Source organism: Pantoea sp. ACRSC (assembly GCF_022346785.1).
Lineage (GTDB): Bacteria > Pseudomonadota > Gammaproteobacteria > Enterobacterales > Enterobacteriaceae > Pantoea > Pantoea alvi.
In genome coordinates this window covers 1-57,671 of the sequence record NZ_JAKRNN010000023.1, presented here as the reverse complement: position 1 = coordinate 57,671, position 57,671 = coordinate 1, and the positions used below count along the sequence as shown (strand labels likewise).

Genomic DNA, 57,671 nt, shown 5'->3' with positions numbered 1-57,671 from the left:
TAACGCGCGATATCGCGCGGCACGTCCGGCATCTTGATAACGTCGTTGCAGATAAAGGTCGGCAGCGGCGCCATGCCGAGGAACTGGTTCGCCTTATGGAAGTGCAGATAGAGGCCGTCGACGCCGACGCCTTCAAAGAACTGATCGGGATCGGTAAAGGCCTCCAGCGGCGCGTTCCAGGTCAGGGAGAGCATATATTTTTTGCCCTGCAGCAGACCGCCCGAACCATATTTTTTGCTGGCATCAGCGCGCGAGCGGCCGTCGCTGGCGTAGAGCGAGCCGTGGCCTTCGGTAAAGACCTCGTCGATATAGCGCTTCACCGTCCAGGGTTCGCCCATCCACCAGCCCGGCATCTGGTAGATCACCACGTCGCTGTCGACATACTTCTGCACTTCGTCGGCAATAACATAGTCGCTGTCGGCCAGGGTCACGTTGACCTGATGGCCCAGGTCGCGCAGCTGGCTGACCGCAACGTCAGTCAGAGTATGGTTCAGCTCGCCTTTGGAGTGGGCGAAGGTTTTACCGCCGTCAATAATAAGAATATTCATTCGCTAATCTCATGTGTGTTGCAATAGAGCGCTACTTTACGCCCTCGGCGGCGGCGGAAAAATGGGATTCAGATCACAAGACTTTTGCGCTGGAAGCAATAATCCAGCGGCTTATGACACACTTCGTTGACACTCATCACGCCATACAGAAGAAGAACAATGCGCATATACCTTATCAGCGCGCTGCTGCTCGCCAGCGGCGTCGCGCAGGCGGACTCCCGTCTGGATCAGATCCTCGCCAGCAAAACCCTCAGGGTCTGCACCACCGGCGACTACAAGCCCTACACCTATCTGCGCCCCGACGGCCAGTACGAGGGGCTGGATATCAGCATGGCGCAGTCGCTGGCCGCCAGCCTGGACGCAAAAATCAGCTGGGTGCCGACCAGCTGGAAAACCCTCTCGCAGGATTTCAAACAGAAGCAGTGCGATATCGCGCTGGGCGGCGTGTCGGTCACGCTGAAGCGTCAGCAGATCGCCTGGTTCGCCCAGCCGCTCGGCGTCGACGGCAAGATCCCGCTGGTGCGCTGCGCCGACAAGGCGAAATATGGCACCCTCGCGCAGCTTAACGCCCCGGCGGTGCGGGTGATCGAGCCGGCGGGCGGCACCAACGAAGCCTTTGTCCACAGCCATTTGCCGCAGGCAACGCTGACCCTGTTCCACGATAACGTGACGATTTTCCAGCAGCTGGTGGATAACAAGGCCGACGTGATGATCACCGACGCCTCCGAAGCGCTCTACCAGCAGCAGCGCTATCCGCAGCTCTGCGCCCTTAACCCGCAGGCGCCGCTGCAGTATGGCGAAAAGGCTTATATGATCCCGCGCGACGATATGAGCTGGAAAGCCTATATCGATCAGTGGCTGCACCTGGCGACCGCCACCGGCGAATATGCGCGTATTGCCGCGCAGTGGATGGGCGTGGCGCGCTGATTAGGCGGCCCGCAATCGCACGCCGCACTGCGCTTCCCCTGTGACTAATTGTGGCGATTAAGGTACTATCCTCGCCAAATAACCGCCGGGTGTTTCGCCATTGCGGGACACGAAGTGAGGATAAAATTTAATGAGTGAATTGACGCAGGATGGTGCAGAGCGTCTTGCCCTGCACACATTTACCGAAAACGCGTACCTGAACTACTCGATGTACGTCATCATGGACCGCGCCTTGCCCTATATCGGCGACGGTCTGAAGCCGGTACAGCGCCGAATCATTTACGCCATGTCGGAACTCGGCCTGAACGCCAGCGCCAAATTCAAGAAATCGGCGCGTACCGTGGGTGACGTGCTGGGTAAATACCATCCGCACGGCGACAGCGCCTGCTACGAAGCGATGGTGCTGATGGCGCAGCCGTTCTCCTATCGCTATCCGCTGGTGGATGGCCAGGGCAACTGGGGCGCGCCTGACGATCCGAAATCCTTCGCGGCGATGCGCTACACCGAATCGCGTCTTTCCAAATATGCGGAAGTGCTGCTCGGCGAGCTGGGCCAGGGCACGGTGGACTTCGTGCCGAACTTCGACGGCACCATGCAGGAGCCGAAAATGCTGCCTGCGCGGCTGCCGAATATCCTGCTGAACGGCACCACCGGCATCGCCGTCGGCATGGCGACCGACATTCCGCCTCATAACCTGCGCGAAGTGGCGCAGGCGGCCATCGCCCTGATCGATAAGCCAAACACCAGCCTCGACGCGCTGCTGGATATCGTGCAGGGCCCGGATTATCCCACCGAGGCGGAGATCATTACGCCGCGCGACGAGATCCGCAAAATTTACCAGACCGGCCGCGGCTCTGTGCGCCAGCGCGCGGTATGGAAAAAAGAGGATGGCGAGGTGGTGATCACCGCGCTGCCGCACCAGGTTTCCGGCGCGCGCGTGCTGGAGCAGATCGCCGCTCAGATGCGCAATAAAAAGCTGCCGATGGTGGAAGATCTGCGCGACGAGTCGGATCACGAAAACCCGACGCGTCTGGTGATCGTGCCGCGCTCGAACCGGGTGGATCTCGATCAGGTTATGCACCACCTGTTCGCCACCACCGATCTCGAGAAGAGCTACCGCGTTAACCTCAATATGATCGGCCTCGACAACCGTCCCTCGGTGAAAAACCTGCTGGAGATCCTGTCGGAATGGCTGGTGTTCCGCCGCGACACCGTAAAGCGTCGTCTGAATCATCGCCTTGAGCGCGTGCTGCGTCGTCTGCACATTCTTGAGGGCCTGCTGGTCGCCTTCCTCAATATCGACGAGGTGATCCATATCATCCGCAGCGAGGACGAGCCTAAGCCGGTGCTGATATCGCGCTTCGGCATCAGCGAAACCCAGGCGGAAGCGATCCTGGAGCTGAAGCTGCGCCACCTGGCGAAGCTGGAAGAGATGAAGATCCGCGGCGAGCAGAGCGAGCTGGAGAAAGAGCGCGACCAGATTCAGGCGATCCTTGCCTCCGAGCGCAAGATGAACACCCTGCTGAAGAAAGAGCTGCAGGCCGACGCCGCCGCCTATGGCGACGATCGCCGTTCGCCGCTCCACGAGCGTGAAGAGGCCAAAGCGCTGAGCGAAAACGAACTGGTGCCGTCTGAGCCGGTCACCATCGTCCTGTCGCAGATGGGCTGGGTGCGCAGCGCCAAAGGCCACGATATCGACCCGTCGGGGCTGAGCTATAAAGCGGGCGACAGCTATCTGGCGGCGGCGCGCGGCAAGAGCAATCAGCCGGTCGCCTTTATCGACTCCACCGGACGCAGCTATACGCTCGATCCGACCTCGCTGCCGTCGGCGCGCGGGCAGGGCGAGCCGCTGACCGGCAAGCTGACGCCGCCGCCGGGTGCGGTAGTGGAGCAGGTGCTGATGGAGGCGGACGATCAGAAGCTGCTGATGGCCTCCGACGCCGGCTACGGCTTTATCTGCACCTTCGCCGATCTGGTGTCGCGCAACCGCGCCGGTAAAGCGCTGCTGACGCTGCCGGAAAACGCGCGCGTGATGACGCCGATGGTGGTGCATCACGAAGATGACATGCTGCTGGCGATCACCCAGGCGGGACGGATGCTGATGTTCCCGGTTGGCGAGCTGCCGCAGATGTCGAAAGGCAAGGGCAACAAGATTATCTCTATTCCGGCAGCGGACGCCGCGGCGGGCAACGATAAGCTCGCCTGGCTGCTGATCCTGCCGCCGGGCAGCGCGGTCACGCTCTACGTCGGCAAGCGCAAGCTGGTGCTGCGCAGCGAAGAGCTGCAAAAATTCCGCGCCGACCGTGGACGTCGCGGCACGCTGCTGCCGCGCGGCCTGCAGCGTATCGACAAGGTAGAGCTGGATGCCCCAGCGCGTGCCGTCAGCGAAGACGGCGAAGCCTGAGCAACGCGGCGGAGGTTGCTCTCCGCCGCGCCATAATGAGGGATATATGTTACTAGTACTGCGCACCATCTTTGTGGTGATTTACTCGATCCTGGTTTGTGTTTTTGGCTGCATCTGGTGTCTGTTTTCGCCGCGCAATCCGCGCCACGTCGCGACCTTCGGCCATCTCTTCGGCCGTCTCTCCGGCGTGTTCGGCATCAAGGTGGAGGTGCGTAAACCCGCCGAGGCGGCCCATTACGGCAACGCTATCTATATCGCCAACCACCAGAACAACTACGACATGATCACGGCGGCGAAGATCGTCCAGCCGACCACCGTAACGGTCGGCAAAAAAAGCCTGCTGTGGGTGCCGTTCTTCGGCCTGCTCTACTGGCTGACCGGCAACCTGCTGATCGACCGGGACAACCGCTCAAAGGCACACGGCACCATCGGCCAGCTGGTCGAGCAGTTTGAAAAGAAGCGCATCTCGTTCTGGATGTTCCCGGAAGGCACGCGCAGCCGCGGACGCGGTCTGCTGCCGTTTAAAACCGGCGCCTTTCATGCGGCCGTGGCGGCAGGCGTGCCCATTATTCCTATCGTGGTCTCCAACACGCACGGCAAGATCAACCTTAACCGCCTGAAAAACGGTCTGGTGATCGTTGAGATGCTGCCGCCGGTCGACACCAGCGGTTACACCACGCAGTCGGTGCGCAAGCTGGCCACCCACTGTCGTGAACTGATGATGGAAAAACTGGAAGCGCTCAACGCCGAAGTCGAAGCGCGCGAAAAAAGCGGTAAACTCTGACCGGCCAGCCTCTGGCCGGCACCCGCACGGATGCACGCGGCGCGCTCTGCCCGCCGCGACGCAACACAGCAATAAAGAATAACAATGGGCTGGCGCGCAGGCGCCACGCGTAAAGGGTTTGACGTTCTATGTCTTTCAGCAGACGACAGTTTATCCAGCTTTCTGCTGGTGCTGCGCTTAGCGCAGGTCTCTTGCCTTCAGCGGCGCGCGCCGCCTCCGCTCCCGGTGGCGATACGCCGCTGCCGGTGCCGCCGCTTATTGAATCGCGTCGCGGTCAGCCGATCTTTCTGACGCTGATGCGCAGCCACTGGTCCTTTCTCGGCGACAGTAACAAAGTGCCGGTATGGGGCGTCAACGGGCTCTATCTCGGCCCAACGGTGCGCGTCTACAGCGGCGACGACGTTAAGCTGATCTACAGCAACCGCCTTAACGAGCCGGTGGCGATGACCGTCAGCGGGCTGCAGGTGCCGGGCGCGCTGATGGGCGGCGCGCCGCGCATGATGTCCGCCGGCGTCGACTGGGCGCCGGTGCTGCCGATCCGCCAGAACGCCGCCACCTGCTGGTATCACGCCAGCACGCCGAACCGCATGGCGCCGCACATCTATAACGGTCTGGCGGGCATGTGGCTTATTGAGGATGAGGTAAGCAAGCAGCTGCCGCTGCCGCGCCACTATGGCGTCGACGACTTCCCGCTGATTATTCAGGATAAGCGCCTCGATAATTTCGGCACGCCCGCCTACGATCCGCCCCACGACGGCGGCTTTCTCGGCGACGTGCTGCTGGTCAACGGCGCGCAGAATCCCTTTGTTGAGGTGTCGCGCGGCTGGGTGCGCCTGCGCCTGCTCAACGCCTCGAACGCGCGGCGCTACCAGCTGGTGCTGAGCGATAACCGTCCCTTTACCGTTATCGCCAGCGATCAGGGCTTTCTGCCCGCACCGGTGGCGGTGCAGCAGCTCTCACTCGCCCCTGGCGAGCGCCGCGAAGTGCTGATCGATATGTCGCAGGGCGACGAGGTGTCGATTAGCGCAGGCACGGCGGCGGGCATTATGGACCGCCTGCGCGGCCTGTTTGAGCCCTCATCTATCCTGACCAACACGCTGGTGCTGACGCTGCGTCCGACCGGCCTGCTGCCGCTGGTGACCGATAATCTGCCGATGCGTCTGCTGGCGGATCAGATCCTCGACGGCATGGCGACGCGCACGCGCGAATTCCGCATCGGCGATGATATGCCGGGCATCAACGGCGCGCAGTGGGATCTGAACCGCATTGACACCACCGCGCAGCAGGGCACCTTCGAACGCTGGATCCTGCGCGCCGATCGGCCGCAGGCGATGCATATTCAGGGGGCGATGTTCCTGATCAAAAGCGTCAACGGCGCGCAGCCGATGGGCGAAGATCGCGGCTGGAAAGATACCGTCTGGGTGGATGGCGAGGTCGAGCTGCTGGTGAGTTTTCCGCAAAGCTCTTCCGATCACTTCCCCTTTGTCTACTACAGCCAGACGCTGGAGCTGGCCGATCTCGGCACGGCGGGACAGCTGCTGGTGCAGCCGACGGCGTAACGCTTCAGGCGGGAAGGGCGCGCTGCCCGTCAGGACAGCGCGCATAGCCATCAGCCGTTAGTTGAAGGTTTCTGGATCCGGCCCCAGGCGGTTGCCGCGATCCAGCTTCGCAATCTCGCTCAGCTCGGTCTTCTCCAGGCGGAAATCGAACACCGCGAAGTTCTCCGCGATACGCTCAGGCGTTACCGATTTCGGGATCACCACCAGCCCGCTGTCGAGATGCCAGCGAATAACGATCTGCGCCGGGGTTTTGCCATATTTCTTCGCCAGCTGGCGGATAATCTCCTGATCGAACACCCCTTCGCCGCCCTGCGCCAGCGGGCTCCAGGATTCGGTCTGGATCTGATGCATGGCGTTCCACGCGTGCAGCGTGCGCTGCTGCAGCATCGGGTGCAGCTCGATCTGATTGACCACCGGCGAGACGCCCGTTTCATCCAGCAGGCGCTTCAGGTGCGCTTCATGGAAGTTACAGACGCCGATGCTTTTGGTCAGCCCCTGCTGCTGCAGCTTGATCATCTCTTTCCAGGCGTCGACGTAGCGATCTTTTTCCGGACACGGCCAGTGCATCAGATAGAGATCGACCTGCTCCAGCTGCAGTTTTTTCAGGCTGGTCTCCATCGCCTGCTGCACATTCTGCTGATCGTCGTTCCACAGCTTGGTAGTGACGAAAATCTCTTCGCGCGGCACATCGGTGTCCTGTAACGCCTGGCCGATCGCCTCTTCGTTTTTATAGGCAGCGGCGGTGTCGATCGAGCGGTAGCCCACCTCCAGCGCTTTAAGTACGGCGCGGTGGGCGTCTTCATTGCTCGCCTGCCATACGCCAAGCCCCAGCTGCGGCATCATATTGCCGTCGTGCAGTTTGATAATCGGTTGATCTGCCATACGTGCTCCTTTCTGTTGCAGTGAACCTGTGAGGCTTAAGTCTAGTCAACAAACCTGCCCCCGTTTTTATTGTGGGCGGCAATTCCGTTTCCCGCTCTGCCTGATCCTGCGTAAGTCTTGCCTGTTTCTCCATTTCAGTGGCGGATTTCGCAGCAGCCTGACAGACTGGTTTTTTTACCCTGCGAGAGATATGCATGGCGCACGAAGCTTTGTGTCAGCACCTGGCGAACCAGGTCGTGACCCTAATGACCCATGGACGCAACCGCCTTTGTCCGGTGCAAAACGTCAACCTGATCTACCTTAATCAATATCAGCCGCGCACGCCGATGATGTACCTGCCCGGTATCGTGATTCTGTTTCAGGGCAGCAAAACCGGCTATCTCGGCAGCACCGTTTTTACCTATGACGCCACCAAATATCTGATGCTCACCGTGCCGCTGCCGGTTGAATGCGAAACCTGGGCGTCGCCGGAGGAGCCGGTCGCCGGCATGTTTCTGACGGTGGATACCGCCACCCTGCAGGATCTGCTGATTGAGATTGGCGATGACGAAGATTTCCAGCCGCAGCCGCAAACCTCTGGCATTCACTCCGCCTGGCTGACCGAGCCGATGCTGTGCGCGGCGGAGCGCCTGCTGGACGTCATGGTGCATCCGCGCGACGCGCGCGTGCTGGGGCCGCAGATCGTGCGGGAGATTATCTACTACGTGCTGACCGGGCCGACGGGCGGCGCGCTGCTGTCGCTGGTGAGCCGCCAGACCCAGTTCAGCCAGATTGCCCGCGCGCTGCGCCGTATTGAAAACCACTATGCGGAGAATCTCAGCGTCGATGCGCTGGCGGCAGAGGTAAACATGAGCGTCTCGGCGTTTCATCACAACTTCAAGGCGGTGACGCAAACCTCGCCGCTGCAGTACCTGAAGCGCTACCGGTTGCATCAGGCGCGGCTGCTGATGCTGCATGACGGGCTAAAGGCGAGCGCGGCGGCGGTGCGCGTGGGCTACGAAAGCCCATCGCAGTTTTCACGGGAGTTTAAGCGCTATTTCGGCGTGACGCCGGGAGAGGAGATTAGTCGCGTGCGTCAGACGGTGGCGGAGCCGCAGGCCTGACGCCGCGCGATCACGCCTGCTTTTGCCGACGCTTTTTCCAGATCACCAGGATGCTGCCCGCGAGGCCGACAAACAGCAGCACCATCGGCAGCACCATCAGGATCGCCATCACCTGATCTTCGTGGCGTTTAATAAAGGGCACCTGGCTGATGCCGTAGCCAAACGCCACCACGATCGCCACCCACAGCAGTCCGCTCAGCCAGTTAAACAGCTGAAAGCGGCCGCTCTGCAGGCCGGAGATGCCCGCCATGGTTGGCAGAATGGTGCGGACGAATGCCAGAAAGCGGCCCACCAGCAGCGCCATCAGGCCGTGGCGGTTAAACAGCTGCCACGCGCGCTGGTGATATTGCGCTGGCAGGTGCATAAGCCAGCTCTTGACCAGGCGCGTATTGCCGAGCCAGCGTCCCTGAAGGTAGCTCAGCCAGCAGCCGAGACTGGCGGCGGTAGTGAGGATCACCATGGTGGGGATAAAATCCATTACCCCTTTGGCGACCATCGCGCCCGCCAGCAGCAGTAAGCTGTCGCCCGGCAGAAAAGAGGCGGGAAGCAGGCCATTCTCCAGAAACAGCGTCAGAAACATGACGCCGTAAACTACCCAAACCACATTTGGATCGGCCAGCGCGGCGAAGTCCTGATGCCAGAGCGCATGAACAATCTCGTGTAAAACACTCATCTGCTATCCCATCGAGTCACAAGGAATCTATTTTAGCGGCAATCCGACAGCGAGATTTGATCTGCGGCCGGACGCCATGGCGTGGTTGAGGTTCCGTTTAAGTTTCTACTGTGTCAGGCGTGCAAAACCCGCCGTTAAGTCGTCAATCAGGTCGTCGACATGCTCCAGGCCAATATGCAGACGCACCAGGGTGCCGTCAAAGTCGACGCCGCCCGCTGGCCTGATCGCCGCCAGCTCTTCCGGCTGATTCGCCAGAATCAGCGATTCATAGCCGCCCCACGAGTAGGCCATGCTGAAATGGTGGAAGCGATCGAGGTAATGCGCCAGTTTTTCGCCGCTGAGTTTTTCATGCAGCACGAACGAGAACAGGCCGCTGCTGCCGCTGAAGTCGCGTTTCCAGAAGGCGTGGCCTTTGCTCTCAGGCAGCGCCGGATGGTTAACGCGTGCCACTTCCGGCCGCATCGCCAGCCACTCCGCCACCTGCAGCGCGCTCGCCTCATGCTGACGCAGGCGAGTAGCAAGGGTGCGCAGGCCGCGGCTCGCCATATAGGCGCTGTCGGCGTCCACCGTCTGGCCCATCAGATAGGAGTTCTCGCGCAGCTGCTCCCAGCAGCGGGCGTTTGCCACCGCGGTGCCGATCATCGCGTCGCTGTGGCCGATAAGATATTTGGTGCCCGCCTGAATCGAGATATCGACGCCGTGCGCCAGCGCGTTGAAGAAAAAGCCCGCTGACCAGGTGTTATCCATGATGATCACCGCCTCTGGCGCCCTGGCGCGCACCGCCGCGACAATCGCCGGAATATCCTGCACCTCCATGGTGATAGAGGCGGGCGACTCGAGAAACACCACGCGGGTTTCCGGGCGCACCAGCGCGCCGATTTCGCTGCCGAGGGTATGATCGTAGAAGGTGGTGGCGACGCCGAGCTTGCTGAGAATTTTGGTGCAGAAGTCCTGCGTCGGCTCATAGACCGCGCCGCACATCAGCACATGATCGCCCGCGTCGACGAACGAGAGGATGGCGTTTGCCACCGCCGCCGCGCCGCAGGGATAGAGCACGCAGCCCGCGCCGCCTTCCAGCTCGGTCATCGCCTCCTGCAGCGAGAAGTGGGTCAGGGTGCCGCGGCGACCATAGAAGAGTTCGCCGCTGGCGCGTCCCGCCGTGGCGCGCTTTTTATCGGCAACGCTATCGAACACCAGCGACGAGGCGCGCTGGATCACGCTGTTGACCGCGCCCTGCGTGTAACGTTTGCTGCGCCCCGCGCTGACTAAGGTGGTATCGATTTTTTTGGTCGTCATTCGTGTCTGCCCTGCCGCCTGCTACAAAGCCTTCACGTTACCACGAATTGCCGGTCAGGGTTGACCCCAAATCCTGATATTCAGAACCTGCCCGCTAGCGGAAAGGCGGCGGCGCGCCGCCTTTCTACCGGTTACATCACCCCCATCAGACGCGGCAGCCAGAGCGAAATCGCCGGGATATAGGTGATCAGCATCAGCACGATAAAAAGCAGGCCGTAAAAGGGCAGCATCGCGCCCACCACCTGCTCGATCTTCTGCTTGCTCACCGCGCTGGCGACAAACAGCACCGTGCCCACCGGCGGGGTAATCAGCCCGATGCCGAGGTTGGTCATCATGATCATGCCGAAGTGTACCGGATCGATGCCGAGCGCGGTCGCCACCGGCAGCAGCACGGGCGTCAGGATCAGGATAATCGGCGCCATATCCATTAGCGTGCCAATCACCAGCAGCAGCAGGTTGATGCACATCAGAATAATGTACTTATTATCCGACAGGCTGGTAAAGGCGTCGGTAATAATGGTCGGCAGCTGCATAAAGGTCATCACCGCGCCGAAGCCCGCCGCGAAGGCGATCAGCACCATCACGATGGTCACCGTCTTAATGGTGCGGAACAGCAGGATATGCAGCTGGCTCCACTTAAAGTCGCGATAGATAAACATGGTAACGAAGAAGGCCCAGAGGCAGGCGATCGCCGCCGACTCCGACGCGGTGAAGATGCCGGAGAGTATGCCGCCAAGAATAATGACGATGGTAAAGAGGCCCCAAAAGGCGTCGACGAAAATCTTCACCGCCTGGCGAAACGGAATGCGCTCCCCTTTGGGATAGCCGCGCCTGCGCGCGAAGGCGAGGCACATCACCATCAGGCAGAGCCCCAGCAGCAGGCCGGGAAAGATCCCGGCGACGAACAGCGAGGAGATGGTGACCACGCCGCCGGTCGCCAGCGAATAGATCACCGAGTTATGGCTCGGCGGCGTCAGCACCGCCTGCACCGAGCCGCTGGCTGTCACCGCCGCCGCGAAGTCGCGCGGATAGCCTTTCTGCTCCATCTGCGGGATCATCACCGAGCCGATCGAGGCGGTATCCGCGACCGACGAGCCGGAAATCGCGCCGAAAAAGGTCGAGGCGACGATATTCACCAGCGACAGCCCGCCGCGAATAAAGCCGACAAAGATATAGGCGAAGTTAACCAGCCGCCGCGCAATGCCGCCCTCCGCCATAATCGCGCCCGCCAGGATAAAGAAGGGGATGGTAAGCAGCGAGAACTTATTTACGCCGTTTGTGATCTGAATAATCACCGCTTCCAGCGGCAGATCGATCCACCATGCGCCGATAAAGGCGCTGAGGCCCACGGCGAAGGCGACGGGAAACCCCAACAGCAGCAGCACTACCAGGCTGCCGATCAACATCAATGCGTCCATGGTCGCTCCTTAATGTGTGCCGCCTAAAACCACCACCGGCCGCTGGCTTTGATCGCCGTTCAGCAGCCGCTCAACAACAAACAGCAGAGTAAACAGCGCGCCAGCGGGGATCGGCAGATACATCTCGCCGTAGGTCACCGCAGGCAGCGCGGCGAGCGGCTGCACCCACATCGCCACGCAGAGGTTGTAGCTCGCCTGGAAGATGATCAAACAGGTCGCCACCATCAGCAGATCGCACAGGCGCAGCATCCGCCGCTGCGCGGCGGGCGAGAGGCGATCGGTCACCATTGAGACGCAGATATGGGTACCGGCGCGGAAACCGACCGGCGCGCCGATAAAGGTAAAAATAATCATGCAGACGATGGCGACCGGCTCGGGCCAGGCCAGCGCGCCGTTGAGGACGTAGCGGGCGAAAATGCCGATGGGGATCACCGTCACCATAATCAACAGCGCGACGGCAGCGATCGCCATGCACAGCAGATAGAGCCCATCCATCAGACGAGAGTATCGGTTCATATGCGTTACCTGAATAACGCCGCGCGGAAGGCGCGGCGGCGAGGGGTTAGTTAACGTCGGCGATCTGCGTCATCAGATCCTGATACTTGCCGCCAAATTGATCGCGCACCGGCTGCGTGGCTTTGATGAAATACTCTCTGTCGGTTTCCTGAAAGGTCACGCCGCCCGCCTTCATCTTCTCAATCGACTGCTGGGTATAGGTCGCCCAGAGCTGGCGCTCTTCATCCTGCGCCTCTTTGCCGAGCTTTTTCAGCAGCGTCTGATCTTCCGGCGACAGGCGCGCCCACGACGCTTTAGAGAAGAGGATCATTTCCGGCTGGATAAAGTGGCCGGTCAGGGTGTAGTACCTGGTTACCGGCAGGTAGTTGTGGGCGACAAAGGTTGGCGGGTTGTTTTCCGTACCGTCCACCACGCCGGTTTGCATGGCGCTGAAGACTTCGCTGACGCCCATTGCCACCGGATTAGCGCCCATCGCTTTCAGCGTCGCCAGCGAGATGGCGCTGTTCTGCACGCGGATTTTCATCCCCCTGAGATCTTCCGGCTTGCCGAGCGGCTTTTTGGTGATCATGTTGCGCTCGCCCGCATCGGTCCAGCCGAGAAAGATCATGCGCGCGTTGGCGTCCGCCTCGAACTTGTCGACGATCTCTTTGCCGACCTCACCGTCCAGCACCTTGTGCATATGATCGACGTCGCGAAAGATATAGGGCAGCGTCAGCACGCTGGTTTCCGGCGCGATCGTGGTGACCGGTGCCAGCGAAACGCGGATCATATCGATGGCGCCGAGCTGCACCTGCTGCAGCGTCTGATCTTCGTCGCCCAGCACGCCGCCGGCGTAGACTTTCATCTCCAGCCGACCGTTGGTGGCCTGCCTGAGCTTGTCGCCCATATGCTGCAGCGCCACGACGGTGGGGTAGCCAGCGGGCTGCACCTCCGCCACTTTTAATACCTTCGCCGACGCTGGCGCCGCGCTCAGGCCGAGCGCAGCGCAGACGGAAACGGCAAGGATCCATTTATTCATGCTCATTATTTTTTTCTCCAGCAGGTAGAGGAGGGCACAGGTATAAGCGGCAGAGGAAGCGGCCCGCGTGCTGCCAGAATAGGCAAATCGCGCTGGCTGAAAATGCGGCAATGCTGATTGAATGAACAAGCTCACATTTTGAAACGTTGTTTTAATAAATTTATATGGGAAATCACATTTCTGAAATGGCGCTGGAAAATTGTCATAAAATGGCGTCAGCAGCCCGCTGAGCCGGGCGCTCTGTTTGTAAATACTAATGAGAACTACTATCAATTCGCCGTTTTTTTGCTATTATTCGCGCTTATCCATTATTCCTGCATATGAAGTTGGAGACGCAGCGTGGTAGCCAGTGATTTGATGCAAACGGACCTCTCCGTTTGGGGCATGTATCAACATGCTGATATCGTGGTAAAAGTGGTAATGATCGGCCTGTTGCTGGCGTCGGTGGTGACCTGGGCTATTTTTTTCGGAAAGTTTGCCGAGCTTAGCGCAGCGAAACGTCGACTGAAAAGCGAGCAGCAGGCGCTGAGCGAAGCCCGCAGCCTGGGCGACGCCGCCCGCGCCGCCGGACAGTTCAAGAGCCACAGCCACAGCGCGGCGTTGCTGAATGATGCCCAAAACGAGATTGCGCTTTCGGCGGGCGTCGAAGATACCGACGGCATTAAAGAGCGCACCAGCTTTCGCCTTGAGCGCCGCGTCGCCGCCTTTAGCCGCCACGCCGGCCGCGGCAACGGTTTTCTCGCCACTATCGGTTCCGTTGCGCCGTTTATCGGCCTGTTCGGAACGGTATGGGGCATTATGAACAGCTTTATCGGCATTGCGCAGACGCAGACCACCAATCTGGCGGTGGTTGCGCCAGGCATCGCTGAAGCGCTGCTGGCAACGGCTATCGGCCTGGTGGCAGCGATTCCGGCGGTGGTGATTTATAACGTCTTTGCGCGCATGATCGCCAGTTATAAAGCGTCGCTGGGGGATGTGGCCGCGCAGATTCTGCTGCTGCAGAGCCGCGATATCGACCTGGGCAACCTGAACGCGAAAAGCGCGGAAGCTCGCCCGGCCGCTCAGAAATTGCGCGTAGGTTAAGTTTATGGCGATGCGATTAAACGACGATCTGGAAACCGATGGCGAAATGCATGAGATCAACGTTACGCCGTTTATCGACGTTATGTTGGTTCTGCTGATCATCTTTATGGTGGCCGCGCCGCTGGCGACCGTGGATGTTCGCGTTAATCTGCCCGCCTCTACCAGCGCACCGCAGCCGCGGCCGGAGAAGCCGGTTTATCTGTCGATCAAAGCGGACAAGCAGTTCTATATCGGCAATGAGCAGGTGACGCCGGAAACGCTGGTGAGCGTGCTGAACAGCCAGACCGAGGGCAACAAAGAGACCACCATCTTCTTCCAGGCTGATAAGTCAGTCGACTATGAAACCCTGATGAGCGCGATGGATAAGCTGCGCGGCGCGGGCTATCTCAAGATCGGCCTGATGGGCATGGAAACGGCGGCGAAGTAAAGGCCGCGCGTGGGAAAAGGGCAGCCTCAGGGCTGCCCTTTTTGTTGGCTCGCGCGTCGGGTCTACTGCTGTAATTTGCGCAGGCAGCGGTCCATTGCGCTGACCACCCAGTCGATATCCTGCGCCTGGAAACAGAGCGGCGGGCGGATTTTCAGCACGTTGCCGTAGGGGCCGGCGACGGAGGTCAGCACAAACTCCTCGCGCAGCGCCTCCACCAGATCGAGCGCCAGACCTTTATCGGGCTGCTTGCTCTCCCTGTCCGTCACCAGTTCAAAACCGATAAACAGGCCAGCGCCGCGCACCTCACCGATGCACGGATAGGTCGCCTGCAAGGATTGCAGGGCCGCCAGCAGCGCGGCGCCGGTTTTCAGGCTGTGGGCCTGAAGCGCTTCCTGCTCAATAACATCCATCACCGCATGCGCCGCCGCCATAGAGACCGGGTTGCCGCCAAAGGTATTAAAGTAGGGCAGCTTATCGCTAAACGCCGCCATTACCGGCGCCTTCGCCATCAGTCCCGATACCGGAATGCCGTTGCCCATCGGCTTACCGGTGGTCACCACATCGGGAACCACCCCGTGTCGGGCAAAGCCCCAGAAGGCCTCGCCGGTGCGGGCAAAGCCGGGCTGCACTTCGTCAGCAATAAAGATCCCGCCGTTTCGATGCACCACCTCAATCGCCTGCTTTAAAAAGCCGGGCTGGCCGGGAAGCACGCCATCTGACGAGAAGATCGAGTCGGCAAGAAAGCCGGCAAACTTAATGCCGTGCGCGCTCATATCGTCGATCTGCATCTGGATCTGCTGCGCGAACCACGCCCCCTGATCCGCCGTCTGGATGCGGTAGAAATCGGGCGGCGCCACCAGCCGGGTGGTGGGAGAAAGCGGCTGACCGCTGCCCAGCGCGGGCGAGACGCCGGAGGTAAGCGCGCTGGTGCCGTGATAGGCTTCTTTTGAGACGATAATCCCCGTGCCGCCGCTCCAGCACTGGGCAATGCGGATCGCCAGATCGTTCGCCTCCGATCCGGTACACATATACATCGCCCGATCGATTTCAGCGGGCAGGGTGGCCAGAATGCGGTCGCTGTACGCCAGGATCGACTCGTGCAGATAACGGGTGTGGGTATTCAGCTGCATCATCTGCTTATGCACGGCGTCCACCACCGCCGGATGGCAGTGGCCAATGCTGGCAACGTTGTTGTACATATCCAGATACTGATTGCCCGCCTTGTCCCACAGATACTGCCCCTGTCCGCGTACCAGATGAACCGGATTGCGGTAAAACAGCCGATAGGACTCGCCCAGCACCTGGCTGCGCTTATCGGTCAGCTGGCGAATCGCCGGGGAGAGCCTCTCCGCGTGCTCAGCACGAAAGCTGTTGGTATCCATAATGGTTGAACGTACCGTCATCGTAACTCCTTGCTGCTGGTGCTGCCCGGCTGGGCAGCCGGGCTGATATAAGCGTTAGTCGGTTTCTGCGGCCACAGAGGTCTGCGCAATCGCGCCGCGGCGGGACTGGGTGGTAAGAAAATAGAGATAGCCCGCCACCATCAGCCCGACAAACAGCGCGCCGATCTGCGGGTTAAACCACAGCATCGCTATCAGGCAGATCGCCGCGCCGCACAGGGCAAAGGCCGGGATCAGCGGATAACCGGGCGCACGGTAGCTGCGCGCCAGCGTCGGCGCCGAGCGGCGCAGCTTAAACAGGCTCAGCATGCTCATGATATACATGACGATGGCACCAAATACCGACATGGTGATCATCGCCGCGGTCAGGCTCATGCCCTGAAAGCTGATGCCGTCGGAAAAAATGGCGAGGATACCGATCGCGCCGCCCGCCAGAATCGCCCGGTGCGGGGTGTTAAAGCGCGACAGCTTCGCCAGCGACGGCGGCAAATAGCCCTCGCGCGCCAGCGCAAAGAACTGGCGGGAATAGCCCATGATAATGCCGTGAAAACTGGCGATCAGGCCGAACAGCCCAATCCAGACCAGCATATGCATCCAGCGTGAATCGTTGCCCACCAGCATTTTCATCGCCTGCGGCAGGGGATCGTTAATGCCCGACAGCGTGCGCCAGTCGCCCGCGCCGCCGGCAAACACCATCACGCCAATCGCCAGCACCACCAGGGTTAAAATGCCGCTGATATAGGCGCGCGGAATAGTGCGGCGCGGCTCTCTGGCCTCTTCGGCCGCCATCGCTACCCCTTCAATCGCCAGGAAGAACCAGATGGCAAACGGAATAGCGGCAAACATGCCGGAGACCGCGGCCAGCGAGAATGACGTCTGACCCGCCCAGCCGTGAGCGACAAAGTTTGTCAGGCTGAAGCCTGGCGCCACCACGCCCATAAACACCAGCAGTTCAATCACCGCCAGCAAGGTGACCAGCAGCTCAAAGGTGGCCGCAATGCTGACGCCGACAATGTTGAGGCCCATAAAGATGGCGTAGGCGCAGACCGCGATAAGTTTGGGGTTCACCTCTGGAAACTGCACGTTGAGGTAGGCACCTATCGCCATCGCAATAGCCGGGGGAGCGAACACAAACTCGATCAGGGTGGCGATGCCGGCAATCAACCCGCCGGTGTCGCCGAAGGCCCGGCGGCTGTAGGCAAAAGGGCCGCCTGCCTGTGGAATGGCGGTCGTGAGTTCGGTAAAGCTGAAGATAAAACAGCTATACATAGCGGCGACAAAAAGGGTGGTCACCAGAAAGCCCAGGGTGCCGGCGGCGCCCCAGCCATAGCTCCAGCCAAAGTACTCTCCCGATATAACCAGTCCCACGGCGATACCCCAGAGTTGCAGGGTGCCCAGAGTGGGTTTCAGTTTCTCTTTCATCACTGCGTTCCCCGTCTGTGTAAAGTGAAAGGCGATGCCTAAAAAGCTGACGGGTAGATGATGGACACAGCGGCGAGAGAAAAACTTGACCGCAGAAAACAGAAACTCGTCGGCTGGGGTCAAGTTGCCCCACCACAGGCCGTGGTGACTCTGCTGAAGTCAATTTTTGTCTGCTCTCAGGTCAAGCGTGCGGGGCGGGTTCAGCGCCATGCTGGTTCCACACGAGGAGAGAGGGAGCCAGCGATGAGCATTAAGCAATATGACACCTTAAGTAACGACGCCATTCTTCAGCTTGCCCACCAGGCGTTGCAGGCCTATCCCGCCTGCCTGCACGCCGAGGTCAAACTGCTGTGCCGTTCCGAAAACGCGACCCTGTCTGTCAGCACCCCGCACGGACGCTATGCGTTACGCATTCACCGCGGCGATTACCACACGAAGCAGGATATTGAAAGCGAGCTGCACTGGCTGGACGCCCTTCAGGCCGCCGCGATCTGCGTGCCGGTGGCGGTGCGCGACGGGCAGGGCGGACGGATTCAGACGCTGCCGCTGGCGGAGGGCGGCGAACGCTATGCCGTGCTGTTCCACTGGATAGAGGGCGAGATGCTCACCGACGCGGTCGATCCGGCGGCCTTTCGTCAGCTGGGGCGCATCACTGCGCAGCTGCACCACCACAGTCGGCGCTGGCAAAAGCCGCAGGCGTTTCGCCGCATCGTCTGGGATCATCACAGCATGGTTTCGCCTGCCGGCCACTGGGGCGACTGGCGTGAGGTGGCGGGGTTAGCGCCGTCGCAGCACGCGGTGGTTGAGGAGACGCTGGCGCAGGTCGGTCGCGAGATGGCCGCATTTGGGCAGTCGCCCGATCGCTACGGCCTGATCCACGCCGATCTGCGTCTGACCAATCTGCTGGTTCATCAGGGCGAAACGCGGGTGATCGATTTTGATGACTGCGGCATGGGCTGGTATCTGCACGATCTGGCCGCGGCGATCAGCTTTGTCGAGCATCATCCCAGCGCCCCGCAGTGGGTAGAAAACTGGCTAAACGGCTACGAACAGGTGGCGCACCTCAGCGATGAGGATCTCGCCATCCTGCCGTCGATGCTGATTCAGCGCCGCATTCAGCTTACCGCCTGGGTCGCCTCCCATTGTGAAACGGAGATGGCCCGCAGCCTCGGCAGCGGCTGGGCCGGCGATACGGTGCGGTTGTGCCACCGCTACCTCGACGGCGCGCCTCTGCCGATCGGCCTGTAGCGCACTCTGGCGGTGCCTGCATGAGCGACAACAGTGCAACCGGCGGCGGCACGGCGCTAAATGGCTGTAATCTCATCTCCGGCGGCTGGTATGTTTCTTGCAGAAACTAACGATATTCAGTTTCAGGCGGAAAAGATCATGGCCAGCAGATTTCCCGAGGTTGCGCTGACGGCGATGTCCAGCGCAGGCAGCAGTCACCGTGGCGTCCTGTCGGCCGCCGCGACAGGACTGGGTGATTTCATCAATGCGCAGGGCGGCGATGTGGATCGCATTTTTGGCGTCAGCGGCATCGACGCCGCTACGCTCGCCTGCCCGACGCTGAGTCTGGATCTGGTGAACTACTGCCGGGTGCTGGAAGAGGCCGCCAGCCAGGCGGGGGTAGACAATTTCGGTTTGCAGTATGGCCATCAGTTCCGGCCGCAGTCTCTGGGCCTGATTGGCTATATCGGCCTCTGTTCGGCAACCCTGGAGCAGGCGCTGCGAAACGTGGTGAACGCCTTTCCCTGGCATCAGCACAATACCTGCGTCCGCCTGACGGAGCACAGCGATTGCTGGCAGCTCGACTATCAGGTGCGTCACGGCGCAATTCTTCTGCGCCGCCAGGATGCAGAGCTGACGCTGGGCATGTTTCTTAACCTGATTCGCCACGCGGCGGGGCGGCACTGGGCGCCGCGCGAAGTCCATTTTGAACATCCGCGCCCTGAGCACTGGCATGAACACTGTAAGGTCTTTGATGCGCCGGTCTATTTCGACCAGCCCTTTAACTCGATGATCATCGTTAAGGCGGATCTGAACCGCAAAATGCCGGATCACGATCCGATGCTGCTGCTGGTGATGCAGGATGCGATCCGTCGCCTCAGCCCGCCGGTGGTCAGCCAGGATACCGTTAACCAGACCCGCACCGATATTCATCTTCAGCTGCTGAATGGCGAACCCTCGCTGGAGATTATCGCCGAGAAGCAGGGACTCTCCGCCTGGTCGCTGCAGCGGCGACTGCGCGATGAGCAGACCAGTTTCTCCGCGCTGGTGGACAGCGTGCGCAAAGAGATGGCGACCCATTATCTGAAGCAGCACCATCTGTCGGTCTCTGAAATGGCGCTGCTGCTGGGGTATTCCGAGGTCAGCGCCTTCTCGCGCGCGTTCCGGCGCTGGTTTGGCTGCAGCCCGCGCGACTGCCGTAAATCGCAGAGCAGCGTTTTTCTCTGAGCGCGCGGCTGTGATTGACGGTCACGGGCGCAAGCGCTGACAAGCATACTCAGGCAGCGCCCGCCCGCGTAACGGTGAATTATGCTGCATAATTGCGGGGTTAATTATTTGTTACTCTTGGTTTCAGGATTGTAAAGTGCAATGGTGATATGCGTCACATTATTCGCGGCTCGCTCAGGCTAAAACGGAGAAAAAACGCAGGAAGCCACTATGAGTCACACTCCGTCTTTACAAAAGCCTCAGGGCAGCGCTCGAACCATTTTCAACGTTACCAGCGGTAACTTCCTTGAAATGTATGACTTTATGGTGTTTGGCTACTACGCCACCGCCATTGCAAAAACCTTCTTTCCCGGCGACGATCCTTTCGCCTCGCTAATGTTGACCCTGATGACCTTCGGCGCCGGATTCCTGATGCGGCCGCTGGGGGCTATCGTGCTTGGTGCCTATATCGACCATCACGGCCGCCGCAAAGGGCTGCTGCTGACGCTGGGGCTGATGGCGATCGGTACGCTTACCATCGCGCTGGTGCCGGGCTACGCCACGCTGGGCGCCGCCGCACCGATTCTGATCCTGCTGGGCCGCTTGCTGCAGGGCTTCTCCGCCGGGGTTGAGCTGGGCGGCGTCTCGGTCTATCTGGCGGAAGTGGCGCCGAAAGGGCGCAAAGGCTTCTTCGTCAGCTGGCAGTCGGGCAGCCAGCAGATTGCGGTGATCTTCGCCGCGCTGCTCGGCCTGCTGCTCAATCATCTGCTGGCGAAAGAGGCGGTAACGGAATGGGGCTGGCGTATTCCTTTCGTCGTCGGCTGTATGATCGTGCCCTTTCTCTTCTGGGTCCGCCGCATGCTGGAAGAGACCGAAGCCTTCAGCCAGCGCAAACAGCATCCGACTATGCGGCAGATTATGCGTTCGCTGGCGAGCAGCTGGGCGCTGGTGCTGGCGGGTATGCTGATGGTGGTCACCACCACCGTGATGTTCTATATGATCACCGCCTTTACCCCCACCTTCGGCAAAACCGTGCTGATGATGAGCGACAAGCAGAGCTTCCTGGTGACGCTGTTTGTTGGCGTCTCTAACCTGATCTGGCTGCCGATAATGGGCGCGCTCTCGGACCGCATCGGCCGCCGTCCGCTGCTGATTACCTTTACGCTGCTGATGATCGTCACCACCTGGCCGGTGCTGCACTGGCTGGTGGGATCGCCGACCTTTGCTCATCTGATGGAGGCGGAGCTGTGGCTCTCATTCCTCTACGCCAGCTATAACGGTGCGATGGTGGTCTACCTGGCGGAGATTATGCCTGCGGAAGTGCGCGCCTCGGGCTTTTCCCTCGCCTATAGCCTGGCGACCGCGCTGTTCGGCGGCTTTACGCCTGCGGTTTCCAGCTACCTGATCCACGCCACCGGCGATAAGGCGATGCCCGGCGTCTGGCTGACCTTCGCCGCCGTTTGCGGCCTGATCGGCACGCTGCTGATTGGCCGTATGGTCAGGCAGTACCGCGCGCGCCACAGCGGCGCGGCCGCCAGCGCCTCAGTCTAAAACGACAGATCCACCACCACGCTGTCCGTGTAGTTGCCTGCGGGCGGCGTGGTTTGCGTGGTAAGGATGCGCGCGGTATAGCTGTAGCCGCGCGTCAGTCCATCCGAGCTTACGCTGGTGGCGCTGGCGCTGCTGTAGCGTTCGGTGCCGCTCGGCCCCCAGCGGTTGCTGCTGGTTCCCTTGTAAATCTCATAGCTTAACCGGTTAGCACCGCTCGCCATCTGGCGCTGCGTGCCGCTGACATAGCTGCCGTTGCTTAATCCCACCGTGTAGGTGCTGCCTTTGCTGCACACCACATTAATGGTCTGCGACACGGCGGAGAAGCTGCCGACCAGCGGTGCGCTGCCGAAGCTGATATTGGGCGCGGTAATGGTGGTGCAGTCGTTGGTGACCACCATGGTAACGGTTATGGGAATAACACCGCTGCCGCTCTGCGGCGAGAGGCAGACGTTGCCGACGCCGACGCTGGTGCAGATGTTATAGGTCACCGCCAGGTTAAGCGTGGTGGTGTAGGTGCCGGCGGCCACCGTCTGGCCCGGCACGCTGCGCAAATAGACCGGAATAGCGAAGTTAAGGCTGCCCAGCAGGCCGGCGAGGTTGACCAGCACCGACTGGCTATAGACATAGGCGGCGGCACCAATGGTCAGCTCGGTGGCGCAGGCGCTGTCGACGCAGAGCTGCACCGGAATATTATCGCTGCCGGTGTCACCGCTGCGCTTGAGGGTGCCGCGCGTGCCGCTGACGCTGGTGGCGCCGGTTAGCTGGAAGGTGATCTGGTTATTGCCCAGCAGCGAGAGCGACGAGCCGGACCCGCAGTTGACGTTGGCGTTGGTCGAGGTCGCCTGCGCCGTAGTGTTAACCACAAAGGTGGTGACCGACCCAAAGCTGGCGGTGGAGCTGGGCAGGGCGCAGGCGGCGCGCGACAGCGTCGGAAAGAGCGCCAGCAGCGCCAGCAGCAGCAGGATTTTTTTCATGGCGTAATCCCTGAGGTAGAGTTATCGGCACTGGGCGTCGGCGCGCCTGCGGGGCGCGGCGGCAGCGGACAGATAATGGGCCCATAGGTCTTCAGCGCCTGCGGCTGGCCGCTGGCGATGGTCAGCTCGGCGCTGCAGCTGCGGCCGTCCGGTGTGGTGACGCGCATTGGATTGCTGGCGCGCAGATTTTCCAGCCAGGCGATGCCGTCCCAGCCGATATACCCGGTCGCCTCGCCGTCGCGCAGCACCTGACTGGAGACCGGCAGCGGCTGGCCGTCGGCATCCTGCAGGATCACGCTGGCGGCGCGCAGCTTCTCTACCGGGAAGTGCAGCAGATAGCCGCTCTGGCGTTTCACCGCAAAGCGCTGCTCGACGTTGGGCGTCGTCATATCGGCGGGCAGATCGAGCGTGTCGATATCGTACTTCGCCGGATAGTAGCTGCTGATTGAGGGCACCAGCAGATAGCCGTTGCGGTCGGTACGTCCCATTGACTGATTCTCATAGCGCACGTTGACGTCGGGGTAGCTGGTTTTCACCACCACGAAAGCGTCATTAATGGCGTTGGCGGCGAAGGTCTGGTTGTCCATCAGCACCAGCGACCCGGTGAGATCCGCCCACTGGGTGTTGTAGTCGTCGTCGCCGTAGAAGCCCGCCGAGGTGTCGATTTTGTTATTGCGCCAGCGCAGGCTTCCCTGGCGGTAGTCGCCGCTGTCGCCGCCCTGATGCGCCCAGGAGGCGTCCCAGGCGAAGCCGCCATCGCTCGGCATCGAGCGCGAAAGGTAGAGGCGCTGATTATTCTCACCCTGCTGGTCGCGCTCCATGCTTACCGAGGCGCTGCCGTGCTCGCCGAACGGGATCACCAGTGAAATTGCGCCGCTCCATGCGCCCTGCTGCTGGTCGCGGCTGGCGGAGACGTAGAGGCTTGAGTTGCCCCACAGGTTTTTGCTCCAAGAGAGGTTAAGCAGCCGCGTATGCTGGCCGTCGCCGCCGCTGATATCAATCCAGGCGGCGCCCAGGCTGCCGTACTGGCTCAGCGACAGGCTGGCGTTATACTGGGCGCTGCGGCGCGCCAGGCTGTAGGTGGTATTGCTGGTATCGCTGTTGCCGCTGCGGCTGCTGAGCAGGGCGAGATTGCCGAACTCGCGGCTGCGCAGAATATGCTGCGTGCCGATGCTGAACCAGCTGTTGTTGTACTGGTAGCCCCAGCTGTACTGCCTGCCGCCTGCACCGTTCATCTGGCTTTGCGCCGCCGCGCCGTTCAGCACGCCGAAGCTGCCGACGCGAAACATCGCGCCCGCGCCGCCCATCGCCAGGCTGTCGCTCCCTTCGGCATGGGTTTCCAGCGTCAGCCAGTCGGTGGCGCCGTAGCGCAGCGAGCCGCTCGCCGCCGCCTCGCCGTAATCGAAATTGTGAATGCCGTAGTTATCGCGAAACGCCCCGGCGGAAACCGAGTAGTCGCTCAGGCCCGCCTTCAGCAGCGTGCTGGAGACATAGAAGGGCAGCGTCGTCGTCACCTGACGCCCCACCGCGTCGGTGGTGGTGATCACCGCATCGCCCGCGCCGTTGACGAAAGGCACGTTGGTCAGCGACCAGGGCCCCGGCTGCACGTTCGCCTGGCTGGAGCGGTAACCGTTGATAAAGAGATCGACGGTGGAGGGCACCGCCGCCTGGCCGGAGAAGGCGGGCAGCGGATAGGTCACCAGATCGGGCCGCACGCTAAAATCGCGCCCGACCTGTATCCCGCCGAGGCGCACGCTGTTGCTCCAGCTCAGCGCGTCGGTGGTGAGATCGCCAGCGCGCCAGCTGACCACGTTGTTCTCATCTTCGTTGCTCCACCAGGTGTCGTAGCGGATATAGCCATCATCCTGCGCGGGCGCGCGGCCCTCTATCTGCTGCTGCCAGACGCCGTTGCTGGAAAACTGGCCAGCGGCCCCGAAAAAGCGCAGCTCGTTCCAGGCGGAAAGGCGGGTGCCCGCGTTGGTGGTGCGCGTGGCGTAGAGGTCGTAATTGAACAGCGCGCCGGTGGTGGCGCGGCCCGGATAGCGCGGCCCGTTCTGCGCCTCGCCAATCACCTGACCGGGGAGCCAGGCGGGCGGCACCGTCAGCAGCAGCCGCTGCCGGGCATCGTCATAATTCGCGCTGACCTCGGGCCACTGGCTGACGTCCACCAGCTGCGGACCCGGCAGTTTTTCCGCGGGGATGCCGGCGCGCTGCAGGTCGCCGGCGCGCACCAGCAGGTGGCCGTCGCGTCGCTCTACCGGCACGATAGCGCCACCATCGCGCTGGTTGACCACCAGCTCCAGCATATAGCGCTGGCCAGTGCCGCTGTTATCCAGCGACGGCGGCGGCGGCAGCGACGAAAAGGTCTCCGCCAGCGCGGCGGCCGGCGTCAGACAGGCGCAGACGCTGGCCACCGCCAGCGCGCAGGGGTGAAGAGCGCGCGGCATTTAGCGGCCGGGCGCGCTGCGCCACGCGCCGGCGTTGGTGTCCGCCGTTAACTGGCCGTTAACCGCGCTTTTCAGCGGCCAGCGGTTTTCGCTGCGCGCCAGCACGTAGCCGAACAGGCCGTCTCCCAGCTTGCGTCCGCCAACGGCAACGTTGCTGAGGCGCGCGTGGCCGCTGCCGCGATTGGTGAGCAGCAGCCAGGGGCGGCCGCCTTCGCTCACCTGCCGCCAGCTCAGCTCCGGCTTCGCCGCGTCGCGCGTCAGCCCCTCGCCGTAGACAAACAGCGGCACCGAGTAGCGCATTTGAAAATTGAGGCCCGCCTGGTTTTCGCCCGGCGTGCGCGGCGTCGGGATCTCATCAAGCACCACGCGGTAGGCCAGCTCCTGGCCCGCGCCGGGCGGCGTCTGCTTAATCAGGCGCACCAGCTGCTTTTTGCCCGGTTCGATGCGCACCAGCGGCGGGCTGGCGACAATGCTCTGCTGGGTGGCGTACTGCTCTTTGCCGCCGATCTGCTGCCAGCTAAAGATGCGCACCTGCATCAGCGTGGTGACGCTGCCGCGATTTTCCAGCCACAGCTCGCTCGCTTTTTCATCCGGGTTGATGCTGGGATCGATCGGCCAGATCATCAGCGAATTTGCCGCCTGAACGCTGGTCGTCAGCAGGGAAACAAACAACAACAGGGCGCGCATCATCAACGTTCTCCTTTAAGCATGCGGCTACCAGCTCAGCGTCACGGTCAGCGTGTCGGTGTAGACGCCGGCGCGCGTTGGGCCGGGCAGCTTCAGCAGGCCGTAAATCGGCAACGTAATGTTACTGGCATTGCTGTAGCTCAGTGCGACGGGGCTGTTCACCGGAATGGCGGTGGTCTGGCTGGCGTTGGTATAGAGGGTGTAGGGCACGGTATTGGTATTGCTGGTGTGCTTCAGGTTGCGCGTCGTGGTGTAGTTGCTGCCGCCGCTGATGCTCATGCTCAGCGTGGTGCCAGGGGTGCAGGCGAGCGTAATGGTGCTGCTCTGCACGAAGCTGGCGCTGACGCTGTTGCTGGCAACGCCTGACTGCGAGCCGAAATTAAGCGTGCCGAAAACGCCGGTATTGCTACCGGAGACGACGCAGCCCGCCACGATGGAAGCTGAGACTTGAAACGTGCTGGTGGGCAGGCTCCAGGCGCTAAGACTTCCTGTCAGCAGGGGCAGCGCGCAGATCAGCCCGCGCACAGCGCGCGACGCAGCCACCCGAATACTCCTGACCGCGCGATCAGTAATTCACGGCGACGTTAATGGTGTCGGTGTAGGTGCCTGCCGGGATCAGCGGGTTGAAGCCGCCGCCCACGACGCGGCCGTAAATCGCGTAGTTGGTGCCCAGCGTGGGATCGGTAGTGCCGCTGGCGGCGATATTGGTGTTGTTGGCGATAGCGGTGGTAAAGGCTGCGTCGCTGTAGAGGGTATAGGCGATCCCCTGGGTGTTGTTGGAGCCGAGGATCAGATAGCGCGGCTGGCCGGAAACCGTGCCGAAAACGGTGGCGGGCGCCTCATTGCTGCTGGTCACCTGCACGTTATAGGTCTGGCCGGTGGTGCAGCGCACGTAGATGCCGTTGCCGGACGCGCCGACCAGCGTGGCGTTCAGGGTATCAAAGGTCGCCGCGCTGCTGCCGAAGTTCAGGGTACCGAAGTTAACGCCGGTCGTGGCGGACTGGCCGTTCACCAGGCAGCCGGTGGTCAGCGTCAGCGTGGCATTGATTGTTCCTGTTGTGGTGGCGGCAAAAGTCACAGCAGGGAGTGCCGAAGTCAGGCCCGCAGCGGCCAAAAGAAAAAGCTTGAGTTTCATAATTAATCCTTACCGATTATTCAGAGTCAGTGCTTTTTCGCCCGGTGATTAATGATGAAATCAAGCAAGGTCTGGCGACCGCGGCTCCGGCAAGGCAGGAAAGGGCGCCTCGTCCTGAGGATAATCTCAGCTTTGAGCTAAGTATTTTTTATAAATTTTACTTAATATAGAGCAGCGTGCAAGCGCCGGTGAAGCGATACCGGGAATTTTCCTTAATCAATTCGCCTTTCAGGGCGATAAACCTGTAATACCAATACCTTGTGCCACATAAAAAAAAGCAAAGCGCGGGGTATTTTGCCCCCTACCGCCGCCTCGTTAACAGTGATATGTTCGTGCATTAATCAGGTCCAGTTACCCTTTTATCTATCGAGCAGGAAAAATCTTAATCAGGTTCCGCCGCTGTCGGGAGCGCGCTAAACGGCCCTGAAAATAATAAACTGCACGGCTGACCTCTTTTTTATCCGTCTGCTTTTTGACGTCGTTTTCGATTACAACACAGCGTCTGCCCACGGGCGGGCCGTGAGGAGTTGCACATGCTGCTGGTCACCTGGGACTGCGCCCTGGTCGGCGTTTCGCTGATCGTCGCTTTTATTGCCGCGTTCACCGCGCTGGATACGGCAGGGCGCGTCGCGGTGTCGCAAGGCTGGATGGCGCGGATATGGTTGCTGGCCGGCGGCATGGCGATGGGCATCGGCATCTGGGCGATGCACTTTATCGGCATGCTGGCGATGATGATGCCGATGCGCTACGACACCGGGCTGACGGTGCTGTCGCTGCTGGCGGCCTGCCTCGCCTGCATACTGGCGTTTGCGCAGACCCAGCACGGTGGCTTTAGCCGCCGCCGCTGGCTAACCGGCAGCCTTATGCTCGGCAGCGGGGTAGTGGCGATGCACTATATCGGCATGGGCGCGCTGCTGATCTCTCCCGCGCCGCACTGGCGCTTTTCGCTGGTCGCGCTCTCTCTCGCCATCGCTTATCTTGCGTCCGCCGCCGCCCTCTGGCTGGCGTTTCATCTGCGCCAGGGGGAAAAACATCTGCTGACGATGCGCGCGCTCGGCGCGCTGGTGATGGGCGTCGCTATCGCCGGCATGCACTACACCGGCATGGCGGCGGCGCAGTTCGATCGCCACAGCATGCCGCTGGCGCAGGGGGTCAGCGGCCAGGGACTGGCGGTGTGGGTCGCGCTGGGCACGCTCTCTATCCTCGGCTTTACGCTGCTCGCCCAGCTGCGCGCCGTGCGGCTGGCGCAGCGGCTGAAGCTGGCGAATCAGGAGCTGCATCAGCTGGCGATGCACGACAATCTCACCGCGCTGCCCAATCGCGTGATGCTGGAGCAGCGGCTGGATGCCGTTCTCAGCCAGGGGACGCGCGACAGGCCGGGCTTTACCCTGATGTATATGGATCTCGACGGCTTTAAGGCGGTCAACGACACCTGGGGCCACTACGTCGGCGATCGCCTGCTGATCGCGGTCGCCGACCGCCTGCGTCGCCAGCTCAGCGACGACGACATGCTGCTGGCGCGCCTCGGCGGCGATGAGTTTGTGCTGCTGACGCAGGGCAACGAGCCGCGGCAGGCGGCGGCGCTGGCGCAGCGGCTGGTCAAAACCATTGACGAGCCGTTCTCGCTGGATCGCTACCTGCTGCGCGTCTCGCTCAGCGTCGGCGTCGCGCTCTCGCCGCAGCACGGGCGCAGCAAGCAGGAGCTGATGTTTAACGCCGACTCGGCGATGTACCACATCAAGCACAGCGGGCGTAATGGCTACTGCCTGTTTGAACCGGCGATGAGCGCCAGCGCGCAGCATCAGCTGGCGCTGGCCAACGATCTCTGGCTGGCGCTGGAGCGTCAGGAGATGCAGCTGTTCTATCAGCCAAAATTCCGCTCCAGCAGCAGCGAACTGATCGGCTTTGAGGCGCTGCTGCGCTGGCAGCACCCGACGCGCGGCCTGCTGATGCCTGACATTTTCCTGCCGCGCGCGGAGAAGACCGGGCAGATCGTCGCGCTGGGCAACTGGGTGATCAACGAAGCCTGCCGCCAGCTTAAACAGTGGCACAGCGAAGGACACGCGCACTGGACGGTCTCCGTTAACCTTTCAGCCCTGCAGTTTCATCAACGCGATCTGCTGGAGACGGTGCGTCAGGCGCTGCTGCGCCATCAGCTGCCGGGCAGCGCGCTGACGCTGGAGATCACCGAGAGCATCGCCATGCGCGATCCGCAGTTTAGCCAGCAGCGCATCAGCGAGCTGCAACAAATTGCGGTCAGGGTGGCGATCGACAACTTCGGCATCGGCTACGCTAATCTGCTGCATCTGAAGCACCTCGACGCCAGCGAGCTGAAGATAGACCGCAGCTTTATCAACAGCCTGCGCGCCGACAGCCAGGACGCCACCGTGGTAAGCGCAATGCTGGCGCTGGCGCAGACGCTTAACCTGCAGATGGTGGCGGAAGGGGTCGAAACCGAAGAGCAGCAGACGCTGCTGACCCGGCTGGGTTTTGACGCGCTGCAGGGCTATCTGCTGGGCAAACCCACGCCGGCCGATCGCATCGCCGACTTCGCTGCGGTCTGACGATAGATTTTAACGCTCACAGGCATCGGAACCTTTCATCGTGACGGGCTAATTACCTTTTGCCTTTTGCCGATAACCTGAGCAAATAATTCACCCTTGTGACTTTTTCATTACAACGCTATGGCTGCAATTACGCGCCTTCACGGGACTTCACTATGTTGGTGACCTCATACGACTCGTTTACCGTCATCGTTTCTATTCTGGTTGCGATGCTGGCCTCTTTTACCGCGCTGGATATGGCGGGACGCGTCGCCACCTCGACAGGGAAAGTTGCGCTGATATGGCTGTTTGGCGGCGGCTTCGCCATGGGCGTTGGCATCTGGGCGATGCACTTTATCGGCATGCTGTCGATGACCATGGCGATGGTAATGAGCTACGACGCGTCGCTCACCGGCATCTCAATGGCGATTGCCGTTATCGCCTCGATCTTCGCGCTCTGGCTGGTCTGTCGGGGCGATCTGCCGCTGAAAAAGCTGCTGAGCGGCGCGCTGGTGCTGGGCAGCGGCGTGGTGGCGATGCACTACACCGGCATGGCGGCGCTGATGTTCTCTCCCGGCATCAGCTGGAACTGGGGCTGGATCGCGCTCTCGGTGGTGATTGCGCTGGTGGCCTCGGGCGCGGCGCTGTGGCTGGCGTTTAACCTGCGCGACGGCACCAGCGGCCGCACGACGCTGCTGCGCCTCGGCGCGTCGGTGGTGATGGGCTGCGCCATCGCGGGCATGCACTACACCGGCATGGCGGCCGCCAGCTTCCCGGCGCACGGCCACGCCGGCATGAGCGGCGTTAACAGCAACTGGCTGGCGATCCTGGTCACGGTGGTAACCCTGGCGATCCTCGGCATTACGCTGCTGGTGTCGATGCTCGACGCGCGCATGCAGGCGCGCACCGCTATTCTGGCGCGTTCGCTGGCAGAGGCGAACCGCGAACTGGCGCAGCTGGCGCTGCACGATAACCTGACCCGCCTGCCGAACCGTATTCTGCTGGAGGATCGTCTCGAACAGGCGATCAATAAAGCCAATCGCGAGCGCACCCAGTTCGCGCTGATGTTTATGGATCTCGACGGTTTTAAAGCGGTAAACGACGCCTTTGGCCATCACGTCGGCGACAATCTGCTGATCGCCGTCACCGAGCGCATGAGCGAGCAGATGAAGGGCTACTACACCCTGGCGCGCATGGGCGGCGATGAGTTTGTGCTGCTGATTGAGATCAACGATCCCAACGACGCCGCGACGGTGGCGGACACGCTGGTGAAAGCTATCGAGCGTCCGTTTCAGATCTCCCGCTACGAGCTGATGGTCTCGCTGAGCATCGGCATCGCGGTCTATCCGGGCGACGGCAACGACGAGCGCGAGCTGATGTTCAACGCCGATGCCGCGATGTATCACACCAAAAACAACGGCCGCAACGGGCATAACTTCTTCCAGCCTTCGATGAATACCCTGGCGCAAAGCCAGCTGCAGCTCAACAATGATCTGTGGCACGCGCAGGAGAATCAGGAGCTGCGGCTGTTTTACCAGCCGAAATATTGCGCGCCGCGCGGCCCGATTATCGGCTTTGAAGCGCTGCTGCGCTGGCAGCACCCGACGCGCGGCCTGCTGACCCCCGATATCTTCCTGCCGCTGGCGGAGAAGACCGGGATGATCGTCACTATCGGCTGCTGGGTTATCAATGAAGCCTGTCGCCAGCTGCGCGAATGGCGTCAGCAGGGGCATACCAACTGGTCGGTGGCGGTAAACCTGTCGGCCCTGCAGTTTGAACAGAGCAGCCTGGTGGAGACGGTGACCGAGGCGCTGGCAGCGCACGGCATTCCGCCTGAGATGCTGACGCTGGAGGTCACGGAAACTACTGCGATGCGCGATCCAGACGAGAGCGTGCGTATCCTGACCCAGCTGACGCAGCTGGGGGTGAAAGCCTCGATTGATGACTTCGGCACCGGCTATTCGAGCCTGCTCTATCTCAAGCGCTTACCGGCCAGCGAGCTGAAAATCGATCGGGCGTTTGTGAACGAGCTGCAGCATCACACCGAGGACGCCACCATCGTCTCGGCCATTGTCGCGCTGGCGCAGTCGCTGGATCTTAAAGTGGTGGCGGAAGGGGTAGAGACCGCCGAACAGCAGGCCTTTTTAACCGGATTAGGCTGCAATACGCTGCAGGGCTATCTGCTGGGCAAGCCCGTTCCGCCGGAAAAGGTTGAGGAGCTGCCCAATTACGCGCCGGAGGCGGAGCAGAAAAATGACGCTGTGGCGTCGCCTGCGCTCTGCGAAGCGCTGCCGGGATAAGTCAACCGCACAAAGTGACAGAATTGTTGCGTTGTTATTTGTGTTTGGTTAGCAAAATCATGCTTTTATCGCAGATCTGCTGGCCAGCGCACATTGCAACGGCCATCAGGTTTGTCACACTGAGCGGAAAGCTACCCGGAGAACCTGTATGACTGCCTCTTCTTCCAGTCTGTTGTTGCTGATGTCCTTCGCGGCGGGCACCTTCGCCGCCGGTTCGTCGAATAATCCGCAGCACCTGATGCTCGCCAGCCCGTCGGGCGGCGTGCCCAACAATCCTCTGCCGCTTATCATCTGGCCGCGCGTGGCGCTGGATGAGGCGGAGGAGGAGGAGCCCGACCTCGCCGGCTGGTTCGAGCAGACCTTTGCGCGCAACGGCTGGCCGCCTTCGTGGCGTTACGATATTTTTCCCTATACCCACTACCATCCCAACACCCATGAGCTGCTGGGCGTGGCGCAGGGCTGGGCGGAAGTGCTGTTTGGCGGCGACACCGGCCGCATGGTAACGCTGCGCGCGGGCGACGCGGTGCTGATCCCGGCGGGCGTCGGCCATAAGCAGGTCTACGCCAGCGAGGACTTTATGGTGGTTGGCGCATACCCGGAGGGCTTTGCGCCGGAAACCAACCGCGACGAGCCGGCAAAACTGCACGCTGCGGAGCAGCAGGTGAAGCAGGTGCCGCTGCCGACGCGCGATCCCTTTACCGGCAAAGAGGGAGCGGTAACCGAAATCTGGACGCCGATCGCCGACCATTTCTGACCGGCGCGCGTCAGAAATTTAAAACATTCCTCTCTATTTCTGACGCCGTCACGTCAAAAAAACAGAAGCGGCCGCGTCCTGACAGGCGCGCTTTTATCAGGTCGGCCTGTGCGTTCAGACGGCCCTGGGCATGGCGGCGTCGGCGCGTTGCGACATGCTCAGGCCCGGCGCGTTAAAACCGCAATCGGGCGTGATCTGCTGCGGGCAGCCCCGCCATCAAAACCTGACTGATATCACCCGCGCCGCCGGCGTGCGCCTGACGCTCCGCCGCGCAGCGCGCCTGTTCCAGCGCGTCTGGCACCGGAGGGTTCACCTCGGGCTTTTCGTGCATTTTGTTTTTTATCTGCTTATCCTTCACCGCCAGGTTTCCCGTATTCACATAAGCGCATTTACAGTTGAACATTCTCTCGCCACTGCCGATAACCCACCTACTAACTTTCATATTCCACGCATTTGTGCTTGTCAAAACAGACCGTTTCAGATGTAGTCGGGGCGTTATTAAGACCATTCTTAACTTTTTAGGGCAACTTCAGGCAGCGCAGCAACAGGCTAATAACAATGGATAAAAATGCTGATGTTATGTATCGGATACTGGTACAGAGCGTGATCGACTACGCCATTTATATGCTTAAGCCAGACGGCACGGTAGCTAACTGGAATGCAGGGGCGCAGCGAGCCAAGGGCTACACGCCAGATGAGATAGTTGGTAAGCATTTCTCACTCTTTTACAGCGAAAGCGATCGGCTCAACGGCGTGCCGCAGCGCAGTCTGGATACCGCCGCGCGCACCGGCAGCTTTGAAACCGAAGGCTGGCGCTACCGCAAAGACGGCAGCGCCTTCTGGGCGCATGTGGTCATCGACGCCATCCGCGATCCGCACGGCGAGCTGATCGGCTTCGCCAAGATTACGCGCGACTGCACCGAACAGCAGGCGCAGCGGCGCAAAGAGCGCGAGCAGGAAGCGCGCTTCCGCCTGCTGGTGGAGGGCGTCACCGACTACGCTATCTATATGCTGGATCACGACGGGCTGGTGGTGAACTGGAACGTCGGCGCGCAGCGCGCCAAAGGCTACGTGGCGGAAGAGATCGTCGGCCAGCACTTCTCCCGCTTCTACAGCGCTCAGGATCGCCAGGCGCTGATCCCGGAAAAAAACCTGCAAACGGCGTTTCGCACCGGCCGTTTTGAGGATCAGGGCTGGCGCTACCGCAAAGATGGCAGCGCCTTCTGGGCGCACGTCATTATTGACGCGGTGCGCGACGACAACGGCAAGCTGATCGGCTACGCCAAGATCACGCGCGACTGCACCGAGCAGCAGGCGATGCTGCGCGCGCAGCGCGAGCAGGAGCAGCGCTTCCGCCTGCTGGTGGAAGGCGTTACCGACTACGCCATCTATATGCTGGATCTAAAGGGCTGCGTGGTGAACTGGAACGCCGGTGCGCAGCGTGCCAAAGGCTATATTGCCGAAGAGATCGTCGGACAGCATTTCTCGCTGTTCTATAGCGCGCAGGAGCGCCTGCAGGGCGTGCCGGACGCCAACCTCGCAAAAGCGCTGGCCAGCGGCCGCTTCGAAGATGAAGGCTGGCGCTACCGCAAAGACGGCAGCGCCTTCTGGGCGCACGTAGTGATCGACGCTATTCACAACGATGAAGGCGTGCTGATCGGCTTCGCTAAAATCACGCGCGACGTCACCGAGCGCCGCGAGCAGGAACAGAAACTGCTGCGCGCCAAAGATCTGGCGGAAGCGCAGAGCGCGAAAATGTTGGCGCTGTCGAAATTCCTCGACAATATCATCGCCAATATTCCCTCCTGTGTGGTAGTCGAAGACGCCATTACGCGCGAGATCCTGCTGGTCAACGACCGCTCGGAAAAGCTGTTCGGCGTTTCGAAAGCGATGCTGGTCAATAAAAAACCGCACGAATGCATGTCGGCCGAACTCAGCGACTACTTCGACAGCCTGGCGGATATCGCGCTGCGCAGCGAAGGTATTCACCAGCGCGAGCAGCAGCTGCTTACCGCCAGCGGCGAACGCATCCTGCATACCCGCGCTACCGTTATCCGCGGGCAGGACGCGCGGCAGAACTACATTATGCTGCTGGTGGAGGATGTTACCGACCAGCGCGCCGCCGACGCGCGCATTCACCATATGGCGCATCACGATAACCTGACCAGCCTACCGAACCGTATTCTGTTCCGTCAGCGCCTGAGCGAGGCGCTGCGCGGCGATAGCCAGAGCGGCCGACAGACCGCCACGCTCTGTCTCGATCTCGACAACTTCAAAAACGTCAACGACGCGCTCGGCCACCAGATAGGCGACGAACTGCTGCGCGCGGTGGCCAAACGCCTGCGCGCCGCGCTGCGCGATCGCGACACCCTGGCGCGCATCGGCGGCGACGAGTTCGCTATCGTGCTGCCCGCCATCGGCAGCGCGGAAGAGGCGGCGCTGGTGGCGCAGCGGCTGATCGACGCGATATCTCCGCCGGTCAATATCGAAGGCCATAACCTGAGCGTCGGGCTTAGCGTCGGCATCGCCCTTAGCTCCGCCGTCACCAACACGCCGGAGCAGATGCTGCGCTGCGCGGATATGGCGCTCTACGAGGCCAAGCGCAACGGACGCAACCGCTACGAGCACTTTACGCTGGAGATGGACGACGTGGCGCGCAGCCGCCGCCTGATCGAAAACGATCTGCGCGAGGCGATCGGCAGCCAGCAGCTTAAGCTCTACTACCAGCCCATTACCGACGGCGAAGCGGCGCAGTCGATTATCGGCTACGAGGCGCTGATGCGCTGGCACCATCCGGTGAAAGGGCTGATTATGCCCAACGACTTTATCCCCATCGCAGAGGAGAGCGGGCTGATCCATATGCTTGGCGCCTATGCGCTGTTCGAAGCCTGCCGCGAGGCGACGACCTGGGACGGCAATCAGTCGGTGTCGGTCAACCTGTCGCCGCTTCAGTTTAAAAACAGCTCGCTGGTCTCGGTGGTGGAGGCCGCGCTGCGCGACTCTGGCCTGGAGCCGAGCCGGCTGGAGGTCGAGATCACCGAGTCGGTGCTGCTTGACGACTCGCTCGGCAATATTCGCACGCTGGAGAGCCTGAAAAAGCTCGGCGTGCAGATTGCGCTGGACGACTTCGGCACCGGCTACTCGTCGCTCAGCTATCTGCGATCCTTCCCGTTCGACAAAATCAAAATCGACAAGTCCTTTATCAGCGATATGGGCGACAGCCGCGAAGCGCTGGCGATTATCCGCGCCATCACCGGCATGAGCCGCAGTCTCGATATTCAGATCACGGCCGAAGGGGTAGAGAGCAGCGAACAGTTCGCCAGGCTGCGCGAAGAGGGCTGCACCCTGTTCCAGGGCTACTACTTCGGCCGCCCGCAGCCGTCGGAGCTGCGGCTGAAAGCGCTGACCAACCCGACTTAATCGTAAAGACCGTGCTGCTGCACCGGCGCATGGCTGAGGTTGTCGCGGATGCGGCGCACCGATTCGCGCACCACCAGCTTACCGTGCAGCAGCAGGGTGCCGGGCAGGATCTGCGGGTTCAGGCGCATGCTCTGCACCATGCGCACCGCCTCCGCGCCCAGCTCGTCGCGCGGCACCTGCACGGAGGTCAGCGGAATATCGTGGATGGCGGCGAGATTGAAGCCATCCATGCTCATCACCGAAACATCCTGCGGCACGCGCAGCCCGGCCTGCTGCAGCGCCTCCACCGCGCCGGCGGCGATATAGTCGCCGCTGGCCAGAATCGCGGTCGGGCGCTGGGCGCGCGGGCAGTGCTTCAGGTATTCGCTTAATCTCTCTGCCGCCTCAAGCCGGCTGAAGCTGGTGAGCGTCAGCAGGTGCTGGCGGCTGTCGAAGCGCAGGTTCATGGCGTGCCAGGCGTCGCGCACCCCCTGCAGACGCTGCTCCATGGTGTAGCGGCGCAGGCAGTGCAGCGACAAGATCTGGCGGTGTCCCTGCTCGAACAGGTAGCGCGCGGCGCTTTCGCCAATCAGCTGATGATGCGGCGAGACCGAAGAGAGCCGCATGCGGCGATCCATCGCGTTGATCAACACGCAGGGCTTGTCGATCTCCGCCGCCAGCTGGTGAATATGATCGTCATCGATCCCCACCAGCAGCGCGGCGTCGGTTTGCTGCATCTTCTCCAGAAACAGCGCCGTGTCGCTCTCATTCTCCTCCAGCGCGCAGTAGCGTAAACGCACCTCATGCGGGGCGATCGCCTGGTCGATGCCCTGAATCACCTTGTAGTAAAAGATATCGCTGCGCACGTCGAACGCGCGCGGCGGCGCAAACACCATCAGATTATTCAGCAGCAGGCGGCCGCTGTGCAGGTTATCCAGCACCCCCTGCTGCTGCGCCACCGCCAGAACCTTATCGCGCGTGCTGGCGCGGGTATTCGCCTTGCCTGCCAGCACGCGCGAAACGGTGCTGATGGAGACGCCGCTCAGCGCCGCAATCTCGCTGATTTTCAGCCTTTGTTTCATTTTGTGATCGCCCTCAAATCTGCGAATGAAAAAATTTTCATAGCGTGCTGAATCGCGTCAGATAAGCCCTGGATACGGCTTTAAACGCGCCGAAAATTTTGCCATGAAAAAGCTTGCAAAAAAGAGGCTATACCGACGTTTCGCGCTTTTTTAAGGTGCCAGACAGGTTCACGCAGTACGCCGGAGGGCGAGGTGAAGGATCAAACCGGCCGTTAAAAGCCTGCACAGGAGCTGACAAATGAGCCTTGAATCAACGACTAAACCCATCGGCGCGGCGCGAACGCTGCGCGCGATTAAAAATCTCCGCTGGTGGATGCTGGGACTGTTTCTGCTGGGCGTGACGGTTAACTACGTCACCCGTAATTCTCTCGGCATTCTGGCGCCGGAGCTGAAAACCAGCCTGAATATGAGCACCGAGCAGTACTCCTGGGTGGTGGCAGCGTTCCAGCTCGCCTATACCCTGTTTCAGCCGCTCTGCGGCTGGCTGATCGACATTATCGGCCTGAAGATGGGCTTCCTGATCTGCGCACTGATCTGGTCGGTGACCTGTCTGCTGCACGCCGGCGCGGGAAGCTGGCTGCACCTGGCGCTGCTGCGCTTTGTGATGGGCGCGTCGGAAGCGGCGGCGACGCCCGCTAACGCCAAGGCGCTCGGCGACTGGTTCCCGAAAAAAGAGCGTCCGGTCGCCGCAGGCTGGGCGGGCGTCGGCTTTTCGGTCGGCGCGATGCTGGCACCGCCGATTATCTATGTGGCGCATATCACCTTTGGCTGGCAGGGGGCGTTTCTGCTCACCGGCGGGCTGGGGCTGCTGTGGGTTGGCCTCTGGTGGTGGGGCTATCAGTCGCCGGAAAAACATACCCGTCTTTCCGACGAAGAGCGCGCCTGGATTACGCAGGACAACGAAGCCGTGGGGGAAAAGCTGCCGTTCTTTCAGGCGCTGAAAAGCATCGGCAAAGAGAAGAAGTTCTACGGTATCGCGCTTCCGGCATTTCTCGCCGAGCCCGCCTGGGCGGTGCTGAGCTTCTGGGTGCCGCTCTATCTGGCTAACGAGCGCGGCATGGATCTTAAGCAGATCGTGATGTTCGCCTGGCTGCCGTTTCTCGCCGCCGATCTCGGCAGCGTCGCCAGCGGCTACCTGACCAAAATCTACGTGAAGTGGTTCGGCCTGACGCGCGTCAACTCCATCGTTGCCAGCTCGATCACCGGCGCGGTGCTGATGATCTCACTGGCGCTGATGACCCTTGTAAAAGATCCCTATCTGGCGATCGCCCTGATCTCCATCGGCGGCTTCGGCCATCAGGTGATCTCCTGCATGCTCAGCGCGCTGGTGGTCGAACGCTTCGATCGCCGCCAGATGGCGACGGTTAACGGCATGCGCGGATCCTGCGCCTGGATCGCCAGCTTTATCTTCTCTCTGATTATCGGCGTTACCGCCGACACCATTGGTTTTAATCCGCTGTTCGTCGCCATGGGCTTTTTCGACCTGGTGGGCGCGATTTTTCTGGTGATGTTTATCGCCGACCGTCGTCAGCGCAGCGCGGAACAATAAGGACACCGTTATGAAAACCCTGAAGAACTGGACGCTGAGTCAGCACGCCGATCATTTTGTCGAGCTGAAGGTCGAGAATCGCCATCTGCTGCGCCTCTATGTGCTGGAGTCGGGCCTGATGCGCGTGCTGCTGAAGCGCAACGGCGAGCTGGCGCTGAACCGCACCTGGAGCATCGCCCCTGGCGACGACGTCCCCTGGGAGGGGCGTGACCGCGAATCGCTCGACGGATTCGGGCTGCCGGCGTTTCAGCTGGAGCATGAGGCGAACCAGCTGCGCATCAGCACCGACCGGCTGCGCCTGACGGTGCATCATCCGCTTTGCCTGAGCTGGGAGCATTTTCATCAGGGGCAGTGGCAGCCGCTGGCGGCGGATCGCCATACCGGCGCCTATCTGCTGAATGCCCACGGTGACGGGGTTGAGCACTATCAGCGTCGCCAGCCACAGGATCGCGTCTACGGCCTCGGCGAGAAAACCGGCGATCTCAACCGCAGCGGCCGCCGCTTCGAGATGCGTAACCTCGACGCGATGGGCTATAACGCCGCCAGCACCGATCCGCTCTACAAGCATATTCCCTTTACCCTGACGCAGCGCGACGGCGTCAGCTTCGGCCTGTTTTACGATAACCTGAGCAGCAGCTGGCTCGATCTCGGCAACGAGCTGGACAACTACCATCTGCCGTATCGCCGCTATCGCGCCGAAGCGGGCGATCTCGACTACTACCTGATGCTGGGGCCGAAGCTGCTGGATGTCACCCAGGCGTTCGTGCGCCTTACCGGCCGCACCATTTTTCAGCCGAAGTGGAGCCTGGGCTACAGCGGCTCGACCATGCACTACACCGACGCGCCTGACGCGCAGCAGCAGCTGCAGGGCTTTATCCGCCTCTGCCGCGAGCATGAGATCCCCTGCGACTCGTTCCAGCTCTCATCGGGCTACACCTCGATCAACAACAAGCGCTATGTCTTTAACTGGAACTACGACAAGGTGCCGAACCCCAACGGCATGAGCGAGGCCTTCCACGCGGCGGGCATGAAGCTGGCGGCCAATATCAAACCCTGCCTGCTGCAGGATCATCCGCGCTATCAGGAGGTGGCGTCGCAGGGGCTGTTTATTCGTGATTCAGAGCAGGATCGCCCTGAACGCTCGGTGTTCTGGGATGATGAGGGATCGCACCTCGACTTTACCCATCCAGAAGCGGTGCGCTGGTGGCAGGAGAACGTTACCGCGCAGCTGCTGGAGAAGGGCATTGACGCCACCTGGAACGACAATAACGAATATGAGGTGTGGGACGGCGAAGCGCGCTGCCACGGTTTCGGCCAGAGCATCGCCATTAAGCATATTCGTCCGGTGATGCCGCTGCTGATGATGCGCGCCTCGCTGGAGGCGCAGCAGCGTTTCGCCCCGGAAAAGCGTCCCTATCTGATCTCCCGCTCCGGCTGCGCCGGGATGCAGCGCTATGTGCAGACCTGGAGCGGCGATAACCGCACCAGCTGGCAGACGCTGCGCTACAACATCCGCATGGGGCTGGGCATGAGCCTGTCGGGGCTGTTCAACGTCGGGCACGACGTCGGCGGCTTTTCCGGCGACAAGCCGAACGCCGAGCTGTTTGTCCGCTGGGTGCAGAACGGCGTCATGCACCCGCGCTTTACCATCCACTCCTGGAACGACGATCACACGGTCAATGAGCCCTGGATGTACCCGGAGGTGACACCGCTGATCCGCGAGGCGATCCGCCTGCGCTATCGTCTGATGCCCTATCTCTACACGCTGCTGTGGCAGGCGAGCGCGCAGGATGAGCCGATGCTGCGTCCCACTTTCCTCGATCACGAAGAGGACAGCGAGACCTGGCGGGAAAACGACGACTTCCTGCTGGGACGCGATCTGCTGGTGGCCAGCGTGGTGGAGGAGGGCAGCCGCGAGCGCGCCGTCTATCTGCCGCGCAACGCCCACGGCTGGTATGACTGGCACAGCGGTAAGTGGCTGGCGGGCGGCCAGACCGTTACGCTGGATGCGCCGCTCGATCGTCTGCCGCTGCTGGCGCGCGCCGGCAGCGCTATTCCGCTGGGGCGCTGTGAAACCACAACCGATGCGCGACTCGACACCGTGCGTGAGCTGCAGCTGTGGCCTGCGCCAGGCGAGGCGCGCACCGAGGGCGAGTTTTTCGACGACGATGGTGAAAGCCACGGCTGGCGGCAGGGCAATGCGCTGTGGATCGGCTGGACGCTGCGCAGCAGCAGCGATCGTCTTGAGCTGACGCTGGAGAAGCGCGGTGATTATCAGCCGGCCTGGCGTGAGATTGAGGTATTGCTGCCCGCAGGCGAGCGGCGCGAGCTGTGGATTAACGGCGAGAAGGGCGCGCGGTTTAGCTTGTAGGCTGTAACAGCGGTGGGGCGATCATGACAAGCCGCACTGCATATAAAGCGCGGGCAGGATGGTGCGAAGAGCAAAGCGCCCCGCGCCACGGACAAAAACGGCGGGAGCGTTTTTGAACAACGCCGTGCGTTGGCCCGTTGACGGGCGCACCTCAAGGATGAGGTGCGTAACCGCGCGGGACGAGCGAGCATGGATGCCTTGAGCGACTTTTCGCTCGGGCCATCCCGCCCGCGCAGGCGCCTCAGCCATTAGCGCCGTGGCTTTCCCCATTCATACGCGCCAGGTCTTTGTCGATCAGGAACAGGCCTTCGCCTTTGCTGCCCACCAGCGCCAGCTTATCCAGCACGGTTTTAAACAGCTTCTCTTCTTCATGCTGCTCGGCCACGTACCACTGCAGGAAGTTAAAGGTGGAGTAGTCGAGGGAGGTGATGGCCGCATGCGCCAGCTCGTTGATTTTGCGCGTGATCAGCTTCTCGTGCTCCAGCGCCTGCTCCAGCAGCTCCGGCAGGGAGTTAAAGGCGACCGGCGGCGCGGCGATAGAGCCCAGCACCGGCATCGCGCCGGTATCGCTCAGGTAGTCGAACAGGCGCTGCATATGCTCCATCTCTTCGCGAGAGTGCTCTTTCAGAAACGCCGCTGCGCCTTCCAGGCCTTTATCGCTGCACCACGCGCTCATCTGTAAATAGAGATTCGCGGAGAAAAATTCGAGGTTAAGTTGATCGTTAAGACGCGCGGTCATTTCAGCAGTCAGCATGGGCGATTCCTTTATAAAGGCAAAATAAGTCAACAGGTGAGAAGTGGTGAATTATGCACCATGACGCAGTAAGAAAGATAGTTTTTTACTTAAAAATCACATTTTATCTAATTGATTTAAATAGAATTATTCAGCTTTTTGAATGCGAGCGATTATCATTACTTGACCCGTTACGCTTCGCACTACGCCGGTGCGTTGCGCCTGCGCACTGATGGTGCAGAGCGGCTTATTTCCTGTTTCACCGCAACAGAGAAAGATTATTGGCCGCCGCCCGCTGGCTGCCGGGAAATATAAAGTGATGCAGATTTAAACGATAAATTATTTAAACCCGACCGGGAGAAAAAATTTATTTTCAAAAGTGACCTTATGCGGCGGCTGGCATAAATCCTGCAACCGTAACAGTTCCATATATCGCAACCAGTAAACTATTCGCGGGAATAACTATGTCTGAGGAAAAAATAACGCTGACAGGCGAACGGGTTTCAGCCAGCAAAGGAAGTTATCTGGCGTTAATAGTGGCTATCCTCTTTTTTTCAGGATTGCTGTATCAGGTCGACGGCTTCCACTGGCTGGGCGCTTTTGACTTCACCACGCTGGGCGGCAGCTTTGGCACCATGAAGGAGCCCGCCAGCAATACCTTTCTCGGCACGGGCGGACTGAGCGCCAAAGCGGGCTTTCTCTTTGCGCTCTCGCTAACGCCCACCGTGATGCTGGCGCTGGGCGTGCTGGAAATTTTCACCCATTACGGCGCGATGCGCGCGGCGCACAAGCTGCTGACGCCGCTGCTGCAGCCGCTGATGGGGCTGCCGGGCCGCTGCGGGCTGGCGCTGATCACCGATTTGCAGAGCACCGATGCGGGCGCCGCGCTGACCAAAGAGATGTATGACCGCGGTCAGGTGACGAAAAAAGATATTGTGGTGATGAGCGCCTGGCAATATTCCGGCGCGGGATTGATCAATAACTATTTCGCTATCGGGTCGGCGCTGTTCGCCTCAATGACGCTGCCAATTATTATTCCGCTTGCTTTAATGTTCGTTCTTAAATTTGTCGGTGCGGCGCTGACGCGTTGTGTGTTAAACAGTGTTTATAAAAAGGATTTCAGCGATGGAAAATAACGGCGCGGTAAAAGCGAGCCAAAATCCCTTTGATATCTTCGTGACCGGCGCGCGCAAAGGGTTTCATATCGCCATTCATAACCTGATGCCCAACGTGGTGATGGCGTATGTACTGGCGGAAGTGCTCAACCTGCTCGGCATTATGCCGTTTCTCGGCCAGCTTTTCGCGCCGGTGATGGGGCTGTTTGGCCTGCCGGGCGAAGCGATTACCGTGCTGCTGACCGCCTGGCTCTCCTCCTCAGCCGGCACCGGCGTGGCGGTGAGCCTGCTGACAAAAGGGGTGCTGACCGGCGCGGACATTACCATTCTCGCGCCCGCCATTTTTCTGATGGGCTCCCAGCTGCAGTATATGGGGCGCCTGCTGGGGGTGGCCGACGTGCCGAAAAAATACTGGCCGCTGCTGATGCTGGTGAGCGTCATCAACGCGGCGATCGCCATGTGCGTTATGCGTCTTTTTATATAGGAGAGAAGCGATGTCCCGGGTCTTAGAGCACTATCACTATCTGCACGACATTCCAGAGCTGGGCTTTCAGGAGGTTAAAACCTCCGCCTACATCGCCGATCAGCTGGAGCGCGCCGGGCTGAAGGTCACGCGCAATATCAATCAGACCACCGGCATCGTGGCGGAGATCGACAGCGGCGTGCCTGGGCCGGTGCTGGCGCTGCGCGCCGACATGGATGCGCTCGGCCATATTATCGACGGCGTTGCCTGCGCGCGCCACACCTGCGGCCACGACGGCCACTCTTCCGTGGTGCTGACCGCCGCGCAGGAGCTGCTGGCGGAGGGCGCGGTGAAAAAAGGCCGGCTGAAGATTCTGTTCCAGCCGGCGGAAGAGCTGGGTGCCGGCGCGCTGGCGATGGTAGAGGGCGGCGCGCTGGATGATGTGGAGATGATTTTCGGCTTCCATCTGCGCCCGCTGGAAGAGTGCGTGGTGGGTCAGGCGACGCCGGCGGTGCTCTACTCCGCCTGCTCGACGCTCGAGGCCACTATCAAAGGCGCCCCCGCGCACGCTGCGCGTCCGCATCTTGGCGTCAACGCGCTGGACGCGGCGGTGCAGGCGGTCAATGCGGTCAACGCGATCCACCTCTCGCCGGGGCTTAACTGGAGCGTGAAGGCGACCCGCTTTCTCTGTGACGCTGGCGTCACCAACTCCGTGCCCGACGAGGCGCGCGTGGTCTGGGATCTGCGCTCGCAGGAGAATGAGCCGATGACGGCGCTGAAAGAGAAGGTGACGCAGGCGATTCAGCACAGCGTTGCCGCGCTGGGCGCGACGGCGCAGGTGGTGGTGCTGAAAGAGATGCCGGCTGCGGAGATTGATGATGAAGCGACGGCGGTGATCCGTGAGGCGATCGTCGAGGTGCTGGGCGCAGAGGGATTGCTCGATGCGAAAACCACGCCGGGCAGCGAAGACTTTTTCTATTATCCGGTGAAGCGCCCGCAGGTGAAGGCGGGGTTCTGGGGGCTGGGCACCAACCTGACGCCGGGCCTGCACCATCCCGAGATGCGCTTCGATCTCGACGCGCTGGAAATCGGCGTGGATATCTTTAAATCCTGCGTAAAAAGAGTCCTGGGGTAAATAAGCGGCTGCCCGCGCGCACAGGTGCGGGCAGCGCTGAAATTTTCCCTGCCCTGTTCGCCGCCGCGCGCAAAATATTGTATGCTATGCCGCCTTAACGAAGACCAGGTAACCGGGATCGCCGCCAATGTAGAACGCGCTAACCACCGCCTTCTGACGCTAATGCGTCCGCCTGGCACCGTTTACCTGCCGGATTTCCGGCCATCATGATTACTCTGCAGCGTCCTCTCATGTGACGTTGCCTCGATGAGAAGAATTCACTCATGTCTAATTTCATGCAAGAGGTGGCGCGCCGCCGCACCTTTGCGATCATTTCGCACCCCGATGCCGGTAAAACCACCATCACTGAAAAAGTGCTGCTGTTCGGACAGGCTATCCAGACCGCCGGTACGGTAAAAGGGCGCGGCTCCAGCCAGCACGCCAAATCGGACTGGATGGAGATGGAGAAGCAGCGCGGCATCTCTATTACCACCTCCGTGATGCAGTTTCCCTACCGCGACAGCCTGGTCAACCTGCTCGACACCCCGGGGCACGAAGACTTCTCGGAAGATACCTACCGTACCCTGACGGCGGTGGACTGCTGCCTGATGGTGATCGACGCGGCTAAAGGCGTTGAGGATCGTACCCGTAAGCTGATGGAAGTTACCCGTCTGCGTGATACGCCTATCCTGACCTTTATGAACAAGCTCGACCGCGACATCCGCGATCCGATGGAGCTGCTGGATGAAGTGGAGAGCGAGCTGAAAATCGCCTGCGCGCCCATTACCTGGCCTATCGGCTGCGGCAAGCTGTTTAAAGGGGTTTACCACCTCTATAACGACGAAACCTATCTCTACCAGACGGGCAAGGGCCACACCATTCAGGAAGTGCGCATCGTCAAAGGGCTGGATAACCCGGAGCTGGACAGCGCGGTCGGCGAAGAGCTGGCGGCGCAGCTGCGTGAAGAGCTGGAGCTGGTGAAAGGCGCATCGCACGAATTCGATCGCGAGCTGTTCCTGAGCGGCGAGATCACGCCGGTCTTTTTCGGCACCGCGCTGGGTAACTTCGGCGTCGACCATATGCTCGACGGCCTGGTCTCCTGGGCACCTGCGCCGATGCCGCGCGCGACCGACGTGCGTACCGTTACCGCGCAGGAAGAGAAGTTCACCGGCTTCGTGTTCAAGATTCAGGCGAATATGGACCCGAAACACCGCGACCGCGTCGCCTTTATGCGCGTCGTTTCCGGTAAATATGAGAAGGGCATGAAGCTGCGTCAGGTGCGCACCGGCAAAGATGTGGTGATCTCCGACGCGCTGACCTTTATGGCGGGCGACCGTTCGCACGTGGAAGAGGCCTGGCCGGGCGACATTATCGGCCTGCACAACCACGGCACCATTCAGATCGGCGACACCTTTACCCAGGGTGAAAACATGAAGTTCACCGGTATTCCGAACTTCGCCCCGGAGCTGTTCCGCCGCATCCGCCTGCGCGATCCGCTGAAGCAGAAACAGCTGCTGAAAGGGCTGGTGCAGCTGTCGGAAGAGGGCGCGGTACAGGTGTTCCGTCCGGTACACAACAACGACCTGATCGTAGGGGCGGTTGGTGTGCTGCAGTTCGACGTCGTTGTGGCGCGTCTGAAAAGCGAATACAACGTTGAAGCGATCTACGAGGCGATCAACGTCTCGACGGCGCGCTGGGTCGAGTGCAGCGATGCGAAGAAATTCGAAGAGTTCCAGCGTAAAAACGAGGTTAACCTCGCGCTGGACGGCGGCGATAACCTGACCTATATCGCCCCGACCATGGTGAACCTGAACATCACACAGGAGCGCTATCCTGAGGTGATCTTCCGCAAAACCCGCGAGCATTAATTCGCGCCGCAACAGGGCCAGTCAGCTTTGGCTGGCCCTGTTCTCTCTCTCCAGACTCCTCCTAAAAACTCTGTTTTTTCGCTTAACTGGCGTGCTATCAACCAGTTATTCAGGCAAAACGCCAGACACCTACTATGATTATTCTGTCGGACGGGAAAAGAGACGTTGCTTCTCCTTTACGTCCAGCGATGCAGCAGCACCGATTGCTGCTGTTGCGCCCACGGCTGTGGGTGAGCTCACTGACAGAAGGAAGATATCGATGAATAAGACTAAGATTGCCCAAACGCTGATGGCGGTAATGGTTGGTTCCGCCCTGTTAAGCGGCAGCGCTATGGCTGACGATTCGCTGACGCAAAAAGCGCAGCAAAGCGCGGATAACGCCGGTGCGAAAATCAATAGTTCTATGAAAAAAGTCGATGGGTTTATGGACGACAGCGCCGTCACCGCAAAAGCGAAAGCTGCTCTGGTGGATGACGAAGCAATAAAAAGTACGGATATCTCCGTGAAAACCCACGACGGCGTAGTGACCCTGAGCGGTTTTGTTACCTCGCAGGATCAGGCTGAAAAAGCGGTCGCCGTGGTGAAAAACGTAGAGGGTGTTAAATCCGTCAGCGACAAACTGCACGTTAAAGACAGCAAAACACAAAGCATGAAGGGATATGCCGGTGATGCGGCAACGACAAGTGAAATTAAAGCTAAACTATTAGCAGATGACATCGTTCCGTCGCGTCACGTCAAGGTGGAAACCACTGACGGCGTGGTTCAGCTTTCAGGAACCGTCGCAACCAAAGCGCAGTCGGATCGCGCTGAAAGTATCGCGAAAGCGATTGAAGGTGTTAAAAGCGTTAAGAATGACCTGACTGTGAAGTCTTAACGTCGTGAGCGCGGCGTCCGCGTGGCGCCGCACTGACAAAACAAAACCCAAACTGGGAAGAAACGAGCAGTTCGATTTCACTATGGTAAGGAGAGGCTTATGTTTCGTTGGGGTATTATTTTTCTGGTAATTGCACTGATCGCGGCGGCGTTAGGATTTGGCGGCCTGGCCGGTACGGCAGCATGGGCGGCTAAAGTTGTCTTCGTCGTTGGTATTATCCTGTTCCTCGTGAGCCTGTTTACCGGCCGCAAACGACTCTGACCGGCTGGGTCATTCTGATTTTTGCTACGAGCATGCATAAAGCGGAGACCAGCCAGCCGTCGCGCTGCGTTAAGGATAATGCATCAGGCGCGACAGCCGCCGCCAGGCCATCTGGTGGCAGGTCAGGAGAAAAACATGGCTGGTTCTCCGGGATGCTGTCAACTTCAAGCGGATAAACGCAGCGGCAAACCTCAGAACCCTTTCTGAGGAGCAGAAGTGGGTATCCGGATCCCTGTAACGCTGGGCGCGATTGAGCCATTAGCCTTGTCCCCGTTTAAAGTGCAAAAAATCGCCCTGGTGTGCGAAGGCGGTGGTCAGCGCGGCATTTTTACCGCAGGCGTGCTGGATGAGTTCCAGCGGGCCAGATTCAACCCCTTTCAGCTTTTTATCGGCACCTCAGCGGGCGCGCAGAATCTCTCCGCCTTTGTCTGCGGGCAGCAGGGCTACGCGCGGCGCGTGATCACCCGCTACACCACCAGCAAGCTCTTTTTCGATCCGCTGCGTTCCGTGCGCGGCGGCAACTTAATCGATCTCGACTGGCTGATAGAGGTGACCCAGCGCGAACTGCCGCTGGCGCTGGATAGCGCTAAGCTGCTGTTTGACAGCGGGCGCGAGTTCTATATGTGCGCCTGCCGCAGCGACGACTACTCTCCCGGCTACTTTGCGCCGACCCACGCCAACTGGCACGATCTGATTAAGGCGTCGAGCGCCATTCCCGGCTTTTACCGGCTCGGCGTCGATCTGGAAGGCATCAGCTATCTCGACGGCGGCATCAGCGATGCCATTCCGGTGCGCGAAGCGGCGCGTCGCGGCGCCGACACCATCGTGGTGATCCGCACCGTGCCGTCGCAGATGTTCTATACGCCAAAATGGATGAAGCGCATGGAGCGCTGGCTTAACGCCAGCGCGCTGCAGCCGATGATTAATATCCTGCATCACCATGAAGCGAGCTATCGCGAGATTCAGCAGTTTATCGAGCAGCCGCCCGGCGACCTGCGCATTATCGAAATCTATCCGCCGCATGTGCTGGCGAGCATGGCGCTGGGCAGTCGCGTCGCGTCGTTAAATCAGGATTATCATCTGGGACGGCGCTGCGGCCGCTACTTCCTCGCTACGCTGGGGCAGTGGCTCAGCGACGCCGAGCCGTTCGGGCGCTATACCACCGTTACGCCGCCCGCGCCTGTGGCCAACGCGCCTGACAACCGGCCGATTATGACGCCGCCGGTGGCGGGCAACGACGCAGACTATGATGAAGGTTCGCTGGCATGAGATTTACCGATACCCACTGCCACTTTGATTTTCCTCCCTTCGCTGGCGATGAGCGCGCCAGCATCGCGCGCGCCGCCGAAGCGGGCGTGGAGCGCATTATCGTCCCGGCGGTGGAGGCCAGCCGCTTTGCGCGCATCGTCTCGCTGGCGGCGCAGCATCCCGCTCTCTACGCCGCGCTCGGCCTGCACCCCATCGCCATCGACCGCCACGAGGAGGCGCATCTCGAGCAGCTGGAGCACTGGCTGCGGCAGCAGCCGGCGAAGCTGACGGCAATAGGGGAGATTGGCCTCGACCTCTATATGGATAATCCGCAGTTTGCGCGCCAGGAATTTTTGCTCGACGCGCAGCTGCGGCTGGCGAAGCGGTATGATTTACCGGTGATCATGCATTCGCGCCGCACCCACGACAAGCTGGCGCTGCATCTGCGCCGTCACGATCTGCCGCGGCGCGGCGTGGTGCACGGCTTCGCCGGCAGCCTGCAGCAGGCGCAGGCCTTTATCAAACTTGGCTACGCCATCGGCGTCGGCGGCACCCTGACCTATGAACGCGCCAGCAAAACCCGCAACACCCTGGCGCAGCTGCCGCTCGATGCGCTGCTGCTGGAGACCGACGCGCCCGATATGCCGCTGCACGGCTTTCAGGGCGAGCCGAACCGGCCGGAGCGCGCGCGTCTGGTATGGCAAACCCTGTGCGAGCTGCGCCCAGAGCCGCCGCAGGCGATCGCCGAGGCGCTGTGGCGCAATACCTGCGCGCTGTTCAGTCTGCCTGAGTAATCTCTCCTGATGTGATAATAGTAACATCCCGCTTCTCTGCGTTATAATAAAGCTATTGCCATTCCCTCGTGATAGCGGTGTGATGAATTACACATTATCAGCCGCTGCTCATTGTTAGAATTATCACATTAAGCCGGCGCTTCCGCGTCCGTTTGTTATCTGGAGAACACCATGACTGACATTACCGCCGCTGCGCAGCGCGCGCTGCAACTGATGGACCTGACCACCCTGAACGAAGACGATACCGATGAGAAAGTGATCGCCCTGTGCCGCCAGGCGAAATCGCTGGCGGGCAACACCGCTGCGATCTGCATCTATCCGCGCTTTATTCCGGTGGCGCGCAAAGCGCTGCGCGAGCAGGGCACGCCCGACATCCGCATCGCGACCGTTACGAACTTCCCGCACGGCAACGACGATATCGATATCGCGCTGGCGGAAACCCGCGCTGCCATCGCCTATGGCGCGGACGAGGTCGACGTGGTCTTCCCTTACCGCGCGCTGATCGCCGGCAACGCGCAGATCGGTTTCGATCTGGTGAAGGCCTGCAAAACGGCGTGTGCGGAGTCTGACGTGCTGCTGAAGGTGATCATCGAAAGCGGCGAGCTGAAAGAGGAAGCGCTGATCCGTCAGGCCTCGGAGATCGCTATCGACGCCGGCGCGGACTTTATCAAAACCTCCACCGGCAAGGTGCCGGTCAACGCCACGCCGGAAGTGGCGCAGATTATGATGAGCGTTATCCGCGACAAAGGCGTTAAAGATAAGGTGGGCTTTAAGCCTGCGGGCGGCGTGCGCACGGCGGATGACGCAGCGATCTATCTCAAGCTGGCGGACGATATCCTTGGCGAGGGCTGGGCCGACGCGCGCCACTTCCGCTTCGGCGCTTCCAGCCTGTTAGCCAGCCTGCTGAACGCGCTGGGCCATCAGACCGCCACCAGCAAAACCGGCTACTGATTGCGTGACGGCGGCCGCTGGCCGCCATTCTCATCTCAACCCTGATCATGGGGGCGACTTTGTTTCTGCCGCAAGAAATTATCCGTAAAAAACGCGATGGCCAGGCGCTGAGCGAAGAGGAGATCCGCTTCTTCATCAACGGGGTACGCGATAACAGCGTTTCCGAAGGCCAGATCGCCGCGCTGGCGATGACGATCTTCTTTCACGATATGTCGCTGCCGGAGCGGGTGGCGCTCACCATGGCGATGCGCGACTCCGGCACGGTACTGAACTGGCAGTCGCTGAATCTCAACGGGCCGGTGGTCGATAAGCACTCCACCGGCGGCGTCGGCGACGTCACCTCGCTGATGCTGGGGCCGATGGTGGCCGCCTGCGGCGGCTATGTACCGATGATCTCCGGGCGCGGCCTCGGCCATACCGGTGGCACCCTGGACAAGCTGGAGGCGATTCCGGGCTTCGATATTTTCCCGGACGACGATCGTTTCCGTCAGATTATTAAACAGGTCGGCGTAGCGATCATCGGCCAGACCCGCTCCCTCGCGCCGGCGGATAAACGTTTCTACGCCACGCGCGATATCACCGCCACCGTGGACTCTGTGCCGCTTATTACCGCTTCGATTCTGGCGAAAAAGCTGGCGGAAGGGCTGGACGCGCTGGTGATGGACGTCAAAGTTGGCTCCGGCGCCTTTATGCCGACCTTCGAGGCGTCGCTCGATCTGGCACAGGCGATTGTTGGCGTGGCAAACGGCGCGGGCTGCACCACCACCGCGCTGCTCACCGATATGAACCAGGTGCTCGCCTCGAGCGCGGGCAACGCGCTGGAAGTGCGCGAAGCGGTGCGCTTCCTGACCGGTGCGCAGCGCAACCCGCGCCTGCTGGAGGTCACGCTGGCGCTGTGCAGCGAGATGCTGATTTCCGGCAAGCTGGCGGCCAGCGAAGAGGAGGCGCGCAGCAAGCTGCAGCAGGTGCTGGATAACGGTCAGGCGGCCGAGGTGTTCGCGCGTATGGTCGCCGCGCAGGGTGGCCCCGCTGATTTCGTTGAGCGCCACGAGGCCTATCTGCCGCAGCCGACGCTCAGCAAGCCGGTCTACGCCGATCGTCCCGGCATCGTCAGCAGCATGGACACGCGCGCGCTGGGGATGGCGGTGGTGGCGCTGGGCGGCGGACGCCAGCGCGCCAGCGACGCTATCGACTACAGCGTCGGACTGAGCGAGACGATCGCGCTGGGCGAGCGCGCCGATTCGCAGCGCCCGCTGGCGATAGTACACGCCAGCAGCGAGGCGAGCTGGCAGCAGGCCGCGGCCGCGGTTCGCGCCGCGGTTACCCTGAGCGACAGCGCGCCGGCGGCACTGCCGGCGATCTACCGCCGGGTGCGCGCCGGCGATGGCTCAGCATAAAAGGGCTGACGGCGGCCGGGCTGGCCGCTGTCGTCCGCGACGCCGTCGCAAAAAAGCCGTAAAAATGCGGCCTTATGCTGCCGCTACGCAGCCATTCGGGTATACTGATCTGATCGCTTTTTTTTGACTTGTCACGCGCGCAGGCGCAGGAGACTTGCATGAAACGTGCTTTTATTATGGTGCTCGATTCCTTTGGAATCGGCTCAAGCAAAGACGCCGACAAATTCGGCGACGCAGGATCGGACACGCTGGGTCATATCGCTGAGGCGTGCTTTAACGGCGAAGCGGATCAGGGGCGCAAAGGCCCGCTGCATCTGCCCAATCTGACCGCGCTCGGCCTGGGCAAAGCGGCGGAGCTCTCTACCGGCCGCTTCCCGCTGGGCCTCGATCCCGATGCGGAAATTACCGGCGCTTACGCCTACGCCAGCGAAATCTCCTCTGGTAAGGATACGCCGTCCGGCCACTGGGAGATCGCCGGCGTGCCGGTGCTGTTCGACTGGGGCTACTTTAGCGACAAAGAGAACAGCTTCCCGCAGGCGCTGCTCGACAGGCTGGTGGAGCGCGCGAAGCTGCCGGGCTATCTCGGCAACTGCCACTCTTCCGGCACGGTGATCCTCGACCAGCTGGGCGAAGAGCATATGAAAACCGGCAAGCCGATTTTCTACACCTCGGCGGACTCGGTGTTCCAGATCGCCTGTCACGAAGAGACCTTCGGCCTCGATCGCCTTTATGAGCTGTGCGAAATTGCGCGTGAAGAGCTGACCGAGGGGGGCTACAACATCGGCCGCGTTATCGCGCGTCCGTTTGTCGGCGACAAAGCGGGTCATTTTGAGCGCACCGGCAACCGTCACGACCTGGCGGTGGAACCGCCTTCGCCGACCATGCTGAAAAAGCTGGTGGACGAAAAGGGCGGCGAAGTGATTTCGGTGGGTAAAATCGCTGATATCTACGCGCAGCAGGGCATTACGCAGAAAGTGAAGGCGACCGGCCTGGACGCGCTGTTCGACGCCACCATCGAGCAGATGAAAAAGGCACCCGACCAGTCGATCGTCTTTACCAACTTCGTCGATTTCGACTCGACCTGGGGACACCGTCGCGACGTCGCCGGCTACGCGGGCGGGCTGGAGCTGTTCGATCGTCGTTTGCCGGAGCTGATGGCGCTGGTAAAAGAGGATGACATTCTGATCCTCACCGCCGATCACGGCTGCGATCCCACCTGGCCGGGCACCGAGCACACGCGCGAGCATATTCCGATTCTGATCTACGGCCCGAAAGTGAAACCGGGCTCGCTGGGCTATCGCGAAACCTTCGCGGATATCGGTCAGACAATCGCACACTATTTTGGCCTGTCCGATATGGACTACGGCAAGAGCATGCTGTAAACAGAGCCGCTGAATTTAAAAAGGACAAACAACAATGGCAACTCCTCACATTAATGCAGAAATGGGCGACTTCGCCGACGTGGTACTGATGCCGGGCGATCCGCTGCGTGCGAAGCACATCGCGGAAACCTTTCTGGAAAACCCGGTTGAAGTGAACAACGTGCGCGGCATGCTGGGCTATACCGGCACCTACAAAGGCCGCAAAATCTCCGTGATGGGCCACGGCATGGGCATTCCGTCCTGCTCGATCTACACCAAAGAGCTGATCACCGACTTTGGCGTGAAAAAGATCATCCGCGTCGGCTCCTGCGGCGCGGTGCGCGCCGACGTGAAGCTGCGCGATATCGTTATCGGCATGGGCGCCTGCACCGACTCTAAAGTCAACCGCATGCGCTTTAAGGATCACGACTTCGCGGCGATTGCCGACTTTGACATGGTGCGCAACGCGGTTGACGCAGCGAAAGCGCTGGGCGTGGACGCGCGCGTCGGCAACATCTTCTCTGCCGATCTCTTCTACACCCCGGATCCGCAGATGTTCGACGTGATGGAGAAGTACGGCATCCTCGGCGTGGAGATGGAAGCGGCGGGTATCTACGGCGTGGCGGCGGAGTTTGGCGCGAAAGCGCTGACCATCTGCACCGTTTCCGACCATATCCGCACCCATGAGCAGACCACCTCTGCCGAGCGTCAGACCACCTTCAACGATATGATTAAGATCGCGCTGGAGTCGGTGCTGCTGGGCGACTAAGCCTGCGCTTGCCTCTTTCCCGTCTCCTGCCTGTGGCAGGAGGCGGGGAATTTCGTAACATTCTCACCAAATGACACACTTTTCACTACTCCTGTGCAACTTCCTGCTGGCGCTCACCTGCTGCCTCCCTATCATTAGCGCGACAACAAAAAATAACCTGTCCGCCAATGCCGCCTAATGAATTTCCGTAATTTCGAAGCTGAAGAAAAGCTCTTCGCGCGCCGCGCGCTGGTCGCCTTTGCGCTGGTCGTTATCTGTTTCATCATTCTCGGCGTCAATCTCTACCGTTTGCAGGTGCGCGATCACAGCTACTATCAGACGCGATCGAACCAGAACGATATCAAAATGATCCCCATTGCGCCGACGCGCGGGCTGATTTTCGATCGCAACGGCATCCCGCTGGTGCATAACGTCACCTGGTACGACATCATGCTGACGCCCTACAAAATTGACGATATGCAGGCGACGCTGAAGGCGCTGACGCCGATTGTCGATCTGACGCCGGATGAGATCGCTACCTTTACCCGTACGCTAAAACAGAGCAGCCGCTACAAGCCGCTCGTGCTGAAAGAGGAGCTGACCGAGGAAGAGGTGGCGCGCTTCTCGGTGAACCAGTACCGCTTCACCGGCGTCAGCGTCGATACCTATCAGGATCGCGAATATCCCTACGGCGCCGACCTGGCGCACGTTGTCGGCTACGTCTCGAAAATCAACGATAGCGACGATAAGCGTCTCAGCGCCGCGGGCATCGCCGAGAACTACGCCGCCGACCACAATATCGGCAAGCAGGGTATCGAGGGCTATTACGAGTCGCTGCTGCACGGCAAGCCGGGCTATCGGGAAGTGGAGGTGGATAACCACGGCCGCATCGTGCGCGTGCTGAAAGAGGTGCCGCCGGTGGCGGGCAAAAATATTACGCTGACTCTCGATCTGCATCTGCAGCAGTATGTGGAGAGCCTGCTGGCCGGGCAGCGTGCGGCGGTGCTGGTGGAGGATCCCCACGACGGCTCGGTGCTGGCGATGGTCTCCAGCCCCAGCTACGATCCCAATCCCTTCGTAAAAGGCATCAGCTATCAGGCCTATAAAGCGCTGCTGCAGGACAAAAATCTGCCGCTGATCAACCGCGTTACCCAAGGGCTCTATCCGCCCGCGTCGACGGTGAAGCCCTATATGGCGATGTCGGCGCTGCTGACCGGCGTAATCACCCCGCAAACTCACTTCTTTGGCGCGCCGACCTGGACGCTGCCGGGCACCGACCGCCGCTATCGCGACTGGAAAAAAAGCGGTCACGGCATGCTGGACGTCACCAAAGCGATTGAGGAGTCCGCCGACACTTTCTTCTATCAGGTGGCGTTTATGATGGGCATCGACCGTATCCACAGCATGCTCAGTCAGTTCGGCTACGGAAAATCCACCGGCATCGATCTTAACGAAGAGTACAGCGGCCTGCTGCCGAGCCGCGAATGGAAGCTCAAGGTGCATAAAAAAAGCTGGTATCAGGGCGATACGGTTTCGGTGGGCATCGGGCAGGGCTACTGGATCGCCACGCCGATTCAGATGGTGAAGGCGATGGTGGCGCTGATCAATAACGGAAAAGTGATTGCGCCGCATCTGCTGGCGAAGGCCGAGCGCGGCAAAAGCGTGGAGCCTTATCAGCCGACGCTGCCGCAGCCACAGATAGGCGACGCGCGCTCGCCTTACTGGGGGCTGGTGCGTCGCGCCATGTTCGGCATGGCCAACGCGCCCAACGGCACCGGTTATAAATATTTCCACACCGCCCCTTACGGCATTGCGGCGAAAAGCGGCACCTCGCAGGTGTTTAGCCTGAAGCAGAACCAGACTTATAACGCGAAGATGATCCCGGTGCGCCTGCGCGACCATATCTTCTATACCGCGTTCGCCCCCTTTAACAATCCGAAGGTGGCGGTGGCGCTGATTCTCGAAAACGGCGGCAATGAAGGCGTCACCGCCGCGCCGGTGATGCGCCAGATCCTTGACCATATCTTCCTGCCGCCGCCGACGTCGGCACCGATCGAGACCGCGCAGCAGCCATAATGCTGCTAAAGCCGGGCGGCCCGCCCGGTTACTCCTGGCTTAAGGTCTGGGTGACCTGGCTGATGGCGCGCACCACTTCCGACGAGCTGTCGCGCAGCTCGCCGATCACGCCGCCCGCCTGCTGGGCCAGCTCCACGCCGTGATCGGCGCGCTTCATATTGGAGGCGATGCTTTTCAGCGCTTTGGAGGCGAGCTGATGATTCTGCCGCACCCGGTTTTCGATCTCGCTGGTGGCCTGATTGATATTGGCCGCCAGCGTGCGCACCTCATTGGCCACCACGGCGAAGCTGCGGCCGTGCGTGCCGGCGCGCGCCGCCTCTACCGCGGCGTTAAGCGCAATCAGGTTGGTCTGATCGGCGATGCGGCGAATGCTGGCGACAATGGCGCCGATGCGGTCGGAGGAGTCGCTGAGATCGGCGATATCGTCAGAGATGCCGTGCAGCTCGCCCGCCAGCGCATTAATGGTCTGCACGCTCTCCTCGATCACGCTGGCGCCGTGGCGGGTGCTCTCGCGGGTCTCCAGCGCGGTCTGATAAGCCTGCTGTGCGGCGTCGCGCTCCTGCTGATTTTTCTCTACCTGCGCCGTCACGTCGGTGGCGAACTTCACCACCTTATACAGCCTGCCCTCGCCATCAAACACCGGGTTATAGGTGGCGCGCAGCCAGACGGTTTGCCCCTGTTTATTGACCCGCTGGAACTGGCCGGAGATAAACTCGCCGCGGTTAAGCTTTTCCCAGAACGCTTTGTATTCGGCGCTCTGGCGCAGCGCTTCGGAACAGAAGCGGCTGTGCGGCAGGCCGATCACCTCGTCGGCGCGGTAGCCCATGGTTTTAAGAAAGTTGGCGTTTGCCTTCAGCACTTCACCTTTCAGGTTAAAGGCGATCACCGCCATCGACCGCTCAATCGCGGTGGTCATGGCGCGCTGCTCCTGGGCGTCGACAATACGCGCGGTGATATCGGTCGCCAGCTTGACGATTTTCACCACGCGGCCATGGCGATCCTGCACCGGCACATAGTTGGCTTCCAGCCAGACCGGACGGCTGTGCTTCGCCAGGCGCAGAAATTTGTCGCTAAAGCTTTCGCCGCGCTTCAGGCGCAGCCAGAAGTCGCGATATTGTGACGACTGCGCATAGTCGGCGGTGCAAAACAGCCGGTGATGCTGGCCGACAATGTCGCTGAGCGTATAGCCCATACGCTCGAGAAACAGTGGGTTAGCGTTAAGAATGATGCCATCGGGCGTAAACTCGATCATCGCGATAGCGTCGTTGAGGGAGCTGAGCGTTGCCGCAGGGCGTGTCTGTTTTTGCCACGCAAGGCGTGACAGCAGGCCTGATGAAATAGTGGAAAACATGGTGCACCTTATTATGGGTATGTAGTGTCACTATCGTTATCGGTCAGGGCGGCGAAAAAGTAAGCGCGAAGCGACGCGACTGCGGTTTTTTTTACCAGCCGGTCTGTTTATTGCTATAAAACGCAGCAGTCAGCGGCAATTTGATGAAAAGCGTTTGACGCTGTGAGGCCATTAAGGTTTAATGCGCCCCGTTGCCCGAATAGCTCAGTCGGTAGAGCAGGGGATTGAAAATCCCCGTGTCCCTGGTTCGATTCCGGGTTCGGGCACCACTAATTAGAGAACCCAGCCTTATGGCTGGGTTTTTGCTTTTGTGCGGAACCCGTTTATCGAACCGGTTCGATGACCTCGCCGCGTCCAGCGGCTCGCCCTGCGGGTTTGCCGCGCAGGCGCGACAAAGCAAAAATGCTCCCGGCATTTTTGTCCGGGTTCGGGCACCACTAATTAGAGAACCCAGCCTTATGGCTGGGTTTTTGCTTTTGTGCGGAACCCGTTTATCGAACCGGTTCGATGCCCTCGCCGCGTCCAGCGGCTCGCCCTGCGGGTTTGCCGCGCAGGCGCGACAAAGCAAAAATGCTCCCGGCATTTTTGTCCGGGTTCGGGCACCACTAATTAGAGAACCCAGCCTTATGGCT

At 60.8% G+C, this 57,671-nt stretch carries 47 protein-coding genes and 1 tRNA gene (1 of these 48 running past the window's edge); 30 read left to right on the top strand and 18 right to left on the bottom strand.

The window, feature by feature from the left end:
* Positions 1 to 548, bottom strand: partial view of an NAD(P)H-dependent oxidoreductase gene (locus MHZ97_RS18645; RefSeq protein ID WP_239315358.1) — the 5' portion only. It extends 31 nt beyond the left edge of the window; the window shows 548 of its 579 coding nt (coding positions 1-548); it begins with the start codon at positions 546 to 548; the stop codon falls past the left edge of the window.
* 159 nt (positions 549 to 707) lie between these two features.
* On the opposite strand from MHZ97_RS18645, the gene MHZ97_RS18640 reads away from it, so the two are divergent.
* The 4 genes from MHZ97_RS18640 to ftsP all read left to right on the top strand — a co-directional run bounded on the left by MHZ97_RS18640 (position 708) and on the right by ftsP (position 6,222).
* Positions 708 to 1,475, top strand: coding sequence for a transporter substrate-binding domain-containing protein (locus tag MHZ97_RS18640; protein ID WP_239315359.1), 768 nt, complete (start codon positions 708 to 710; stop codon positions 1,473 to 1,475).
* A 130-nt stretch (positions 1,476 to 1,605) separates the two neighbouring features.
* Complete coding sequence (gene parC, locus MHZ97_RS18635; protein ID WP_239315360.1) at positions 1,606 to 3,879, top strand: DNA topoisomerase IV subunit A; 2,274 nt, start codon at positions 1,606 to 1,608, stop codon at positions 3,877 to 3,879.
* 46 nt (positions 3,880 to 3,925) lie between these two features.
* Positions 3,926 to 4,663, top strand: coding sequence for a 1-acylglycerol-3-phosphate O-acyltransferase (locus tag MHZ97_RS18630; protein ID WP_103794652.1), 738 nt, complete (start codon positions 3,926 to 3,928; stop codon positions 4,661 to 4,663).
* A gap of 128 nt (positions 4,664 to 4,791) precedes the next feature.
* The gene (gene ftsP, locus MHZ97_RS18625) at positions 4,792 to 6,222 is read left to right on the top strand and encodes a cell division protein FtsP (RefSeq protein ID WP_239315361.1); all 1,431 of its coding nucleotides are present in this window, start codon (positions 4,792 to 4,794) and stop codon (positions 6,220 to 6,222) included.
* Between the two features lie 57 nt (positions 6,223 to 6,279).
* Here ftsP and dkgA read toward each other — a convergent pair whose 3' ends face one another.
* Positions 6,280 to 7,104, bottom strand: a complete 825-nt coding sequence (dkgA, locus tag MHZ97_RS18620; RefSeq protein ID WP_103794654.1) for a 2,5-didehydrogluconate reductase DkgA — start codon at positions 7,102 to 7,104, stop codon at positions 6,280 to 6,282.
* 194 nt (positions 7,105 to 7,298) lie between these two features.
* Between dkgA and MHZ97_RS18615 the strand changes: the two genes are divergently transcribed.
* Complete coding sequence (locus tag MHZ97_RS18615) at positions 7,299 to 8,207, top strand: AraC family transcriptional regulator (protein ID WP_103794655.1); 909 nt, start codon at positions 7,299 to 7,301, stop codon at positions 8,205 to 8,207.
* 10 nt (positions 8,208 to 8,217) lie between these two features.
* On the opposite strand, the gene MHZ97_RS18610 is transcribed toward MHZ97_RS18615, so the two are convergent.
* The 5 genes from MHZ97_RS18610 to MHZ97_RS18590 form a co-directional block, all read right to left on the bottom strand.
* A complete protein-coding gene (locus MHZ97_RS18610; RefSeq protein WP_103794656.1) occupies positions 8,218 to 8,880 on the bottom strand; it encodes a DedA family protein in 663 nt (220 codons plus the stop codon).
* Positions 8,881 to 8,985: 105 nt separating this feature from the next.
* Positions 8,986 to 10,176 carry a cystathionine beta-lyase gene (gene metC / locus MHZ97_RS18605; RefSeq protein ID WP_239315362.1) on the bottom strand — a complete coding sequence of 397 codons (1,191 nt, stop codon included), beginning with the start codon at positions 10,174 to 10,176 and terminating at the stop codon, positions 8,986 to 8,988.
* Positions 10,177 to 10,307: 131 nt separating this feature from the next.
* Positions 10,308 to 11,594, bottom strand: coding sequence for a TRAP transporter large permease (locus MHZ97_RS18600; RefSeq protein WP_239315363.1), 1,287 nt, complete (start codon positions 11,592 to 11,594; stop codon positions 10,308 to 10,310).
* Positions 11,595 to 11,603: 9 nt separating this feature from the next.
* Complete coding sequence (locus MHZ97_RS18595; protein WP_239315364.1) at positions 11,604 to 12,110, bottom strand: TRAP transporter small permease; 507 nt, start codon at positions 12,108 to 12,110, stop codon at positions 11,604 to 11,606.
* Between the two features lie 46 nt (positions 12,111 to 12,156).
* Positions 12,157 to 13,134, bottom strand: a complete 978-nt coding sequence (locus tag MHZ97_RS18590; protein WP_239315365.1) for a TRAP transporter substrate-binding protein — start codon at positions 13,132 to 13,134, stop codon at positions 12,157 to 12,159.
* A 351-nt stretch (positions 13,135 to 13,485) separates the two neighbouring features.
* Between MHZ97_RS18590 and exbB the strand changes: the two genes are divergently transcribed.
* Together exbB and exbD are read left to right on the top strand one after the other, a co-directional pair.
* Positions 13,486 to 14,211 carry a tol-pal system-associated acyl-CoA thioesterase gene (gene exbB, locus MHZ97_RS18585; RefSeq protein WP_199187294.1) on the top strand — a complete coding sequence of 242 codons (726 nt, stop codon included), beginning with the start codon at positions 13,486 to 13,488 and terminating at the stop codon, positions 14,209 to 14,211.
* Between the two features lie 4 nt (positions 14,212 to 14,215).
* Positions 14,216 to 14,638 carry a TonB system transport protein ExbD gene (exbD, locus tag MHZ97_RS18580; RefSeq protein WP_103794662.1) on the top strand — a complete coding sequence of 141 codons (423 nt, stop codon included), beginning with the start codon at positions 14,216 to 14,218 and terminating at the stop codon, positions 14,636 to 14,638.
* Between the two features lie 62 nt (positions 14,639 to 14,700).
* Here exbD and MHZ97_RS18575 read toward each other — a convergent pair whose 3' ends face one another.
* Together MHZ97_RS18575 and eat are read right to left on the bottom strand one after the other, a co-directional pair.
* Positions 14,701 to 16,041: an aspartate aminotransferase family protein gene (locus MHZ97_RS18575; protein WP_103794663.1), complete on the bottom strand. Its 1,341-nt coding sequence runs from the start codon at positions 16,039 to 16,041 to the stop codon at positions 14,701 to 14,703.
* Positions 16,042 to 16,095: 54 nt separating this feature from the next.
* Positions 16,096 to 17,460 carry an ethanolamine permease gene (eat, locus tag MHZ97_RS18570; RefSeq protein WP_239315366.1) on the bottom strand — a complete coding sequence of 455 codons (1,365 nt, stop codon included), beginning with the start codon at positions 17,458 to 17,460 and terminating at the stop codon, positions 16,096 to 16,098.
* 243 nt (positions 17,461 to 17,703) lie between these two features.
* Here eat and MHZ97_RS18565 point away from each other — a divergent pair, with 243 nt between their 5' ends.
* The 3 genes from MHZ97_RS18565 to MHZ97_RS18555 all read left to right on the top strand — a co-directional run bounded on the left by MHZ97_RS18565 (position 17,704) and on the right by MHZ97_RS18555 (position 21,444).
* Entirely contained in the window at positions 17,704 to 18,708 is a 1,005-nt protein-coding gene (locus tag MHZ97_RS18565; protein ID WP_103794665.1) for a phosphotransferase enzyme family protein, read from the top strand.
* Between the two features lie 138 nt (positions 18,709 to 18,846).
* Entirely contained in the window at positions 18,847 to 19,914 is a 1,068-nt protein-coding gene (locus tag MHZ97_RS18560; protein ID WP_103794859.1) for an AraC family transcriptional regulator, read from the top strand.
* 210 nt (positions 19,915 to 20,124) lie between these two features.
* Positions 20,125 to 21,444 (top strand): MFS transporter, encoded by a 1,320-nt coding sequence (locus MHZ97_RS18555; RefSeq protein ID WP_239315367.1) that lies wholly within the window; start codon positions 20,125 to 20,127, stop codon positions 21,442 to 21,444.
* Here MHZ97_RS18555 and MHZ97_RS18550 read toward each other — a convergent pair.
* The 5 genes from MHZ97_RS18550 to MHZ97_RS18530 are packed head-to-tail and all read right to left on the bottom strand — an operon-like array spanning position 21,441 to position 26,687.
* Positions 21,441 to 22,418, bottom strand: coding sequence for a spore coat U domain-containing protein (locus tag MHZ97_RS18550; protein ID WP_239315368.1), 978 nt, complete (start codon positions 22,416 to 22,418; stop codon positions 21,441 to 21,443). The two genes, MHZ97_RS18555 and MHZ97_RS18550, sit on opposite strands and share 4 nt — an antisense overlap.
* Positions 22,415 to 24,865 (bottom strand): fimbria/pilus outer membrane usher protein, encoded by a 2,451-nt coding sequence (locus tag MHZ97_RS18545; protein ID WP_103794668.1) that lies wholly within the window; start codon positions 24,863 to 24,865, stop codon positions 22,415 to 22,417. Before MHZ97_RS18545 ends, MHZ97_RS18550 begins: the two co-directional genes overlap by 4 nt.
* The gene (locus tag MHZ97_RS18540) at positions 24,866 to 25,552 is read right to left on the bottom strand and encodes a molecular chaperone (RefSeq protein ID WP_199187300.1); all 687 of its coding nucleotides are present in this window, start codon (positions 25,550 to 25,552) and stop codon (positions 24,866 to 24,868) included.
* Between the two features lie 27 nt (positions 25,553 to 25,579).
* Positions 25,580 to 26,068, bottom strand: a complete 489-nt coding sequence (locus tag MHZ97_RS18535; RefSeq protein ID WP_224481759.1) for a spore coat U domain-containing protein — start codon at positions 26,066 to 26,068, stop codon at positions 25,580 to 25,582.
* A 49-nt stretch (positions 26,069 to 26,117) separates the two neighbouring features.
* On the bottom strand, positions 26,118 to 26,687 hold the full coding sequence (locus MHZ97_RS18530; RefSeq protein WP_103794671.1) for a spore coat protein U domain-containing protein: 570 nt from the start codon (positions 26,685 to 26,687) through the stop codon (positions 26,118 to 26,120).
* Positions 26,688 to 27,220: 533 nt separating this feature from the next.
* On the opposite strand from MHZ97_RS18530, the gene MHZ97_RS18525 reads away from it, so the two are divergent.
* The 3 genes from MHZ97_RS18525 to MHZ97_RS18515 all read left to right on the top strand — a co-directional run bounded on the left by MHZ97_RS18525 (position 27,221) and on the right by MHZ97_RS18515 (position 32,284).
* Positions 27,221 to 29,251, top strand: coding sequence for a bifunctional diguanylate cyclase/phosphodiesterase (locus MHZ97_RS18525; protein ID WP_239315369.1), 2,031 nt, complete (start codon positions 27,221 to 27,223; stop codon positions 29,249 to 29,251).
* Between the two features lie 155 nt (positions 29,252 to 29,406).
* On the top strand, positions 29,407 to 31,530 hold the full coding sequence (locus MHZ97_RS18520; protein ID WP_239315370.1) for a bifunctional diguanylate cyclase/phosphodiesterase: 2,124 nt from the start codon (positions 29,407 to 29,409) through the stop codon (positions 31,528 to 31,530).
* A 148-nt stretch (positions 31,531 to 31,678) separates the two neighbouring features.
* On the top strand, positions 31,679 to 32,284 hold the full coding sequence (locus MHZ97_RS18515) for a cupin domain-containing protein (protein WP_103794674.1): 606 nt from the start codon (positions 31,679 to 31,681) through the stop codon (positions 32,282 to 32,284).
* Between the two features lie 172 nt (positions 32,285 to 32,456).
* Here MHZ97_RS18515 and MHZ97_RS18510 read toward each other — a convergent pair whose 3' ends face one another.
* A complete protein-coding gene (locus MHZ97_RS18510; RefSeq protein ID WP_224481614.1) occupies positions 32,457 to 32,750 on the bottom strand; it encodes a hypothetical protein in 294 nt (97 codons plus the stop codon).
* A 92-nt stretch (positions 32,751 to 32,842) separates the two neighbouring features.
* On the opposite strand from MHZ97_RS18510, the gene MHZ97_RS18505 reads away from it, so the two are divergent.
* A complete protein-coding gene (locus MHZ97_RS18505) occupies positions 32,843 to 35,704 on the top strand; it encodes an EAL domain-containing protein (RefSeq protein ID WP_239315371.1) in 2,862 nt (953 codons plus the stop codon).
* Here the strand turns inward: MHZ97_RS18505 and MHZ97_RS18500 are convergent.
* Positions 35,701 to 36,765, bottom strand: a complete 1,065-nt coding sequence (locus tag MHZ97_RS18500) for a LacI family DNA-binding transcriptional regulator (RefSeq protein ID WP_103794677.1) — start codon at positions 36,763 to 36,765, stop codon at positions 35,701 to 35,703. The two genes, MHZ97_RS18505 and MHZ97_RS18500, sit on opposite strands and share 4 nt — an antisense overlap.
* 238 nt (positions 36,766 to 37,003) lie before the next feature.
* Here MHZ97_RS18500 and MHZ97_RS18495 point away from each other — a divergent pair, with 238 nt between their 5' ends.
* Complete coding sequence (locus MHZ97_RS18495) at positions 37,004 to 38,314, top strand: MFS transporter (RefSeq protein ID WP_239315372.1); 1,311 nt, start codon at positions 37,004 to 37,006, stop codon at positions 38,312 to 38,314.
* Positions 38,315 to 38,324: 10 nt separating this feature from the next.
* Positions 38,325 to 40,685, top strand: a complete 2,361-nt coding sequence (locus MHZ97_RS18490) for a TIM-barrel domain-containing protein (RefSeq protein WP_239315373.1) — start codon at positions 38,325 to 38,327, stop codon at positions 40,683 to 40,685.
* Between the two features lie 241 nt (positions 40,686 to 40,926).
* On the opposite strand, the gene ftnA is transcribed toward MHZ97_RS18490, so the two are convergent.
* Positions 40,927 to 41,439, bottom strand: a complete 513-nt coding sequence (gene ftnA, locus MHZ97_RS18485; RefSeq protein ID WP_103794681.1) for a non-heme ferritin — start codon at positions 41,437 to 41,439, stop codon at positions 40,927 to 40,929.
* A gap of 443 nt (positions 41,440 to 41,882) precedes the next feature.
* On the opposite strand from ftnA, the gene MHZ97_RS18480 reads away from it, so the two are divergent.
* The 13 genes from MHZ97_RS18480 to mrdA all read left to right on the top strand — a co-directional run bounded on the left by MHZ97_RS18480 (position 41,883) and on the right by mrdA (position 55,688).
* A complete protein-coding gene (locus MHZ97_RS18480) occupies positions 41,883 to 42,554 on the top strand; it encodes a nucleoside recognition domain-containing protein (RefSeq protein ID WP_239315374.1) in 672 nt (223 codons plus the stop codon).
* Entirely contained in the window at positions 42,544 to 43,017 is a 474-nt protein-coding gene (locus tag MHZ97_RS18475) for a YjiG family protein (RefSeq protein ID WP_103794683.1), read from the top strand. The genes MHZ97_RS18480 and MHZ97_RS18475 overlap by 11 nt, the downstream gene beginning before the upstream one ends.
* 10 nt (positions 43,018 to 43,027) lie before the next feature.
* Positions 43,028 to 44,131, top strand: a complete 1,104-nt coding sequence (locus tag MHZ97_RS18470; RefSeq protein WP_103794684.1) for a M20 peptidase aminoacylase family protein — start codon at positions 43,028 to 43,030, stop codon at positions 44,129 to 44,131.
* A 263-nt stretch (positions 44,132 to 44,394) separates the two neighbouring features.
* Positions 44,395 to 45,978: a peptide chain release factor 3 gene (gene prfC, locus MHZ97_RS18465; protein ID WP_103794685.1), complete on the top strand. Its 1,584-nt coding sequence runs from the start codon at positions 44,395 to 44,397 to the stop codon at positions 45,976 to 45,978.
* Positions 45,979 to 46,237: 259 nt separating this feature from the next.
* The gene (gene osmY / locus MHZ97_RS18460; RefSeq protein WP_103794686.1) at positions 46,238 to 46,852 is read left to right on the top strand and encodes a molecular chaperone OsmY; all 615 of its coding nucleotides are present in this window, start codon (positions 46,238 to 46,240) and stop codon (positions 46,850 to 46,852) included.
* 99 nt (positions 46,853 to 46,951) lie between these two features.
* Positions 46,952 to 47,113, top strand: coding sequence for a DUF1328 domain-containing protein (locus tag MHZ97_RS18455; protein ID WP_009634777.1), 162 nt, complete (start codon positions 46,952 to 46,954; stop codon positions 47,111 to 47,113).
* A gap of 216 nt (positions 47,114 to 47,329) precedes the next feature.
* Positions 47,330 to 48,382, top strand: coding sequence for a patatin family protein (locus MHZ97_RS18450; RefSeq protein ID WP_239315375.1), 1,053 nt, complete (start codon positions 47,330 to 47,332; stop codon positions 48,380 to 48,382).
* Positions 48,379 to 49,155, top strand: a complete 777-nt coding sequence (locus MHZ97_RS18445) for a TatD family hydrolase (RefSeq protein ID WP_239315376.1) — start codon at positions 48,379 to 48,381, stop codon at positions 49,153 to 49,155. Before MHZ97_RS18450 ends, MHZ97_RS18445 begins: the two co-directional genes overlap by 4 nt.
* A 171-nt stretch (positions 49,156 to 49,326) precedes the next feature.
* A complete protein-coding gene (deoC, locus tag MHZ97_RS18440) occupies positions 49,327 to 50,106 on the top strand; it encodes a deoxyribose-phosphate aldolase (protein ID WP_239315377.1) in 780 nt (259 codons plus the stop codon).
* 59 nt (positions 50,107 to 50,165) lie between these two features.
* On the top strand, positions 50,166 to 51,503 hold the full coding sequence (deoA, locus tag MHZ97_RS18435; protein WP_239315378.1) for a thymidine phosphorylase: 1,338 nt from the start codon (positions 50,166 to 50,168) through the stop codon (positions 51,501 to 51,503).
* Positions 51,504 to 51,661: 158 nt separating this feature from the next.
* Entirely contained in the window at positions 51,662 to 52,885 is a 1,224-nt protein-coding gene (deoB, locus tag MHZ97_RS18430) for a phosphopentomutase (RefSeq protein WP_103794691.1), read from the top strand.
* Between the two features lie 34 nt (positions 52,886 to 52,919).
* Positions 52,920 to 53,633, top strand: a complete 714-nt coding sequence (gene deoD, locus MHZ97_RS18425) for a purine-nucleoside phosphorylase (RefSeq protein WP_033752378.1) — start codon at positions 52,920 to 52,922, stop codon at positions 53,631 to 53,633.
* Between the two features lie 177 nt (positions 53,634 to 53,810).
* Entirely contained in the window at positions 53,811 to 55,688 is a 1,878-nt protein-coding gene (mrdA, locus tag MHZ97_RS18420) for a penicillin-binding protein 2 (RefSeq protein WP_103794692.1), read from the top strand.
* Between the two features lie 28 nt (positions 55,689 to 55,716).
* Here mrdA and MHZ97_RS18415 read toward each other — a convergent pair whose 3' ends face one another.
* Positions 55,717 to 57,039 carry a PAS domain-containing methyl-accepting chemotaxis protein gene (locus MHZ97_RS18415; RefSeq protein ID WP_239315379.1) on the bottom strand — a complete coding sequence of 441 codons (1,323 nt, stop codon included), beginning with the start codon at positions 57,037 to 57,039 and terminating at the stop codon, positions 55,717 to 55,719.
* Between the two features lie 193 nt (positions 57,040 to 57,232).
* On the opposite strand from MHZ97_RS18415, the gene MHZ97_RS18410 reads away from it, so the two are divergent.
* Positions 57,233 to 57,308, top strand: a tRNA-Phe gene (locus tag MHZ97_RS18410).
* Positions 57,309 to 57,671: the final 363 nt, after the last annotated feature.

What these genes read in the sequence shown, in the direction of transcription:
- MHZ97_RS18640 (WP_239315359.1), top strand. Translation starts at nt 708, where the DNA reads ATGCGCATATACCTTATCAGCGCGCTGCTGCTCGCCAGCGGCGTCGCG.
- parC (WP_239315360.1), top strand. Translation starts at nt 1,606, where the DNA reads ATGAGTGAATTGACGCAGGATGGTGCAGAGCGTCTTGCCCTGCACACA.
- MHZ97_RS18630 (WP_103794652.1), top strand. Translation starts at nt 3,926, where the DNA reads ATGTTACTAGTACTGCGCACCATCTTTGTGGTGATTTACTCGATCCTG.
- ftsP (WP_239315361.1), top strand. Translation starts at nt 4,792, where the DNA reads ATGTCTTTCAGCAGACGACAGTTTATCCAGCTTTCTGCTGGTGCTGCG.
- dkgA (WP_103794654.1), bottom strand. Translation starts at nt 7,104, where the DNA reads ATGGCAGATCAACCGATTATCAAACTGCACGACGGCAATATGATGCCG.
- MHZ97_RS18615 (WP_103794655.1), top strand. Translation starts at nt 7,299, where the DNA reads ATGGCGCACGAAGCTTTGTGTCAGCACCTGGCGAACCAGGTCGTGACC.
- MHZ97_RS18610 (WP_103794656.1), bottom strand. Translation starts at nt 8,880, where the DNA reads ATGAGTGTTTTACACGAGATTGTTCATGCGCTCTGGCATCAGGACTTC.
- metC (WP_239315362.1), bottom strand. Translation starts at nt 10,176, where the DNA reads ATGACGACCAAAAAAATCGATACCACCTTAGTCAGCGCGGGGCGCAGC.
- MHZ97_RS18600 (WP_239315363.1), bottom strand. Translation starts at nt 11,594, where the DNA reads ATGGACGCATTGATGTTGATCGGCAGCCTGGTAGTGCTGCTGCTGTTG.
- MHZ97_RS18595 (WP_239315364.1), bottom strand. Translation starts at nt 12,110, where the DNA reads ATGAACCGATACTCTCGTCTGATGGATGGGCTCTATCTGCTGTGCATG.
- MHZ97_RS18590 (WP_239315365.1), bottom strand. Translation starts at nt 13,134, where the DNA reads ATGAGCATGAATAAATGGATCCTTGCCGTTTCCGTCTGCGCTGCGCTC.
- exbB (WP_199187294.1), top strand. Translation starts at nt 13,486, where the DNA reads ATGCAAACGGACCTCTCCGTTTGGGGCATGTATCAACATGCTGATATC.
- exbD (WP_103794662.1), top strand. Translation starts at nt 14,216, where the DNA reads ATGGCGATGCGATTAAACGACGATCTGGAAACCGATGGCGAAATGCAT.
- MHZ97_RS18575 (WP_103794663.1), bottom strand. Translation starts at nt 16,041, where the DNA reads ATGACGGTACGTTCAACCATTATGGATACCAACAGCTTTCGTGCTGAG.
- eat (WP_239315366.1), bottom strand. Translation starts at nt 17,460, where the DNA reads ATGAAAGAGAAACTGAAACCCACTCTGGGCACCCTGCAACTCTGGGGT.
- MHZ97_RS18565 (WP_103794665.1), top strand. Translation starts at nt 17,704, where the DNA reads ATGAGCATTAAGCAATATGACACCTTAAGTAACGACGCCATTCTTCAG.
- MHZ97_RS18560 (WP_103794859.1), top strand. Translation starts at nt 18,847, where the DNA reads ATGGCCAGCAGATTTCCCGAGGTTGCGCTGACGGCGATGTCCAGCGCA.
- MHZ97_RS18555 (WP_239315367.1), top strand. Translation starts at nt 20,125, where the DNA reads ATGAGTCACACTCCGTCTTTACAAAAGCCTCAGGGCAGCGCTCGAACC.
- MHZ97_RS18550 (WP_239315368.1), bottom strand. Translation starts at nt 22,418, where the DNA reads ATGAAAAAAATCCTGCTGCTGCTGGCGCTGCTGGCGCTCTTTCCGACG.
- MHZ97_RS18545 (WP_103794668.1), bottom strand. Translation starts at nt 24,865, where the DNA reads ATGCCGCGCGCTCTTCACCCCTGCGCGCTGGCGGTGGCCAGCGTCTGC.
- MHZ97_RS18540 (WP_199187300.1), bottom strand. Translation starts at nt 25,552, where the DNA reads ATGCGCGCCCTGTTGTTGTTTGTTTCCCTGCTGACGACCAGCGTTCAG.
- MHZ97_RS18530 (WP_103794671.1), bottom strand. Translation starts at nt 26,687, where the DNA reads ATGAAACTCAAGCTTTTTCTTTTGGCCGCTGCGGGCCTGACTTCGGCA.
- MHZ97_RS18525 (WP_239315369.1), top strand. Translation starts at nt 27,221, where the DNA reads ATGCTGCTGGTCACCTGGGACTGCGCCCTGGTCGGCGTTTCGCTGATC.
- MHZ97_RS18520 (WP_239315370.1), top strand. Translation starts at nt 29,407, where the DNA reads ATGTTGGTGACCTCATACGACTCGTTTACCGTCATCGTTTCTATTCTG.
- MHZ97_RS18515 (WP_103794674.1), top strand. Translation starts at nt 31,679, where the DNA reads ATGACTGCCTCTTCTTCCAGTCTGTTGTTGCTGATGTCCTTCGCGGCG.
- MHZ97_RS18505 (WP_239315371.1), top strand. Translation starts at nt 32,843, where the DNA reads ATGGATAAAAATGCTGATGTTATGTATCGGATACTGGTACAGAGCGTG.
- MHZ97_RS18500 (WP_103794677.1), bottom strand. Translation starts at nt 36,765, where the DNA reads ATGAAACAAAGGCTGAAAATCAGCGAGATTGCGGCGCTGAGCGGCGTC.
- MHZ97_RS18495 (WP_239315372.1), top strand. Translation starts at nt 37,004, where the DNA reads ATGAGCCTTGAATCAACGACTAAACCCATCGGCGCGGCGCGAACGCTG.
- MHZ97_RS18490 (WP_239315373.1), top strand. Translation starts at nt 38,325, where the DNA reads ATGAAAACCCTGAAGAACTGGACGCTGAGTCAGCACGCCGATCATTTT.
- ftnA (WP_103794681.1), bottom strand. Translation starts at nt 41,439, where the DNA reads ATGCTGACTGCTGAAATGACCGCGCGTCTTAACGATCAACTTAACCTC.
- MHZ97_RS18480 (WP_239315374.1), top strand. Translation starts at nt 41,883, where the DNA reads ATGTCTGAGGAAAAAATAACGCTGACAGGCGAACGGGTTTCAGCCAGC.
- MHZ97_RS18475 (WP_103794683.1), top strand. Translation starts at nt 42,544, where the DNA reads ATGGAAAATAACGGCGCGGTAAAAGCGAGCCAAAATCCCTTTGATATC.
- MHZ97_RS18470 (WP_103794684.1), top strand. Translation starts at nt 43,028, where the DNA reads ATGTCCCGGGTCTTAGAGCACTATCACTATCTGCACGACATTCCAGAG.
- prfC (WP_103794685.1), top strand. Translation starts at nt 44,395, where the DNA reads ATGTCTAATTTCATGCAAGAGGTGGCGCGCCGCCGCACCTTTGCGATC.
- osmY (WP_103794686.1), top strand. Translation starts at nt 46,238, where the DNA reads ATGAATAAGACTAAGATTGCCCAAACGCTGATGGCGGTAATGGTTGGT.
- MHZ97_RS18455 (WP_009634777.1), top strand. Translation starts at nt 46,952, where the DNA reads ATGTTTCGTTGGGGTATTATTTTTCTGGTAATTGCACTGATCGCGGCG.
- MHZ97_RS18445 (WP_239315376.1), top strand. Translation starts at nt 48,379, where the DNA reads ATGAGATTTACCGATACCCACTGCCACTTTGATTTTCCTCCCTTCGCT.
- deoC (WP_239315377.1), top strand. Translation starts at nt 49,327, where the DNA reads ATGACTGACATTACCGCCGCTGCGCAGCGCGCGCTGCAACTGATGGAC.
- deoB (WP_103794691.1), top strand. Translation starts at nt 51,662, where the DNA reads ATGAAACGTGCTTTTATTATGGTGCTCGATTCCTTTGGAATCGGCTCA.
- deoD (WP_033752378.1), top strand. Translation starts at nt 52,920, where the DNA reads ATGGCAACTCCTCACATTAATGCAGAAATGGGCGACTTCGCCGACGTG.
- mrdA (WP_103794692.1), top strand. Translation starts at nt 53,811, where the DNA reads ATGAATTTCCGTAATTTCGAAGCTGAAGAAAAGCTCTTCGCGCGCCGC.
- MHZ97_RS18415 (WP_239315379.1), bottom strand. Translation starts at nt 57,039, where the DNA reads ATGTTTTCCACTATTTCATCAGGCCTGCTGTCACGCCTTGCGTGGCAA.